Source organism: Caldanaerovirga acetigignens, from assembly GCF_900142995.1.
GTDB lineage: Bacteria > Bacillota > Thermosediminibacteria > Thermosediminibacterales > Thermosediminibacteraceae > Fervidicola > Fervidicola acetigignens.
This window is the reverse complement of record NZ_FRCR01000007.1, coordinates 57,672-115,342: the sequence shown is the minus strand read 5'-3', so window position 1 is coordinate 115,342 and position 57,671 is coordinate 57,672. Positions and strand designations below refer to the sequence as shown.

Below are 57,671 nucleotides of genomic sequence, written 5' to 3'. Positions count from 1 at the left end.
GCGGAGGGATGATATGGGAGAAAATCTTAGCAGAGAAGAAGTAATAAGACATTACGAGGAGATTATAAAAAAGATTAAAGATGTGGTTTCTGCAAAAATTATAACGACACCTGACGGAAAGATATCGGAGATTCATGTGCTTGCCAACTCCAACCGGAATCCAAAGCAGATAGTGAGAGATATCGAATCAGCGCTGGTTGCGACTTTTGGCTCTGAGATAGACCATAAAAAGATTAGCGTGGCTCAATTGAACAAAGAGGAGATTTTTACTGCGGAAACCCGTTTAAGGATAGATGGCCTTACCGTAAAAAAGAGCAAATACAATTACGAAGTATCAGTGGTCCTGAGAGACGCAGAAGATAAATTATATGAAGGAAGAGCGTTGGGCTCAGGTACTTTTAAATACTATTTAAAACTGGTTGCCCAAGCGACGATTGACGCCATACAGCAGTATGTGGGGAGGAATTTTTTAATTACACTGGAGGATATTAACGCCTTTAGAATAGGCGAAAGAGAAGCTATAGCAGTACTAGTGTCCATATTGACCGATTGGGGGGAAGAGACCTTTTTAGGTACAACTCTTTTCAGAGAAGACAAAGGAGAGAGTGTAGTAGTTGCGGTGCTTAACGCCGTAAACCGGCGTATAAGCTTTCTTATAAAAGAAAAAACAGATTAGCAAAAAAAAGGGCCGACGAAGCGAAGCGGTTTTAAAATGGCCTGCTCTAGTAGCGGTGGGGCAGAGCACCGTAGACGGGGAGGAGGCTTTATCTTATGAAAATCAATGCTACTCTTTTAAAGATTTTGCTGGCATTGATGGCTCTTGTCCTTGCCGGCGGTGCTAATTTTAGATTTGGCGGTTGATAATCTTTTTAGTCGGCCCTTTAATTAATTAAGAAAATTATTTACAATTATTTTTTTAGGGTGATTCAAAAGGATGTTACATAATACTTGGGGAAAATTATATGTATTTTTTGTTTTATTAATAGCAAGTATTTTTTTAGTCAGTTCTTACAATTCTATTTTGAATTTTAATATAGAGACATTTATCGTATTTATTTTGTTGGCCCTGTTGGCAGAACTTTTACCAGTAAAACTCATGAATGATGCAGAGGTTACTGTTGGATTTGCAGTATATATGGGTTCAATTCTAGTATTAGGATATAGTCTAAGTGTGTTAGTAGCAGTTATTTCTGCAACTTTATCTCAGATAGAACATAAGCTATATAAGGATGCTATAGTTAAAAAAATTTTAAATGTTGGATTATATACAATAATGGTAGGCGGTTCAGGCTATATTTATGAAAAGTTAGGTGGGATACCAGGTATAATTAATTTAAAATCAAATTTTTTACCTTTAGTTGCATTAATTCTTTCTTACTTTTTATTAAATGTAGGTATAATGACAATCGGGTTATCAATTTTTTTTAAAAAACCCCTAAAATATATCTTTACCACTACATTTAAGTGGGCTCTGCCAAATTACATCGCCCTCGCGCCTCTAGGTATTTTGCTTGCGGTTATCTACATCAACATAGGAGCACTGGGGCTGATTTTGTTCTTAATCCCGCTGCTTATCGCCCGGCATTCTTTTAAGCTATACATGGACATGAAGAAAGTGTATTTGGAGACGATTCAGGCTCTGGCAAGCGCCATTGAGGCTAAAGACCTTTATACGAAGGGTCATTCCGAGCGGGTCGCTAAATTGGCGGTTGCTATAGCGGAAGAACTAAAGATGGACAACGATTTGATAAGCAACCTGCATTACGCGGCACTGCTTCACGATATAGGAAAGATAGGGATACCGGAGCCAATACTGAATAAACCCTGCAAATTATCGGAGGAGGAGTTTGCGAAAATAAAAGTTCATCCTGAGTTGGGGGCCAATATAGTCAAAAAGGTTGATTTTCTGTTACAGGCCTCTTTTTTTATAAGATACCATCACGAGAGGTTGAGCGGAAGCGGGTACCCGGAAGGGCTCAAGGGAGAAGAAATTCCGCTGGGAGCGCAGATAATAGCCGTGGCGGATGTCTTTGATGCGCTCACCACGGACAGGCCTTACCGGGGAGCAATGACGGTTGAGGAGGCGATTTGCGAGATAGAGCAAGCTGCCGGTGTAGATTTTAGGCCAGATGTGGTTAGTGCTTTAAAAAGAGTATTGGAAAAGGGGAAATTTGCAGAATATGTTGCTCGTTGATTTTGTTCTCTTGTCGATAATAGTGGGGCTTCTGAGGAAAGGGAGCTTGAAAAAAATAGGCGAAATACCAATAAGAAAACTCGAACTTATATTTTTATCTTTAATAATTCGTTATTTACCACTGTTTTTAAAAGGCTCTTTGAAAGAGTACGTTGTCCAATATATTTTGGTAGTATCTTTTATTTCTTACGGGCTTTTGCTGTACAGCCTTCTTTCCAACTGGCATTTAAAGCCGCTGAGAATTGTGACTTTAGGGGTTTTGCTGAATTTCCTCGCAATAATAGCAAACGGGGGCAAAATGCCTGTATCTCTATTGGCCGTTGATTTTGCGGGACTGGGTGATTTTAAGCAGGACCTCTTTAATCCCCTTTATCCATACCACGTAGCCATGATGCCAAAGACCAGGTTTAAGATTTTTGGTGACATCTTCCCGTTGCCAAAACCCTATCCAAATCCCAAGGTATTCAGTCTGGGGGATGTTTTGATGGGAATTGGCGTTTTCTCTTTGATCCAAGAGGCTATGTTGAAAAAGAAATCGGCGAGTGATAAAATAAGTAGGAGGAAATTGAAAAGGAACCTATAAAAAGGTTCCTTATAAATTTTTTTTAGAAATTTTTGAGGTGAGAATAATGTTCGGGATACTGAGAAAAATATTCGGCGAACCGAATGAGAGGGAAATAAAAAAACTCGTGCCTATAGTGGAGAAGGTCAACGACTGGGAGTCCAGGATAAAGGTGCTTTCGGATAGTCAACTTAGGGAGAAAACTAACGAATTTAAAAATAGATTGCACGCCGGAGAAACGCTGGACGACCTCCTGCCCGAGGCCTTTGCGGTAGTAAGGGAAGCGGCCAAAAGGACTTTGGGTATGAGGCCTTTTGACGTTCAGGTTATGGGGGCAATAGTGCTCCATCAGGGCAGGATTGCAGAAATGAAAACGGGAGAAGGCAAGACTTTGGTAGCTACCATGCCGGCCTATCTCAATGCCCTGACAGGAAAGGGAGTACACGTGGTTACGGTCAACGACTACCTTGCCAGGCGCGACAGTGAGTGGATGGGGGCAATTTACAAATTTCTGGGGCTTGAGGTAGGTCTAATTGTGCACGGCCTTGATTTTCAAGAAAGGAAAAAGGCTTACAGCGCGGATATAACTTATGGAACCAATAATGAGTTTGGTTTTGATTACCTTAGGGACAACATGGTGATTTACAAGGAACACATCGTTCAGAGGGAGCTCAACTATGCCATAATAGATGAAGTGGACAGCATACTCATAGACGAAGCCCGTACACCGCTTATAATTTCGGGGCAGGCCGAAGAGTCTACTGATATTTATTATAGGTTTGCACGGTTTGTGCCAAGACTTAAGGCCGGGGAAGACTATATTGTCGACGAAAAAGCCCACAGCGTGATACCTACGGAGAAGGGAATAAAAAAGGCCGAGGAATTTCTTGGCGTAAAGAATCTATATGATGAGGAGAATATGGAACTTTTGCATCATTTTCATCAGGCGTTGAAAGCCCATGCGCTCATGAAAAGGGACAGGGATTACGTGGTGAAAGACGGCCAGGTCATAATAGTAGATGAATTTACTGGCAGGTTGATGTACGGCCGTAGGTACAGTGAAGGACTTCATCAGGCGATAGAGGCAAAAGAAGGGGTAAAAGTTGAGCGGGAGAGCAAGACCCTTGCAACGATAACATTTCAAAATTATTTTAGGATGTACAAAAAACTTGCCGGTATGACAGGCACCGCGGCTACTGAAGAAGAAGAATTCAGGAAGATTTACGGCATGGACGTGGTGGTTATACCTACAAACAAGCCTATGATAAGGGTGGACCACCCGGACGTGGTGTATAAAACCGAGAAGGCCAAGTTCGAAGCCGTGGTCCGCGAAATCGAGGATTGCTATAAAAGAGGTCAGCCGGTTCTGGTAGGCACCGTATCTATTGAAAAATCTGAAATGTTGAGCGAGATGCTGAAAAAGAAGGGAATCCCTCACCAGGTGTTGAATGCCAAATACCACGAGAAAGAAGCTGAAATAATAGCAAAAGCGGGCAGGAAGGGGGCAGTCACGATAGCCACAAATATGGCAGGACGCGGCACTGATATCGTCCTCGGAGAAGGGGTGGCCGAACTGGGTGGGCTGCACGTTATAGGTACAGAGCGGCACGAAGCCAGGCGGATAGATAACCAGTTGCGAGGCCGGTCTGGGCGTCAGGGTGATCCGGGCTCCTCGAGGTTTTACGTTTCTCTGGAAGACGACCTGATGAGGCTCTTTGGCTCCGATAGCATTAAGGGGCTCATGGACCGCCTAGGGCTTGAGGATGACCAGCCCATAGAACACCCGCTTATAACAAAGGCCATAGAAAATGCCCAGAAAAAGGTGGAAGCCAGAAACTTCGATATAAGAAAACATGTTCTCGAATTCGACGATGTAATGAACACCCAGAGGGAAGTTATATATTCCCAGCGCAGGAAAGTCCTGGAGCAGGATGACCTTAAAGACAGCGTAAAGCAAATGATCGAAGATGTGGTCGACCGTTTGCTAGACGTATACGCTAGCAGAGAAATGCACCCCGAGTATTGGGATTTGAAAGGGCTTTCCGAGTATTACGCCGATATATTTATGATTAAGGATGTGCTTGGTGCGGCAGTTAAGGAAGACGTAACCAGGGAGGAAATCCGGAAAGTTCTGGTCGAACGGGCTTTCGATGCTTATGAACAAAAAGAATTAGAAATCGGCGAAGAAACGATGCGAGAATTGGAAAAGGTTATTATGCTGAGAGTCGTGGACCAGAAGTGGATGGACCACATTGATGCCATGGATCAGCTTCGCGAGGGCATAGGGCTACGGGCATACGGCCAAAGGGACCCGCTCGTGGAATACAAGATAGAAGGCTACGAGATGTTCCAAGAAATGATAAAGAACATCCAGGAAGATACGTTGAGGTACCTTTTCAGAGTTCAGGTAAAAGCCGCACCGCAAAGAAAAGAAATGGCCCGAAACCTTTCTTATTCCCACGGAACTAGCGAAAAACCCCAGCCGGTTAAAAAGGGAGAAAAAATAGGGAGAAATGACCCTTGCCCCTGTGGAAGCGGCAAAAAATACAAGAAATGCTGCGGCAGGGCGGTATGAGGCTGAGAATTAAATATTTTAAGACGGAGGGGATTTAGGTGCTCGAAGAGTTAAAAAGTGAGATTGAGGCTTTAGAGCCTCAAATTAAAGAGATGAGGGATTTACTTTGAAATAGATAAAATCAAGGTCGATATACAAAAACTTGAGGAAAAAACTCTTGACCCAAATTTTTGGGACGACCAACAGGAAGCTCAAAAAATCCTTCAAAATCTCAACCAGTTGAAGGAGACTGTAGAGGAATTTGAAGCTTTGCAGAAAAATTGGGAAGACTTGGTTGAACTTATAGAACTGGGGTTAGAATCCAACGACCAGGAAATTTTAGATGAAATTGCTCGTGAAGCGGAAAAATTCAAGAATGATTTTGAGAAAAAGAGAATCAGGACATTGCTCAGGGACAAATACGACAAAAATAACGCGATATTATCGCTCCACGCTGGGGCTGGAGGGACTGAAGCGCAGGACTGGGTCCAAATGCTTTTCAGGATGTACACCAGGTGGGCCGAGGACAAAGGATACAAGGTCAAGGTCATGGATATGCTCCCGGGCGAAGAGGCGGGGATAAAGAGCGTCACCGCTCTGGTAGAGGGCCCCTATGCGTACGGTTATCTCAAGGCAGAGCAGGGCGTGCACAGGCTCGTCAGGATTTCACCTTTTGATGCGGCAGGAAGGCGGCATACTTCTTTCGCATCGGTTGATGTAATACCTGAAATTGACGACGATATTGAGATAGAAATAAGGCAGGAGGATTTGAAGATAGAGACATTCAGGGCAGGAGGAGCCGGCGGACAGTACGTTAATAAGACCGAGTCGGCAGTGAGAATTACCCATGTCCCTACTGGCATAGTGGTAAGCTGCCAGAACGAGCGTTCCCAGCAGAGCAACAAAAATGCTGCTTTAAAAATTCTGAAAGCAAAGCTTTTTAGCTTATATATGGAAGAACAACAAAAGAAGATAAACGAGCTTAGGGGAGAACAAAAGGAGATTGCCTGGGGAAACCAGATAAGGTCTTATGTGTTCCAGCCTTACAGATTGGTCAAAGACCACAGGACCGGCGTTGAGGTGGGTAATGTAGAGGCAGTTATGGATGGAGAGATTGACGTCTTCATAAACGCTTATCTCAAAATGAGGTCCAAAGATACTCCTGGAGGTGAAACATTTGGCAAAAGTTAGGAGCGTCTTTATAGCGGGATTGATATTGATATTTTTGGTGGGGTACGGAATTGGAATGGCTAACGTGGGGGAACCTGGGTCACAAGATGACCCCTTGGTAACTAAAAGTTATGTAGACAAAGTGGTATCGGAATTAAAGAGCTATTTGGATGAGAGTTCATCAGGCAACCAATCGATAGGGACTTTTGAAGTGGTCTACCTTGAAAAAGGCGACCGCCTTGTAGCGGGAAAAGGTGCGGAAATAATTTTAAGAAGCGGTATAGCAAAAGTTGTAGACAGCGAAAACGGTGGTATCGCCGATGTAACCGACGGCAAAGACCTGAGGCGAAATGAACGAGCACCCCAAAATCACCTGCTCATCGTGCCGCGCGATGACGGAAGGGGGCTTATAGCAGAGACTAACGTGGTCCTTACGGTTCGGGGAAGTTTCAAGGTCACAAAGTAGGGAACTTTACTGTCGAAAAAGTAAGTGATATACTTTTTTTGGTTAATTATCTTCGAGAGAGAGGCCGTTTTGATGAAAAACCTTACGGTATTGTTGACTCTAATGTCTCTTAACACTGGTGGAGCTGAGACCCACGTAGTTTCTCTGGCGAGACAATTGAAAAAAGAGGGAATCAATGTTTTGGTTGCTTCCCGGGGAGGAGAACTGGTAAAAGAACTTAATGCCAGCGGCATAGAACATTTCACCCTGCCTCTCCACAGTAAAACGCCGGTTAGCCTCTGTTCGGCGATAATAGGGCTGACTAAAATCGTAAAAAAACACAAAGTAGACTTGATCCACGCCCATGCGCGCATACCGGCTTGGGTTTCTCAATGGGTTTTTTATCTGACGGGATGCCCTTACATCACTACATCCCACGGTATTTACTCCACTCACTGGGGTTTGGGATTGTTGACGGCATGGGGGGAAAAAATCATAGCCGTAAGTGAAGATGTCCGGGAGCACCTCGTAAAAAATTTCAAGGTAAGGCCCGAGAAGATATACGTCATCCCAAATGGCATAGATTTGGAGCAGTTTGACCCAGAAGTGGATACCTCATCGGTGCAAAAGGAGTTAGGTTTGTATTCCGATGAAATGAAAATCGTGTACATAAGCAGACTCATGGGGGCAAGAGGTGAAATAGCCCTCAAATTGATAGACGCCATGCCCGATATCTGCTCATCTTTCCCAAATGCGAAACTTTTAGTGGTAGGCGAAGGTGACAAGCTGGAAGCCATAAGAGGGCAGGCCGAAAAGTGCAATACTGTTTTGAAAGGTCAGCGGGTTATCGTGACAGGTGCGAGACTTGATACGTACGCTTTGATGGGCCTTGCAGATGTAGCGGTGGGCGTTGGAAGGGTAGCTCTTGAGGCTATGGCTATGAAAAAACCCGTGATTATTGCAGGTGAAGCCGGATTTATGGGAGCACTTACCCCGCAGAACTTTGAGGATGCCAAAAGGCACAATTTCAGTGGTCGGGGAACGGGGCAAATTACAAATTCGAAGAACCTTGCTAAAGCCATTAAAGATATTTTAGCATCTCAAGAATTGAGAAAGGAATTAGGCGAGTTCGGAAGAAAGAAAGTACAAGAGCATTTCTCTATTGGTACGATGACAAATAAGGTCTTGGAAGTTTACACAAAAGTTCTTGAGGAGGTAAATCGATGAGTTTTATTGACAAAAAAGGTAGATTATTTGGATTGATAAATGTAATAGATTTGCTCGTGATAATTCTGGTTGTTGCGGTTGCGGCAAGATTTGTATTAAACCCGCAGAAAAATTCTTCAGTTGCTGAGGAAAAGACGATCCAGGTTGTGATGTTGGTGAAAGACGTCAGGGATGCCACTGCTAAAGTAATAAAGGAAGGGGATATAGTCCGCGAAACAAAGACTAATAACCTTCTTGGGAAAGTTACAAAAGTTGAGGTAAAACCTGCTGAAACTCTTGTAAATACCGCCGATGGCAGAGTTTTAAGCGTGCTAAATCCGGTATTAAAAGACGTTTACGTGACCGTTGAAGGTTCGGCGACGGTGGGGGAAAATGCCATTGTATTGGGAGGAACAGAAATAAGAATAGGGACTGCTGTCCAGATGAAGACTAACCTTTACGCAGTAGTAGCTACGGTTATGGAAATTAATGAGTTTAAATAAAGGGGCATAAAGTATATGGAAGCTGTAATTCGGTGGATAGCTGAAAGTTTGGTTATAAAATCGATAGGCTTTCTTTTCTCTCGAGAAGTATGGGTGAACAGTGTTCTATATAGGATTTTAGAAAAAATTGCCGGCACTTCGAAAGCCCTATTGCGCGGAAGGTTTATTGGGCTTTTATTGCAAAGTGAGCCGTGGGAGAAAGAAGCCTTGTCATCCAGCCGTTTTTGCAAAGTGTTTTTTAATAAGGCAAACCGTTTCTCCGTTTTCAAAGGCATTATAAGGGATACTGTAGAAAATAGCTCTTGTTACAGGTATTCAGCAGAAATATGGCTTAATTTTAAAATGCGACCTTTTAAAATTCTGTCTTTAGTCTTCTTGCCTGCAACATTTACCTACGCTGCTTTAAAAGGCATTTTTTCCGGTTTGTCGGTTGGAGAATTCACGGCTGTTGTAATTGCTGCAGGAATCTTGATTCCTTCCTATTTTATAAATTTGAATTTATACGATGTATTTAAAGGAAGCATTTTGCTGCAGGCGGCTGGTCTCCTTGACGGGGGTCGGAAGGCGGCTTTGCCTGCTGTTGATAATGAAAATGCCGGTTTTGTATATGTGTTTTTGGGTGCTGTTTTGGGAGTGCTTTGCTTTTTTTTGCCGACTATAACCGTTATCAAGTTTATTGTTTTGCTAATGCTTTCATTTTTACTATACCTGAAGCCCTATTTCGGAATTTATATCATGGCTTTCATACTGCCCCTTGTGGACACGATTTACAGCGTTTTGCTCATAGGGTTCACATTTGTTGCCATGGTACTTAAAGCTAAGAAGGGAGAGTTTGGGGTTCCGAACGGGATAGTACCAGCAGCTTTATTTTTCACTTCAGCCATCTTAGCAGCGGTTTTTTCAGTAGCACGGTCTGAGAGTTTGAAGCTGCTGCCTATTTATGCGGCTTATTTTATAACTTTTCTGGTTTTCTATCATTATTGCAGAAGAGAAAAGGTGATGAAAACGGCCCTTCTTTTTCAAACGATTTCCACGGTTGGAATATCTCTATACGGCATATATCAGTATTTTTTCGTAAGAAAACCTACTGCGATTGCATGGGTGGACACAAAATTATTTCCGGAAATAACTATAAGGGTCTATGCGACCTTGGAAAATCCAAATGTGCTGGCTGAGTATCTGGTTTTCGCCATTCCGGTGGTTTTGGCATTTATCTGGACGTCTGATAAAGTGGGGCGCAAACTGAAATTTTGTGGAATGCTGGGGATCATATTGACCTGCCTTGTGATGACCCTTTCGCGAGGAGGTTGGCTGGGGCTTGCCGTAGCCGTATTGGTTTTCGCCCTGGCGGTTGACCGCAGGTTGTTTGCAGTTTTGATGTTAATTGCGGCATTATCGCCGGTGTTTTTACCTACCGTTATTATCAACCGTATAGCGAGTATAGGAAGCCTGGAAGATAGCTCAAATGCTTACCGCGTAACTATATGGGTTGCTACCTTGAGGATGCTGAAGGATTACTGGTTAACGGGATTGGGACTCGGGCTTCGAGCATTTTCCAGGGTTTACAGGGATTACATGATTGCAGGAACTCCTGCACTTCACGCCCACAACTTTTACCTGCAGCTTGGCCTGGAAATGGGCATTTTGGGGCTTGTTTCCTTTATATGGTTCGTATGGGCTGAACTTAAAGAAGTAACAAGAATTATGCGAGTAGGAAATATAAAGAAAGCTGTGTTTGCTGTGGCAATTGCAGGGGCAATTTCCGGTCACCTGTTCCATGGGCTGTTCGACCACGTATGGTTCAGCCCAAGGATTGGCATGACTTTTTGGGAGATGGCAGGGATTCTGGCTGCTATAATTACATCGGAAAAAACTGCAGAGCCTAAGGGAGAAGTCGAAAGGTCATGAAGAAAGTATTGCACGTCATAACCGATACTAATATAGGAGGGGCAGGCAGGTACCTTTTAAACCTCCTTTCTGCCTGGGATGAAAGTCGGTATTCGGTGGCTGTGGCGTGTCCTGCCGGAGGAGAATTGGAAAAGCGTTTAAAAGATTTAGGCGTAAAGGTTTATCTCCTAAAGGGCGGCGAAAAGTCATTTAAAATCTTACATCTGGTGCAGATTTTAGGAATCATTGCCCGGGAAAAGGTGGATTTAATCCATACCCATGCCAGCCTTTCGGGGCGAATAGCCGGAAGGCTTTTGGGCCGGAGGGTTGTATTGACCCGCCACTGGATGGGGAAAAAAAGCGAGATGGGTATTTTCAGGCCTCTAATAAACCGAATTTTTTACCAGCTCCTCACCGACCGGGTCATTGCGGTGTCAAGAGCCGTGAAGGTGAGTCTCATGGAAATTGGGGTTCCGGCCTGGCTGATAAAAACTGTGTACAATGGAATAGATGTTCCAAATATTTCAGGAAATTGCGGAAAACTGAGAAAGGAACTCAACATGCCAGAAAGAATTCCTCTAATAGGAATGATAGGCCGTCTTGTACCGGAAAAAGGCCATGAATACGCCATAAGGGCCATGCCGGAAGTATTAAAAAAATTTCATGATACTCGCTTGGTTTTGGTAGGGGATGGCCCATTTAGACCTTACCTTGAAGACTTGTGCGGGAAAGTGGGTGTCAAAGATAAAGTAGTTTTTTTGGGTTTTAGAAAAGATGTCGAAGAGATTGCCATTGATTTCGACGTAATCCTTATGCCATCTTTGAGCGAAGGTTTGCCCCTTGCACTTTTAGAATCCATGGCATTGGGGAAGCCCGTTGTGGCATCAGAAGCGGGTGGCATACCGGAGATTATAAAAGACGGGGAAAACGGTGTTCTAGTGCCTCCTAAGGATGAAGGAGCTCTGGCAGAAAAAATAATAAGGCTTTTGACGTCTAATGAAATGCGGGAAAAGTTAGGGGAAAATGCAAGGCAAACGGTATTATCAAAGTTCACAGCAAAGATAATGGCAGAAAACACCATGCGGATTTATGATGAACTGCTGAAGTAAGGGGCGGTTTGAGTGAAGCTTTGGATTAAGGGATTAACGGTGGTTTTTATAGTTTCCATAGCATTTTCTCTGTTTGGCCTTGCATCGAAAATTATAGCAGAACAAAAAAGCAAGGTTGTGGAAATTTCAGTTCCTATAAGTGAGGTCAAGCAGCTTGCAAAGATTACCGGTCGTGACTTCGGAGAGATTTTAAGCGAATTTAAAAAAGCAGGGGTCACTTCCTTGGCGGTAGAAGAAACCACGGTAAGAGATTTCATTGAAAAAGGCCGGATTTTGGTGTTGAAGGGTTGGCAGATAATGGACCACCAGCGTTTTTTAGGAGTGGAAAACGAACTGACAAAGCGAATTATCTCCAGGGAGGATTTCAACCCGGAAAGCTATTATATATTTTCACGGGACAAAGCAATCTTTGACAAATTAAAAGCAGCACTGTCTTGTAGAGGATATGAAATAATGACCGAAGAGGGTGAAGACATATACGTAATTCAAGAAATTGATGGGAGAAGCGGCTTTAGTGGGATTGGTCTGGGGTTTGACCAGCAGTCGATAAACTTTGCCATATCTTCGGGTTTTAATGTAGTATTGATGATGAAAGATGTAAAAGGAAAGACTGCGCAAGAAATAAAACAAGTAAGCAAAGTTTTTGATGAAAATATCTCGGTTCTTATACTTCAAAACAATGAAATACCGCAGGAGTCTGAAGCTGCAAAAATGCTTTTTAACGCGATAAAAGAAAAAGGCATCCGCCTGGGACTTGATGAATTTAAAGAAACGGAGAGTTTACGAAAGGGTATTAGGGAAAAAGGATATGACATCGTAAGGGTGTACAATCGTCCTGCGCACAAATGGATGCAGGAGTATCTCCTCGCTGTAAGAGATAGAAATGACAGGTTGCTTTGTCTGCACCTTTTTCTATCTGGCGATGAGGACCTTATAAGGTACAATAAAGAACACATAAAAAATATATACGATGACGTAATATCTGCGGGCTTTAAACCGGGACTTTATCCCCAGAAAGCTTCTTCATTTTCAAAAGATCAAATATCAGGCCCTGCATTGATACTGATCCCGTCAGTTGCTTCTTTAGGGCTGATACCGGGGCTTTATTATCTCCTTCGCATATTTGAAATAAAGGAAAGTCATGCTCTGCTTTCTTCTATAAGCTTGTGGGGTATTATATCGATACTGGCTTTGATAGATTTTTCGCTCTTTAGAAGTGCTTCGAGCCTTATGGTCTCAATAATCTATCCTTGTCTTGCCGTAAGCCGGGAGATGCCGGTAGACGGGTCTATTGTTAAGAATTTAGGGCAGAGCATTGAAAGTGGAATTTTAACACTTGGGAGGGCAACCGCATTGACTTTTGCAGGGGCCCTATTGATAACCGGAATATGCAGCGATATGGATTTTATCGTTGGCTTAGAAAAGTTTCGCGGAATTAAAGCAATGTACATCGCTTCATTTTTGTTAATCGGACTTATCTACGTAAGATTTCAATACGGGAAAGTTCCGTTGAATAAGCCGCTCTTTAGCGTTGGAAATCTTTTTACACTTAGCCTGGCGGTCGGAATTTTGTACGTCCTGATAAACCGCACGGGGAACTTTTCGGCCATTCCTATACCTAAGTTCGAACTTTATTTTAGAATTTGGCTGGAAGAAATGCTGCCCGTAAGGCCGAGGACAAAGGAATTTCTGATAGGATGTCCCGCTCTTGTCCTTGCAGGAGGAATAAAAAATCCCAAAAGACCCGGGCAATTTCGATTGCTCTTGGCGACAGGGCTTTTAGGAGAGCTTTCTTTGATAAACACCTTCAGCCATTTTCACGCAAATGCCGTTATCTCAATTGTCCGTTCCTTTGAGGGGATACTGCTGGGAAGTTTTATCGGTAGCCTGGTATTGATTGGGTTTTTAACACTATGCCGGAAAGGGAATGAAAGAGAATGAAGAAAATACTGGTCTCGGGGTATTATGGCTTTGGCAATGCCGGAGATGAAGCAATATTGATGGCCATGGTCGATTCTTTTAAAAAATTGGATGATAACATCCGCATAAAGGCTTTGTCAGCCAATCCAAAAGAGACGGAAATGATGCACGGCATAGAAGCTGTGCATCGAACTAATCCTTTTCTTGTAGTTAAAGCGATAGCCGAGGCGGACTTAGTTTTGAGCGGTGGTGGTGGCCTGCTCCAGGACGTAACGAGCAGCAGGTCCATCCCTTATTACCTTCTCATAGTGTTTCTCGCGAAAAAGATGGGGAAAAAAGTGATGTTTTATGCCAACGGAGTCGGCCCGGTAAACCGCAATTTAAACAAGCGGCTGATTGCCTCGGTGGGCAATATGGTAGATTTGATTACGGTTAGAGACGAAAACTCCCGGGACCAGCTTAAAAATCTCGGAGTAAAAAAGCCCCAAATCTACGTTACGGCAGATCCTGCTTTTGCGTTAAAACCTGTAGATGACGAAACTGGACTTAGTATACTCAACAGGCACCGTATTGATTTGAGTAAGGCAGGTCTTAATATAGGGATTTCGGTAAGGCCGTGGAAGGTTGGCGAAACAAGAAAAGTCATCGCTGAAGCTTGCGATTTTTTGATAAATAGCTATTCGGTAAATATAGTATTTATACCGATGCAGTTTCCGCAGGATTACAATGAATCGCTGGAAATAATGCGACTAATGAAGGAAAAAAAGGTCAAAGTTATTAGTGAATCGCTAGGGCCAAGAGAATTGCTCTGGGTTTGCGGGAAAATGGACCTTCTTTGTGGAATGAGGCTCCACGCACTTATATTCGGTGCCATAATGGGAGTTCCCCTCGTGGGACTTGCCTATGACCCTAAAGTTGAAAACTTCTTAATACGTGTCGGGCAGCCGTCTGCCGGAACATTAAAGGACTTAAAAGTCCAAAGTTTATGTAGTCTTATCCAGGATGCTATAAAAAAACGTGAAGAAAGCAGCCGTGCGCTCCTTGCAAAAAGAAAAGAGATGGAATATTTAGCTAACGAAAATGCTATGCTTGCTTTAAAGCTGCTGGAGGGTGGTCATGAGCAGTATAAGAAGGATTGAAATACTGGGCGTGCCATTGGATAAAGTGACATTGGAACAGGCGGCGCAGGAAGTTGAAAAAATGCTGGATGAGGGAAATACAAAGGTCATCGTAACGCCTAATGCGGAAATAATCATGGCAGCCCAGAAAAATCCCGCATTGAAAAAAGCAATAGCCGCTTCCGATCTAATCTTGCCAGACGGCATTGGAGTGGTAATAGCCTCGAAAATTATCGGAAATCCACTGCCGGGAAGAATTGCGGGTTTTGACCTGATGGTAAAGATGCTGAAGATAGCTGCCATCCGTGGGCTTTCCATATTCTTGTTGGGCGGAAAACCAGGTGTGGCCGAGGAAGCGGCAAAAAATATATTGGCTGGATTTTCGGGGTTAAAAGTAGCGGGTACGCACCACGGATACTTCAATGAAAAGCAGCATGATGAAGTGGTGCAAAAAATAAATGAGGCAAAGCCGCATTTCATTTTCATAGGTATGGGTGCCCCCAGGCAGGAACTCTTTATGGTGAATAACAAAAGCAAGATAAATGGAAGTATAATGATGGGTGTCGGCGGCAGTCTTGATGTATTTGCGGGAAGAGTGAAGAGAGCACCGGTGTGGATGCAGAGGACGGGTTTTGAATGGCTTTACAGGCTGCTGCAGGAACCCTGGCGGTTAAAGAGGATGTCAGTGCTCCCCCTTTTTATGATAAAAGTATTGATGAAAGCAATGGCAGAGAGAGGAGAAAAATGACTTGAAGCTCAGGTCGAATATTCTGGATTACCTCCTGATTGTCATAGGTTGCTTTATAGCGTCCTTGGGCCTCACCATGTTTCTTGTTCCAAACAAAGTGGCAGCCGGTGGGGTAAGCGGTCTTGCCACGGTGCTCCACTATCTTTTCGGGTTGCCTGTGGGATGGACGATGCTGGCTTTCAACATCCCCCTCTTTATAACAGGGATTATCTTTTTGGGCCCCATTTTCGGCGCAAAAACTGTGGTAGGTACCATACTCCTTTCGGTCTTCACGGAACTCACAAAAAATTTTCCCGTTTTGACGCGGGACTTGCTGCTTTCAAGCGTATACGGCGGCATCGTGCTGGGCCTGGGGCTTGGGCTGGTCTTCAGGACCAGGGCAACTACAGGTGGCTCCGACATAGCTGCAATGCTCATTCATCACTTCATACCAATCGTGAGCATTGGCCAAGGGATACTGATAATAGACTTTTTCGTAATAGCGTTGAACGGTATTTCCTTCAACTGGGAGATCGCCATGTATTCATGGATAGCCCTCTACGTCAGCAGCAAGGTGATAGATATCGTCCAGGAGGGTATCAATTACGCGAAAGCAGTTTACATAATTTCAGATAGAAATGATGAGATACAAAAAAGGATTTTAGAAGACTTGGGGAGGGGGATAACGCTTTTTGAGGCGAAAGGCGGCTACACCGGAGAAAACAGGAAGGTTGTAATGTGCGCAGTAACGAGGCTCGAGCTTCCAAAGTTAAAGCGGATTATCTGGGATATAGACCCCAAGGCTTTTATAATTATTCACGACGTGCATGAAGTTCTGGGAGAAGGGTTTACATTTGTAAGTCAGGAAGATAGTCACAAATAAAAATAAAAAAATGACGAGGTGATTAAAATGCAAGTATCTAAAGAAAAGCTGGAAGAATTGACGAAAGCGGCCCGGAAAGTAAGGCGTAGCATCATTGAAATGACGGCCGAGGCGGGCTCAGGCCATCCGGGAGGGTCGCTATCCTGTGCAGATATTTTGGTTGCCCTTTATTTTCACGAAATGAAGGTAGACCCTCAAAACCCCGATTGGCCTGACAGGGACAGGTTTGTGCTTTCAAAAGGTCATGCGGCCCCGGCGCTTTATGCAGTGCTGGCCGAAAGGGGCTATTTCCCGAAAGAAGAACTGAAGACTTTGCGCAAAATAAACTCCATTCTGCAAGGGCACCCCGATATGAAAAAGACGCCCGGAGTGGACATGACTACAGGTTCCCTGGGTCAGGGGCTTTCGGCGGCGAATGGAATGGCCTTGGCCGGAAAACTTGACGGCAAAAGCTACAGGGTCTATGTGCTCCTGGGAGATGGTGAGCTTGAAGAAGGGCAGGTCTGGGAAGCTGCAATGGCTGCAGCTCATTATAAGCTCGACAACCTAACGGCCTTTGTGGACCACAATGGTCTTCAAATAGATGGTCCTATAGTCCAGGTGATGTCGCCTGAAATAATACAAGAAAAATTCAGGGCCTTCGGCTGGCACGTAATAGATGTAGACGGCCACGATTTTGAAGACATATTGCGAGCTATAGAAGAGGCGAAAAGTATTAAAGAAAAGCCGACCGTAATAGTAGCGAAAACCGTAAAAGGAAAAGGAGTGCCTTTTATGGAAAACCAAGTGGATTGGCACGGCAAAGCCCCATCAAAGGAGCAAGCCGAAGAAGCGCTAAAAGTACTTTAAAGGTAAGAATGAAAAATAAAATGAAGAAATGAAATAGAAGAATGGAGGTAAAGACAATGCCGAAGATAGCGACAAGAGACGCTTATGGTGAAGCCCTCGCCGAACTGGGAGAAGAGATAAAAGAAATAGTTGTTCTGGATGCCGACCTATCCAAATCCACAAAAACCAGCGTTTTTGCCAAAAAATTTCCCGAGCGTTTCTTTAACATGGGTATAGCCGAACAAAACCTGATGGGAACAGCGGCGGGCCTTGCAACCTGCGGCAAGATACCTTTTGCCAGCACTTTTGCCATATTTGCCACAGGCAGGGCCTTCGAACAGGTGAGGAACTCCATCTGTTACCCGAACTTGAACGTAAAAATAGCCGCGACCCACGCAGGCATCACCGTAGGGGAAGACGGAGCTACTCACCAATCCATAGAAGACATAGCACTAATGAGGGTAATGCCAAACATGACGGTGATAAGTCCGGCAGATGCAACGGAGACCAAAATGGCGGTAAGGGCTGCAGCTCAAATCAAAGGACCGGTGTATTTAAGACTGGGCCGGCACCCGGTAGAGACCATATTCGGGGAAGGATATGAATTTAAACCGGGCAAAGGGGTTATATTGAGGGAAGGAAAGGATGTGGCAATAATAGCTACCGGCGTCATGGTGGCCGAAGCCCTGAAGGCAGCGGAAATGTTGGAAAAGGATGACATAAAAGCCATGGTCGTCAACATCCACACAATAAAGCCGATTGACGAAGAAGTCATCTTAAAAGCTGCCGAATGCGGAGCCATTGTCACCGCCGAGGAGCACAGCATAATTGGGGGCTTGGGCAGCGCGGTAGCTGAAGTGCTTTCCGAGAAAAAGCCCGTACCCATAAAAAGGATAGGCATCCGCGACGTTTTCGGCATGTCCGGCAAACCCGAAGAGCTGATGAAAGCCTATGGCCTTGCTGCAGAAGATATAGCGGAGGCTGCAAGGACATTGCGGCGGTAGTTGTGTAGTGTTTAAAGCTAAGTGAGTGATATATCTCAAAAATATTTTATTACCGTTGAGCAAAGGCAGAATAAAAAATTTTTGTCCTGAATCTATCTCTCTGTCAATATCTTTTAAAAAGGATACCTATCCAAATGATGTCAAGGCCTTTCGCGGCATAAACGGGGACCCTCCCGCAAAGGGGCCCCTCCCATTTAGTCCACGGTGCCTTAACAGCATTCAGACAAAAAAAATAAAACATACTTTAATAAAGGCAGGCAAATTTTTTATATTTACCAAGGAAGATTTCTTGAAGTATTTCATGAATTTCGCGATCACTTTCCTCGAAAGTAACAGGTTTAAAAAGACTCTGGCTATATTTGTAATAGTGAGAATCAGGCGGCCTGTAAGGCGACTTCGGTTCTTTAGAAATATCACCGGCAGCAGACTTTTTCGGCTTAACAAACGGCACAGTTTCATAAACTCTACCCTTGTATTCCACCCATACACCTGTTATACTACTAATGAACACATTAACAGTTGTATGGGCTGGAATGGAAGGCTGGTTTTCTTTTTTGAATGATTTGAACTGCTTGCCGAAGAAAGAGAACACGCCGCCATTGCCATAACCGAACCAATTAAATGGGGTAGTGTCCATCTGAACTAAAAGGCCTGGTTGAAGCTTTCTCTTGCGGCGTCGATGAGATTTAAAGCGTCTCTTCTTTTTAGGGCTTTTAATGCCGGCACCGGTGAGGATACCATAAAGGGCAGAATAACTTAACTTGATGTTTTTAACTCTATCGAGAAGCTTCTGAAAATGTTTAAAATTAGCGTTTTTGTAGGGCGCCAGACATTTTAAGATGAATAATTTTTTGTTTAAATTTTTCTGAGATGGCTTGAGTGGGTTTCCGACCTTGATTTTTATGGATAAGTGTCGCGGCCCCATTTTCCTTCACTCCTTATATCAGGCGTATTACCTTGCGTGCACTTAGGTTCAAAAAAAACCGCTGCTTCTTTGATAGTCATAGCACCCTCAAGAGTCTTTTGAATAACAGTGTATCTTTTTAATTGTTCTTTAGACATTAGATAACGCACCTAATTCTTCATAGTGACATTTTATCACGATAGTCTACAAGGTGACATTATCATAAAATAACCACAGATATTGAAATATGTGACTTGACATAATCCGGTTGTGTGATAAAATACATTGTAAAAGTTAATCGATGAATAATTGATACACGTTTGATGTCGAACATTAAAGGTGATGGAGTCCACCGTTAACTGCCCGTATAAAGGGTTGATGACTCCTCTCAGTGAAATAACTGGGAGGAGTTTTTGTTTTTAGCAAAAACTTTTTAAAAGAAAATTGTCAGGAGGGTTCTAAGTAGATAAGGAGAAAAGGCAGCAAATTAGAAATACTACAGGGAGTGATGCATTTAAATTAGTTATACTATTTGGTTTGGATATTTATACGATAGAAAAGGTCTTTCGGTTTTGATTTTCTCATTCTCAAATTTGCTTTCTGTCTTTTTCACATCTTTAGTTTTCCTCGGGGGATTTTACTTTGTGTTAGTAGGAATGATTACTTTGGGGAATTGGTATGGGAACGCAGGAGTTCATGTCATAATCTAGTGTATTTTCTGTGAAGACTCAGCTTGTATCAATTCCCTTTTTATACCATATAACAAAGGAAAAGAAGTTTTTTCAAATATCGGAGGTGCCTAAGGATGTCTTTTTTAAGCATACTTTTTAAAAATGTAGAAGACTACGAAAGCATAACAAACGAAATGCCTGAATTCTTCAGAGATTTAAACCTCGATAAGATAATAGATGGCATTACTGCTGGAAGAGAGCGATATAATTTAAAACCTTACTTTTATACTCCCCTTCGCGATGTTGATGCCATAAGGTACCGTCAGGAAATTATGAAGGATCTAGAAGACAAAGTTTTGTTTGACAATATAAAATCGTTTTCGCAGAAAATGATCGTTGTTCAGGAACACCTTGGACAGGCACAGAGGCTATATAATAAATATCAAAAAGAGAGTTGGTTTTTAGATGCCGTTGAAATATACTGTGATGCGGTCAACACCCTTCTTTGTGATTTAACTTCTGCAAATTTAAATTCACAGGGTTTTATATCCTTTCGCGAATATCTTAAGAACTATGTTGAATCTAATAGCTTTAGGTCACTTTTTAGAGAAACTAAAAAATTAAAAGACGATTTGTCAGTGGTTAAGTACTGTATTTTGATAAAAGGAAATTGTGTAAAGGTTCGTAAATATATGTCTGAAATTGATTATAGTAAAGAAGTAATAAAAACTTTCGAGAGATTTAAACAGAATTCTGTAAAAGATTACACAGTTCAATTTTCCGATTATCCTGAAATGAACCATATTGAAGCTCAAATACTCGATTTTGTGGCGAAACTTTATCTAGAAATATTTTCTCACCTTGATAATTACTCTTTGAGAAACGCTAATTTTATTGATGAGACTATAGCAATTTTTGACAAAGAGATACAATTTTATATATCTTACCTTGAATTTATAGAAAAATTGAAGAAAGCGGGACTTAAATTTTGCTACCCTCAAATTTCCGACAAAATAAAGGAAGTCTACAATTTCGAAGGTTTTGATATGGCTTTAGCTTATAAACTTGTGAATGAAAATCAAAATATTGTCTGCAATGACTTTTACTTAAAAGGCGAGGAACGAATAATTGTAGTAACCGGCCCCAATCAGGGTGGGAAAACAACTTTTGCCCGTGCCTTTGGGCAAATTCATTTCTTAGCAGGCTTGGGTTGTCCCGTTCCCGGAAAACGAGCGCAACTTTTCCTATATGATAGAATTTTTACGCATTTTGAAAAAGAGGAAAACATAAAGGACCTAAGAGGTAAACTGGAAGATGAACTCCTAAGAATACGTTATATTCTGGAGAAGGCCACACCAAACAGCGTCATCATTATTAATGAAATTTTTACATCTACTACCTTAAAAGATGCAATTTTTCTAAGCAAAAAGATAATGGAAAAAATATTACAAAAAAAATTGCTGTGCGTGTGGGTAACTTTCGTATACGAATTAGCCGTAGAAAGCGAAAAAATAGTAAGTATGGTAAGTAGCGTTAATTTGAAAAATCCAGCCATAAGAACATACAAGATACTTAGGAAGGTTCCGGATGGCTTTTCCTATGCGATGTCCATCGCAGAAAAATACAGGCTCACTTATAATTTATTAAAGGAGCGTATAAGATCATGAAAGTCTATCTTATGTTTAAAGATCGTAACTTTGACCTTCAGCAAAAACTTCCCAAAAATGAACAAGTATTATTGCAAGATTTAGAGCTGGAAACACTTTTTGATGCGATGGCACTTGGTGACAACTTTATATTTGAAGTAGCAAGGAAGGTCATCCTTTCAGGTTTTAACAATGACACGGACACCGTGTTATACCGACAAGATATTTTAAAGGACTGCTTGAAAAATCCTTCCGTCATAAGGAGTATATATGAAATTGCGAAGGAAACCATTGAAAATGAGAAAAAAAACTATTGGGGTCTTTTCAGCAAATATCCCGACTTTATCCTGCAAAGGTCAAAGGATGTTTTGAAAATGTTTTTGGAAATGCTGAGGAAGCTGAGAATTATAGCAGAAGAAAACGAAAGTAAGTTCGAATCAGAGGGATTTAAAGCGTTATTTGCAATGCTTAAAAAAGAAATTGACGACGATTTTTTTACCGAGGCCCAAAACCATCTGAGAGAGCTAAACTTTGACGAGGGAATGCTGATAAGCGCCGAGCTGGGAAAGGGCAACAAAGGCATCAATTACATTCTTCGTAAATCGCAAGAGAAAAATCAGAGCTTAATAAAACGATTTTTTGCCAAAAAGGTACCTGTTTATACCTTTTATATCAGCGGCCGCGATGAAAGTGGCGCAAGGGCGATTTCCGAATTAAAAGAAAGAGGAATCAATCTGGTAGCCAATGCCCTAGCACAATCGGTTGATCACATCCTAAACTTTTTTAAGGTATTGAAAACGGAATTAACCTTCTACATAGGCTGCTTGAATTTATACGAACAGCTTTCTCAAATTGGGGAGCCCACGTCATTCCCTGTTCCCGTGGATACTGATGAACGCAAATTATCATTTAAGGAATTATATGATGTGTGTCTTGCGCTAACTGTGAAACATAGAATCGTTGGGAATAGTCTGAATTTAGACGATAAAGACCTAGTGATAATTACTGGTGCCAATCAGGGCGGAAAATCTACATTTATACGAAGCATAGGTTTAGCACAATTGATGATGCAAAGCGGTATGTTCGTTCCTGCGGAATTTTTTTCAAGTAATATCTTCGATGGGCTTTTTACTCACTTTAAGCGAAAAGAGGATGAAACAATGAAAAGCGGAAAGCTCGATGAAGAACTTGCTCGGATGAGCGAAATAGTAGACGATATAACTTTAAATTCAATGCTACTTTTAAATGAATCTTTTTCTGCTACAAACGAAAGAGAGGGTTCACAGATTGCAGAAGAAATAATTAGTGCATTATTGGAAAAAAGAATAAAGGTTTTCTTCGTTACTCATCTATACGAATTTGCAAACAGTTTTTACAACAAAAAGTTGAAAAACGCAATTTTTCTAAGGGCACAAAGAAAAAGTGACGGAACGAGAACCTACAAAATAATAGAGGGTAAACCCTTAGAAACAAGTTTCAGCAGAGATCTTTATAAAAAAATATTCGGTGAAAATGAAGGTGAAAACGAATTAATTTGAAAAATTGCAAATTGTATTTGGCAAATTAGAAAAAATACTGCCAATATATAAAAAAAAGTAGATAGAAAAAACCGGGAGATGGAGAAATGGGTATAACTGTGCGGGAGGCTCTTCAAATAGGAGGATTGAAAAATGCAAAGGTCGTGGCGGGTGAAAAAGGTCTCGATAGGAGAGTAGATTTTGTTTTAACCATGGATGATGCGGCCAAATGGATTAGAGGCAATGAACTTTTGCTTATGGCTGCATACGTTTTTTTAAGCAATCCGGGAATGGAAAAAACTTTCATCTACGATTTGGTCGAGAAGAATTGTGCGTAAGGGGACAAAAAACGCAACAGGAAAAAATAACCCCTGAGGTGCAATATGAAATTTGAAATTGTAAGGATAAACGAAATTCTTACTCCCGTAAGCGGACTCGCCTGTGTCGGAATCCTTCTCAATAAAATAGGCCTCAAAAGATGGTTAAACAATGCGAAAATCTCCAAAATGCCAGAACCGGACATAAAAAACAGTGACGTTGCAATATCATAATCGGCCTCCTCTGTCAAGGAAAAAATGACTTTGATAGCATTGAACCTTTACGCCGGGACATATTTTTTAAATCCGCCTTGAGCATCAGAAAAGTCCCTTCAAGTCCAACTCTGCGTCAGAGGTTTGATATGGCAGGCAGCACATGGAACAACATCATACTTGAAGAATCGGCGCTCTTGCTTAAGAAAGCGGGAGTAAAGATTATACCCTGCTATAAAGATTACGTAGCTTTGGATATCGACGTATCCCCATTATGACAACTCAAAGACTAAAAAAGAAGGCGTATCCAATGACATACAAAGGTTTTGAAGGATACTCTCCTATTATCGCATATCTGAGTCAAGAAGGTTATGGAGTAAACATCGAGCTGCGTGAAGGAAAACAACACTGTCAGAAAAACACGCCTGAATTTATAGATGAGAGCATTCGCTATGCTAGAGCTGTTACGGATAAGCCTCTGATAGTGAGGATGGATGCAGGGAACGACATATAACTATCTTCCGAAAAATATCCTGTATAGAGTGATGGTGGGGCATAAAAACCTAAAAATACTTGACGCGATCCAATGAATCTATCTCTCTTGACACTGAAGTATCTATGATTTATAATTTCAAATAGACAAAAAAATTAGAACGAAATGTTAGGGGTGGAGAAAAGGAGAACCCCCGGGCAAATGGCTCTTATAAGAGCAGCCTGGGGGATTATTTTATTTTAGCAAATGATTAGGAGGAGATGAGGGGTGAAATATTTTTTTAATTTTTTAAGGAAAGAACAGGAAAAAGATGTAAAATTGTTGACTAATCAGGGTGAAAGGCCAAATATTGGGGAGTCCCAGCTTTTACTAGATATAGCAGAAAAATTATCTTTTTCAGCGAGACAACTATTGTGGAAAATGGACGAAAACTCGTCGAAACTTAAGTTGCTCGTTAATTTGTCGAGAGAAGTAACAAATAATAGCATTGAAAGTGCTACAGGCCTAGAAGAGTGTAGCTCGTCGGTAGAAGAATTACTGCAGCACGCTGAGGAGGTTGATCTAAAAACCAGAATAACATGCAAGGAATCCGAACAATTAGTTAAAATTTCCAGCGAAAATCGTGAGATAATTTTGAAAGCAGGGAGTGTGCTTACAGAAATTTCACGTGAAGTCCTTAATGCCGCAGAAGTCATCGGAAAACTTCATAGTGTAACTGAAAAAATTGAGTCTTTTGCGAATAGAATAAAAAAAATTGCAGAACATACTAATCTGGTGGCGCTAAATGCTGCAATAGAAGCAGCGCGAGCTAGTGGAGCTGGGCGGGGTTTCGCAGTTGTAGCTGATGAAGTTAATAAACTTTCCAAGGAAAGTAAGGCTGCTGCACAACAAGTTAGGGATACTATTATAGAAGTGAAGCAGGGATTTAATACAGTAAGTAATGTTATTTCTTCAGGGGTTCACCGAATAAGCGGGGTTGAAGAGATAACTTATAATTCAACTGTAGCATTAGAAAAGATCATTAAACAATTACAGGAAATAAATGTTATAACAAATGATTTATCAGAGCTCATTTCCAATCACACATTAACGATTCGAGAGGTAGCTAGGGTGATTGAACAGCTCGCAACGAGGACAGAAGAAAATGCTCAATCAATGAATAAAGCTATGGAAACAATTGAAGGGTTAGAAAGAAGTAATCAAGAGGTTTTATCGTTAGCTAATTTGGTAAGCAATAAAGCCTCGGAATTACAAAAATATTCTATTAAATATAAGAACAAAGATGAGCTAATTTTTGGCGTAAATCCTTTTGTAGAGCCCCAAAAAGTTAAGGAATTATATGTGCCTATCATCGAAAGCGTGGTTAAGCAGATAGGATATAATGCTAGAACAATTATTGCTTCTGATTATTCCGATCTGGCTAGATGTCTTTTGGATGGCATAGCGGATATTGGCTGGTTTTCTCCTTTAGCTTTTGTAAATGCGAGGGAACAAGGAAAGATCGTTCCACTTGTCACTCCCGTCGTAAACGGTACTCCTTATTATGAGGGGTATATTATTGTTCATAAAAAAAGCGGGATTATTTCTCTTGAAGAATTGCGAGGGAAAAAAGTTGCTTTCGTAGATCCTAAATCTGCTTCGGGATATGTTTTTCCACGATATTTGTTAAAAAAAGCAGGCATAGATTTAGAGTGTGATCTAGAGGCACTTTTTCTTGGTACTCATGATAAAGTGATAAATTCTGTGCTCTCACAGACGGTGGATGCAGGAGCTACTTACTCTGATGCGTGGAAACTGATGCGCCAAAAAGGATTTCCTGTTGATACTGAATTAAGAATTATTGCCAAAACCGAACCGATTCCAAAAGATGTTATAGCTGCAAGAGCTGACCTGCCTCCTGAAATTATAGAACAGTTAAAAAAATCGTTCATAAACTTAAAAAACACTCAATTTGGGAAAGAAATTTTGAACGCATCACCTATTGAAGATTTTATTTTTACTGATGAGGCCAAGTACGATATATTTAAACAAATTATGATCTGATACTTTCCAAAATATCTAATTTACTAATTTATAGCTGATATCGAAATATATGACTTGACATGATCCGTTGTGCGATAAAATACATTGTAAAAGTTAGATCGATGAATAATTGATACACGTTTGATGTCGAACATTAAAGGTAATGGAGTCCACCATTAACTGCCCGTATAAAGGGTTGATGACTCCTCTCAGTGAAATAACTGTGGGGAGTTTTTATTTTCAGCAAAAACTTTTTAAAAGAAAATTGCCAGGAGGGTTTAAAATGGATAAGGAGAAAAAGACGCGAATTAGAAATAACAGCTTTCTCAAATTGGGGAGCCCACGTCATTTTCTGTTCTCAAAAAATATATGCAGGAGCATAACATTCTATAAAAATTAAATTGACATACATATTCCATTGCCGTATAATATGACCAAGAGGTCATTATGACTTTTTAGTCATATTTTTTTAAACATATTATGACCATCTGGTCATAAAAATGATTAAAGGAGGTATTAAATGCCAAAGTCAACTTTTTTTAATCTGCCTGAGGATAAAAAAAACAAAATTATAGAAGCGGCTATTGATGAATTTTCAAAGCATCCTTATAAACAGGCGAGCGTTAACAGGATAGTAGAGAAAGCGGGCATAGCTAAAGGGAGCTTTTATCAGTATTTTGAGGATAAGAAAGACCTGTATAAATTCATTATTGAAATATGTGCTCAAAAAAAGATGGTGTATATGCAGCATATTATGAAGGATTTTGAAAAGCTTAATATTTTTCAGCTCATACGCGAGCTTTATATTGCTGGAATAAAGTATGCAAAAGATAATCCCAGGATTTTTTCTATCGGGGCCAGATTTTTAAAAGAAAAGGATAGGGAGTTATTTGACGAAATAATGGAAGATTCGAGAAAAAAAAGCGGGGATTTTTTCAGATACCTTTTGATGAAGGGAATTGAAAGAGGAGAGGTAGATCCTGCCATTGATGTGGATCTGGTGTCCATGCTTATTACTTCTTTAAGCATTGATATTTCGGAGTATTATCTAAAGACGAGAGAAGGTGAAGACCTCATGGGTATATACAACCTGGTGGATAAGATGCTTTATATTATTGAAAATGGCATTAAAGCAAAAGGAAAGGGGAATTAAAATGCTTTCCGTAAAAAATCTTTATTTTTCATATACTAATGACGAACATTATGCGATTTTTGATTTAAATTTTGAAATTGAAAAGGGGGAGATTTTCGGATTTTTAGGGCCCAGCGGGGCAGGGAAATCTACAACGCAAAAAATTTTAACCGGGCTTCTTCCTTTACAAAAGGGTGAAGCAAGCATTGCAGGTATAAACATTAAAAAACCTACCGAGAAATTTTTCAATATTATAGGGGTATGCTTCGAACAGCACAATGTTTATAAAAAGTTGACGGGTTTAGAAAACCTGGAATTTTACAGAAGGATGTTCACCGTGCCGACCGAAGAACCCATTAAACTTTTAAGAATGGTAGGATTAGAAAAAGACGCAAAAAAGAGAACCGGAGAATATTCAAAAGGCATGATGCAGAGGCTGGTTTTCGCGAGGTCTATGATAAATAACCCCAAAATGTGGTTTTTGGATGAGCCAACCTCAGGTTTAGACCCAAATACGGCGAGTATTATAAAAGAAATAATATGGCAAAAGAAAAAGGAAGGGGTAACCGTTTTTTTAACAACCCACAATATGTATATTGCGGATGAACTGTGCGATAGAGTTGCTTTTATTAATAACGGGAAAATAGTCCTTATAGATGCTCCTCGAAACTTAAAATTGAAATACGGAAAAAACATGGTAAGGGTAGAATATAAGGAAGAGGGAGTTTTAAAAAGGGAATTGCTGTCAATGGAAAGCGATGAAGACAAGGAGAGATTGAATTATTTAATTAAGGAAAAAGATATCGAGACGGTTCATTCTCAGGAAGCAACCCTTGAAGAGATCTTTATTAAGGTGACGGGTAGGGGGTTGAGTTGAGGTGTTTAAAAGATTATTTTCCCTGCTTAAAAAGGATTTGATAATTGCCTACAGGAATTTCTTTTTTTTGATCGTTGGGGCTACGGCATTGCTTTTTGCGCTATTAACCAACTACGTATTTCCGGAGGAAATAAATATAGAACCCAAGGTTTTTTACTATATAGAAGATAAAAGCAGTTCTAATGAAGCCGTCAGTCGTGTAATAGAAAAGGCTAAGCTTGAAAACAACAAAATATTTGAGGTAAATTCAATAAAAGAATTGGAAGAAAAAATGAACAGGGATTTTAACAGCATAGGTATGATAATAAAAAATTCTTCGAAGAAGCCTGAAATAGAGTTTATCTTTCAGGGGTACGAAAATCAGAAAATAAGAAACGTATTACTATTGTCTTTTAAACAAGAAATATTGAAAAATATGAATATAACTATGCCTGAATTATTGACACTACCTTTGAATAAATACAGTATCGTAGAAGAAATACCCTTTAATAAAATGATGATTCCGGCTTTTATAGTAATGGAATCTATTCTGCTAGGATATTTCCTTATAGCCGCCTTGATTTTTATGGAAAAAGAGGAGGGGACCATTAAGGCTCTTTTTGTCGCACCGGCAAAAATTACCGAATACCTTTTTTCTAAAGTAATTTTAATGGTTATCCTTGGGATTATTTCTTGTTTAATCCTAACATTTCTCACGATGGGCTATAAAGTAAATTATTTGTGGTTAATAATTTATTTAATCCTGGGGAGTATTGCGGCAGCTTTGCTGGGACTGATTTTGGCGAGCTCTTTTGATAACATTTCTCAAGCAAGTGTATGGATAATCGCGATAAGCGTGCTATTTTCCCTGCCTTTCCTTTCATATTTTTATCCAAATTTTGCTCCTAATTTGGTAAAGGTTATTCCTACCTATTATTTGCTCTTTACCGCAAGAGAAATTATTTTCCCAACGGGGAATTCTGGTATTTTGTGGACGGGGATTATGGGTTTGGTTATTTTCAATATTATAGGTTTTATTCTTACCGCGAAACTTTATAGAAAATACTTGCTATAGGAATTAGGAGGTGGAAAAATGCGAAGGATTTTAAATATATTTAAAAGGGATTTATCAGGCAGTTTGAGGGATTCGCTGCTTTTGTACATGACAGTAGCACCCGTTATTTTAGCTTTGGTATTAAGGTTTTTTATAACCGGAGCTGATGCTGCAGCGCTGCAGTTTGCGGTATATAAGAATGTCGAAGGAAAAGTGATTGAAGAATTGAGAAAATACGGCACTGTGGAAGTTTTTGAAGATAAAGAAGGCGTTGAAAAAAGGATCTGGGGTCCAGATGATGTTGCGGGAATAATTAAGGTCGGGAATGATTACAGAATAATTTTGGAAGGGAATGAATCTGGGGACACAAAAGAGCTTTCTCAAATGATAATGAAGGATATCCTTTATCCTAAAGATATTGGGGTAAATTTCGTTGTAAAGGATTTGGGAAGAAAGAATTCTCTTGTTGCGGTAGTTGAAGCAGCCTCGCTCTTTATAATGCTTTTCACATTATGCGGAGCGGTAATAGGTTTTAATATAATTGAAGAAAAAGAATCCCAGACTTTAAGTGCTTTGTCCGTTACTCCGATGAGAGGATATGAGTACATTATCGGTAAGAGTTTGACAGGTATATTACTCCCGCTTATTTTGGGGTATATTCTTATCTGGCTCCTTGGGATAAAAAATATAGATTTAGGGAAGCTTTTTGTAATGACTTTATGTGGAACTATAATAGCCGTTTTAGTGGGCTTTTTAGTGGGTTCTTTAAGCGGAAATCAGATTGCGGGGATTGCAAATTTAAAGGTGCTCGGCATAATTTTATCAGGCTCAGTAGTAGGTGCTTTAATGCTTCCCGAAAGTAAACAAATTTTCCTTTACTGGATTCCCACCTACTGGTCTTTCAAAGGGTTTTATGGTATTTTTATAGGAAATATTTCTTGGAGGCAAATAATCATTTACAATGCATGGGTTGTTGGGTTAAGTATTTTCATATTATCTATAATTAGACGAATACCTAAATTATCGTATAAAGGCGAATGAAGCATTCAAGGGACCCAAAATCCTCCAAGCCCTTGACAAACTGCAGAATATTGTATATTTTTTATTATAAGAACCGCATCGTGTTTCATGTCAGAAAAGCTCTGATAGACTCTTTATCAGAGTTTTAATTTTCTTTCCGGTGTTTTTCTCATATATGAAATCTCATCTAAGATGCCTTCTGTCTTGAAATTTTCCGGCAATGGTGCTATAGGCCGCAAGTGGGATAATATAGCTTGTTTAAATATATAATAAAAATGTATGCATTTTAGGAAACGAAGATTGAAAGTACATTTAAAATTTTATATAAAAGTGGGGGATGTCTATGAATCTGGCTATATTATCCACCTATCCGCCAAGAGAATGCGGTATAGCATCATTTGCTAAAGACTTGAGGGATAACCTCGCATTATGGGGTCAAAACGTAAAAATACTGGCCATCACCGACAACGGCTCTTCTTATTCTTATCCTCCCGAAGTAGTGGTTGAGCTTCATGAGGAAAGCAAAGAGGATTTTGCAGCCTCAGCAGAATATATCAATTCTAGTTATACGGATCTTGTACTTTTGGAGCATGAATACGGGATATTTGGAGGTTGCGATGGCAATTACGTTCTAGATTTTGTAGCCCACCTGAAAAAACCTTTCATCTTAAATACTCATACTGTTCTTTCCCAGCCTACGATTAGTCAAAAGGGCATACTTATAAAATTGGGACAAAGCGCATCGGCAGTAATTTGCATGACTAGGCGTTCTGCTGAACTCTTGCACGAAGTTTATAAAATACCCCTCAATAAAATATACGTGGTACCGCATGGAGTGCCTGTTTTCAGGGAAAAGCCGAGGGAAAGGCTGAAAGAAGCCTACGGCGTTTCAGGCAGGCCTGTGGTTACTACTTTTGGATTTATAGGGCCAGGAAAAGGCATCGAAATAGGGATTAAAGCCATAGCTATGTTAAAAGAGAAATATCCGGATATATTGTATTTTATCGTGGGTGAAACCCATCCCAAACTAAGAAAGCGAGAAGGCGAGATTTACCGTGAATCTCTAGAAAAGCTGGTGGAGGATTTGAAACTCCACGATAATGTCCGTTTTGTCAATAAATTCCTTACCATCGAAGAGATAGGAGATTACCTTTACATGACCGATGTTTACCTTACCCCGTATCCTGGCAGGCATCAGGCAGTGAGTGGCACGCTGTCGTATGCGATAGGTTGTGGGAGGGCAATCGTTTCCACCTCTTATGACTATTCACTCGAGATGTTAGCAAACGGAAGAGGGCTTGTCGCGTCACAGGCCGATCCAGAAGAGCTGGCTGCCCTAATAGATCAGATCCTAAAAGACCCTGTTTTGAAGAGTCAGCTGGAAAGGAAAGCTGGCAAACTGGGAAAGACCATGACATGGCCCCAAGTTGCGAAAAGCTACGTGGAGATCATAGAAGAGATATTACAGAATCGCCAGGGGAAAGTCATACCCTTGAAAGGGTAAGGATGAATCGGCTGCCGGTTGTGATAAATTGGGCTCCTCGCCCAACTTCATTAGGAGGGCGATAAAAAATGTATAAGCACCTTGCGAGGATGACTGACTCCACGGGAATAATCCAGTTTGCCAAGGAATCTACGCCGCAGAAATCCAGCGGTTATACGGTGGACGACAACGCGAGAGCACTACTTGTGACTGTGGACATGAAAGATGATATGCGAGAGAAGCTTGCGCGGATATATATTAGCTTCCTGGAACAGGCCCAAGAGGAAAACGGCTTGTGGAACAACCTGAAACTGGAAGACCGATTTGTGCCAGTACTTAATTCAGAAGATTGTATAGGACGCGCTTTTATGGCTGCAAGCTTTTCCGCATCGAGCGACATGAGTTGCGTAAAAGAGATAAGCTTAAAAATGGTCAAAAAAAGTTTAGAAAAAGCTCTGCATTTGGAAGCCCCTAGAGCCATAGCTTACGTTCTCCTGGGTATAGTCAATCTTATAAACAACTTCAATGCATATAAGAAATTATATCCCGCTGCAAAAAAGATGGCCTACAAGCTAGTAAAGTTATATGAAGAAAATACGACTGGAAAATGGCGTTGGTTTGAAGATAAACTGACGTATTGCAATGCTCTGCTGCCTCATTCTTTATTTTCTTACTATGCCATAAGCGGCGATAAGAAAGTATTGGAAGTGGCTAGAAACACCCTTGGATTTCTGACAGATGCCCTATTTAGAAGAGGTTATCTGAACATAGTAGGCAATAGGGGATGGTGGAAGAAAGAAAGCAATATGCCGCTTTATGACCAGCAGCCGGTAGATGCTGCCTCCGTAATATTGGCGTGCCTCCAGGCATTCATTGCGACGGGAGAAAGGGAATATTTTCTGAAGGCAAAGACGGCTTATAACTGGTACTGGGGTGAAAATATTAATGAAATTCCCCTCATAAATAAAGATACCGAAGGCTGTCATGATGCCCTGACACCCGATGGCGTCAACCAAAACCAGGGGGCGGAGGCGATAGTTACTTTCCTCCTAGCTCACCAGATATTGGAACAAATAGAGAATAATGGTGAAAGGGTATCTGTGCCGGCGGTATAGGAGGTAAAAATGTGGGATCAATGCTTCTTAAAGATACAACAAGAGAGGTAAAGAAACTTATAGAAAATATGAAGAATGAAAAAATAGATGTAGTAATCGGTATACCCTTCTTTAACGAGGAGGAGACCCTGAAGAAGCTTTTAGAAACGGCAAGAAATAGTCTGGTTGCCGGGGGGTATAAGAAGCTCATTGTATGTGCAGGAGACCCCGCGGGAAAGGAAATTGCGAAAAGTATCGCAACGTGCGAAGGACGTGAGGTCCTTTGCTTTACAATGCCGGACGAAGCGAAAGGCAAAGGTTTTAGCACGAGAGTCATATTTGAAGCGGCCCGAATGCTGGAGTCAGACGTAATCCTGCTTGAGGCCGACCTGAAAAGTGGACAAAAAGAGGGAATTACTCCACAATGCATAGAGGGATTATACAATCCCATTTCTGGTGAGTACGAGATGGCTGTTGCAAGCTTCGTGAGAAGTCCCTTTGAGGAAACTACGGGAAGGCTTTTTATGTCCCCGCTCCTTATAGCTTTTTACGGCGTAAGCGTTTCTGACCCTTTGAGCGGAGTATATGCATTTTCCCATGACCTGGTAGAAGACCTATGCAAAGAATTCGACCAGTGTTCTGAGCACTTAGGCGGTTATGGAATAACTCCATGGTTTGTTATGACAGCTATAAAGTGGGGGAGAAAAATATGTGAAGTAAAATTGGGCCGAAAAATATCTCCCCCCTCACTTTACCAAAAGCGCAACATAGTTTTCAAAGCGGTGTCGAGAACCGTTTTCGAATGTATATTGCGCGACGAAGAAATTTGGCAGGATGAATTTGTAGTGAAAAAACCGGATGTTTTTTATGCAGTGGATGAAGTAAAAAAGGATGCGCTTTCTGAGGAGCTAAACGTAGATATTTATATAGAGTCTTTCAAGAATAATTTTAAGCGCAACGAGCGCCTCTTTGAAGCCCTGCTGGAGAAGGACACGTGTGAAGTTTTAAAGAAAATCGCATCCTCAGAAAAGAGCAGCTTTAGGTTTCCGGCTCAGATTTGGGCGAAAGTCGTCCTTGAATTTTTAACTGCTTTTTCAACGAATGGGGAAGTGTTAAAAGAGGACATCATAGATGCACTTGCCGGCGTTTACGACGGCATGGTAGCGGGATACGCGAATGAAGTTCTAAAACTAGATTCGGCTTTGAAAAAAATAGGAGCTGATGAAAGGGATATAATCGACTCAAAAGTAAAGAGCCTGGCAGAATACCAGGAAAAAGCTTTTTTAAGTGAAAGACGCAACTTTAGACTCCTCTTTGAAAAAAGGCGCGCTGGAGTAAAACCGTTGATTACACCTCTTGACTATCTGGAATTCGTGCCGGGAGTCCCTATTGTGCTCCCAAAAAAATTAAGAGGTTATCTTGGCAAGGAAATATATCCCAACGAAATATTCAAAAGGCTGCAGCGAAAATATAGCAGAGCTTTTGAAGATTACATAAGGAATATCCTTGAAATAACCGAGAAAACCCCAAAAGCAATAATCGGATGCTTTGAAAATTTCCTGGGCGAACTTGAAAGGGTAGTTAACCGCATTTTTCCGGGAGACCTCTCCACTGAAGAAGGTATATTACAAGTATGTCAGAAAATTTTCGAGGTCTTTCCCCACAAAAAGGTGCTTGGCGTCAAGTGGGATGTGCTGAGGAAACTCCTTTATGAATTTCCTCCGAGGAATTTATTGGTAAGGCTTAACTTTCGCAACATGCGCGAGCTGATGGACAACGTGGACGTAAGAGATATATTAACTTTGGCCCAGTTTACCGAACGGCCCGAATACTTTGCTCATATTTACGAGTGGCTTCAGGACAATCTGAGACCTGACAGCTTCGAAGAAGTAGAATTGCTCCCCCTGGTGCTCAGCAGGGAAAAGATACCAGTTTTGAATGACTGGGCCGACATTTCGCGCTACAGCAGGTTGACGGCAAGGATAGCCGTAGTTAATCTGGGCAAGGGGATGGGAGGCAAATACCCGAAACTCCGGTATTTTACGAGAATAGCCAAGAGCATAATCGAAGCCGAACATTATTCCAAGATATGGGAAATTTACACTAAAGAGCGCAGAGAAGTTGGTCAAAAGTTCGTAAATTCAATAACAAAACATTACGGGAGGGAAATTTTTTCTGCTCACCGTGTCTTTGAAAACTGGCATCAGAGGGAATTTGTAGCAAGGCTTAAAGAATTTGCAAGAAAAATTGAAGGAGAAGGAAAGAAAAGGGAAGCAGTGTTCCTTTTAAAGATGGCCGAAGGTTACGGTTTGGGGCTCACTCTGGAGGACGGGACTTTTCTGCCGTGTTCTGCCTGGACATGGGCCAGCTTCAGCTTCAAAGGCGGAGAGGGGGTGCCGACTCCGCTTTCGCTGCACGTTGAAAGAGATTGGTTTAACCATGACTTGTTGGAAGAAATATACAGAGAGTTGGGATATGACCCCGAAGAGATAATGAATCAGGTTTTCCAACTGATAAGCCTTGGAAGGGAATACCAGGACCTGCTGGACATGCTTTTAGGGATTAAGCCGCCTAAAGAAGAAGTAGTAGTACAGGAATTGGAAGATTGGCCGCCGGCAGGTAAGCTTGAAAGGTATGAAAAAAATCCGATTTTAAATCCCATAAAGGAACACTGGTGGGAAAATAGATACGTGCTTAATGCTGCAAGCCTGAGGATAAATAATAAGGTTTACCTGCTTTACAGAGCTTTTGGTCAGGACGAAGTGTCAAGGATAGGCCTTGCCATAACTGACGGGTATAACGTCCTGGAAAGATTAAAACACCCTATTTTCGTTCCGGAAACCAGGGAGGAATTAAGGGGATGCGAAGACCCTCGTGTGGTCGTTATAGACGGCGAGATAGTAATGCTTTATACGGCTTACGACGGGGTTGTGGCGCAGATAGCCGCTGCGTCGATTTCAGTGGAAGATTTTTTGAAACGCAATTTCGATCGGTGGAAAAGGAGAGGGTTGGCATTTCCCGGCGTGTGGGATAAAGATGCCATACTGTTCCCGGAAAAAATCAAAGGGAATTACGTAATATACCACAGGATAGAACCTAGCATCTGGGTCGCCTATTCCGACAAATTGACGTTTCCCTGGCCTCACGAAGGCCATAAGATAATCATGGGACCGCGCGCTGGAATGATGTGGGACTCCCTGAAAATAGGAGCAGGGGCGCAGCCTTTAAAAACAAAGTACGGATGGCTTTTGATATACCACGGAGTCGACCATGAAATGGTATACAGGCTAGGAGTCGTACTGGTTGACCTGAACGATCCCGGAAGAGTGCTGTATCGTTCGCCAAACCCGATTCTTTCGCCGGAAACCGAATACGAGGTCGGAGAAAAAGGCCAGTCTTGGGTGCCTAATGTGGTGTTCACGTGCGGGGCGGTGCCTGCCGAAGATAAGGAAGTTTTGAGCGAAGACGATGAAATCCTCGTATACTACGGGGCCGCCGACACCAGCGTATGTGTAGCAAAAGGTAAAGTTGGCGACCTCATACCGGAAAAGGTAAGACAGCGCCTGAAAAGCAAATATATTTTAGAATAAGAAAGCCGCGAGGACGCCTGGAAATTGAGGCGGACCTCGCGCTTTTTTAGTATATGCGTTTTAATCCTGCGGCCCTGGCGATTTTTAACGCCTGGCTGTACTCTCGAGAAGTTATGCGTCTTGAAAGAACGGGGTCATTATGGGCCTTATGGGCGGGGTAATACTGGTCCATTAGATTAGTGAAAGTATTTGGAGAAATTTCTTCAGCGAGAAATTTCATAACTTCTTCTGTCCGGGCAAGATTTTCGGGCAGTACGAGGTGTCTTACTATCAAACCTCTAACTGCAAGTCCCTTTTCATCTACTACGAGGTCCCCTACCTGCCTGTGCATTTCCATTACCGCCCGCTTTGCCACGGTAAAATAACCCGGAGCGGAAGCATAAATCCTTCCCGTTTCGTCGTCGCCGAATTTTATATCAGGCATGTATATGTCTATGATTCCGTCAAGCAATTTCAAGGTTTGGACCGAATCGTAACCGCCTGTGTTGTAGACGAGGGGAATTTTTAAACCGTCTTTTACGGCTAGCTGCAGAGCCTCAATGATTTGAGGCACGCAATGGCTGGGGGACACTAAGTTTACGTTATGGCACCCGATTCGCTGTAATTCCAGCATTACATCGGCAAGTTCCCGAGCTGACATTTCCCTGCCTTCGCCGTAATGGCTTATCTCGCAGTTTTGACAGAATCTGCAGGCCATGTTGCAGTAGGCGAAAAATATGGTGCCGGAGCCGTGGGTGCCTACAAGCACTTCCTCTTCCCCAAAGTGCGGTCCCCAACTGCTCACTACCGCATAGCGGCCAGTGTGGCAAAATCCCCTCTCGCCTTTTAGGCGGTTTACATGGCATTCCTGGGCGCAGACCGCGCAATCGGATAAAAGTTCAACGGCTTTTTTAACCCGGCGGGATAATTCTTCAAAAGAAAGATTGCGATAGCCCATGCCAAAACACCTGCCTGCTTTGAAAACCTTCTTTAAATAATATTCTACCTCATCTGCCTTGGAATATTAAGTTTTTTCAAAGCAATGTTAAAGGCAGTATTGTAATCCCGTGCTTTGTATGGTATTATTAAATAAACTGAATATCAAATTTTGAGAAAGTCTTCGGGGCAAGGTGAGAAGGCATTTTGCCTTCAATTCCTGACCGGCGGTGATAGGCGAAAAGCCTTAAGCCCGCGAGCCGCAAGGCAGATCCGGTGAGATTCCGGAGCCGACAGTAAAGTCTGGATGGGAGAAGACTTGTTTAATTATTTTATTCGAGAATACCCTGAAGACAGCAGGGTATTTTTTATTTCAAAAATCAATCGGAGGTATTTTATGGAAAGAGACATTTTCTTCATGAAGCGAACGTTGGACCTGGCAAAGAAGGGCAGAGGCACCACCAGTCCGAATCCAATGGTTGGGGCGATAATAGTAAAGGACGGCGAGATAGTCGGCGAAGGCTACCACAGGAAAGCTGGAGAGCATCATGCCGAGGTGGTGGCCTTGGCCCAGGCAGGTGAGAGGGCTAGGGGGGCGGAGCTATTCGTAAACCTTGAACCCTGCTGCCACTTCGGCAGAACACCCCCTTGTGCCGATGCGATAATCAGGGCCGGGATAAAAAGGGTTGTGGTGGCCATGACTGACCCTAATCCCCTTGTAGCCGGTAAGGGCATTAAGCGCTTGAGAGAAGCTGGCGTTGAGGTAGAAGTCGGAGTACTGGAAGAAGAAGCGAGAAAATTGAACGAGGTGTTTATAAAGTATATCACGACTGGCAGGCCTTTTGTCGTCGCAAAAGTAGCCCAGTCCCTTGATGGCAAGATTGCTATGGCCTCGGGCGAATCCAGGTGGATTACAGGAGAACCTGCCAGGATAAAAGCCCACGAGTTTAGGAGCTGGTATGATGCGGTAATGGTAGGTATAGGCACGGTACTTGCTGATGACCCGCTTCTCACCTGTCGGCTGCCGGGAGAAAGAAAAAGCCTGCTCAGGATAGTGGTGGATTCGTGGGCTAGGATACCCCTTGACGCGCGGATGCTGGAATGCAAAGACGGGCAGATAATCATTGCTACCACGGAAGGGGCCGATAGCGAAAAGGTCAATGCTCTGAAGGAAAAAGGCGCTGAAGTGATAAAGGTTCCCGCTGTCGATGGCCGGGTAGACCTTAAGCGGCTGATGGAAATCCTGGGCAGTATGGGGATAACTAGCGTGTTGCTCGAAGGAGGGGCCACCCTTATAGCTTCTTTCATAAAAGAGAATCTGGTGGATAAACTGCTGGTGTTCCAGGCTCCTTTGATAATAGGCGGCAATGGAATTAATTCTATTGGAATTCTTCCCATCGATCAGCTGAAGCAAGCTCCACGGTTCAAATTTCATTCAGCCGAGGTGATAGGCGGGGATCTACTGCTGGAAGCCTATCCTGACCCTGGAAAAGGGGGATCCTCATGTTTACCGGGATAATCGAAGAGGTAGGAATTGTTACTAAATTGGTCGGGTCTTCTTCAGGAGCCCTGATTACCATTTCATGTAAAAAAGTACTGGAAGACCTTGAGGTAGGAGATAGTGTTGCAGTCAACGGGGTATGCCTGACAGCCAGGGACGTCAGAAACGATTCCTTCGTGGCCGACATTATGCCTGAAACTTTAAGGAGCACGACTTTGAGCGAGCTTTCGGCGGGTAAACGAGTAAATCTTGAAAGAGCTATAAAAGCGGGAGGTAGGTTTGGCGGGCATATAGTATTAGGCCATGTGGACGGGGTTGGTAGAATACTTAGAACTTATCCCGAAGGAAACTCGGTGGTGTTTGAAATAGGTGTGCCGCCGGAGCTGATGAAATATATTGTACCCAAAGGTTCCGTAGCCGTAGACGGCATCAGCCTGACCGTCCAGGCAGTGAGTATCCGTGGATTTTCAGTTTCTATAATACCCCACACCTTCAATGCTACGGTCCTCCAGTACAAAAACCAGGGAGACACGGTAAACATTGAAACTGACATTGTGGGAAAGTACGTAAGGGAGTATCTGCTAAAACTCAAGGAGAGCACTTCGGGAAAAGGCCTGAGTGCTGAAATGCTCAAGTCTTACGGCTTTTAGCCGCGGTTCAGGGCTGTTTTTTCAACCTTAGAGTCCAAAGAGGAAGGAGAAAATCGATGTCTGGGGAATATAAATTCAATACTATTGAAGAAGCCATAGAGGACATTAAGCAGGGCAAAATGATAATCGTCGTCGACGACGAGGACAGGGAAAACGAAGGGGATCTTGTCATGGCTGCGGAAAAGGTAACGCCGGAAGCCATAAGTTTTATGGCAATTCATGGTCGCGGCCTAATTTGCGTCCCCATTACGAAAAAAAGGGCTGAAGAGCTTGACCTGCCCTTGATGGTTGGCAATAACACCGACAATATGGGCACTGCATTTACAGTATCGGTGGATTACGTCGGAAATTCCACCGGAATATCGGCTTATGACAGGGCCGATACGGTAAAGGCGTTGATCGATCCGGCCACAAAACCACAGGACCTGCGCCGTCCGGGCCATATATTTCCCCTGATAGCAAGAGACGGCGGAGTGTTAAGGAGGGCCGGGCACACCGAAGCGGCCGTAGACCTTGCTCGATTGGCAGGGCTTTATCAGGCCGGCGTTATCTGCGAAATAATGAAGGACGACGGCACCATGGCAAGGCTCCCCGACCTTATGAGTTTTGCGAAAGAATGGGGATTAAAGATAATTACAATAGAAGACCTCATAAGGTACCGCAAAGCAAGAGAAAAGCTGGTACGTAAGGTGGCAGAGACGCTTTTGCCTACCGATTACGGGGAATTCAAACTGATATGCTATGAAGACATAGTTACTTCCGAGACTCACTTAGTGCTCATGAAAGGAGAGATAAACGAGGGCGACGTACCCTTGGTGCGCGTGCACTCGGAATGCCTTACCGGAGATGTTTTTTCTTCACAGCGCTGCGACTGTGGTCCTCAATTGAGGGCCGCCATAAAGTTAATTCAGGAAGAAGGAAAGGGCCTGATTCTGTATATGCGCCAGGAGGGTCGAGGTATAGGGCTTGCTAACAAAATAAGGGCGTACGCTTTGCAAGATGCGGGATTCGATACTGTGGAAGCCAATCTGAAGTTGGGGTTTCCTCCCGACCTTCGGGATTACGGCATAGGTGCGCAGATACTAAAGGACCTGGGGATTGAAAAGATGCGCCTTCTTACCAACAATCCTAGGAAGGTAGTTGGTCTTGCAGGTTACGGCCTTGAGATAGTGGAGCGTATACCGCTCAAAATCCCGCCTACTAAAAGCAACGCAAGGTATCTGGAAGCCAAAAAAGAAAAGCTGGGTCACTGGCTGTAAAAGAAGGAGGAGGATGATAAAATGCCCAAAATTATCCAGGCCAAACTGACCGCAGAAAACCTGAGATTCGGCATTGTTGTCAGCCGTTTCAATGAATTCATCACCGGCAAGCTGCTCGAAGGGGCGCTGGACTGCTTACTGCGCCACGGTGCCCAGGATGAGGCTATCGAGGTTTACTGGGTGCCGGGAAGTTTCGAGATACCATTTACGGCGAAAATAATGGCAGAGAGCGGGCGTTTCGATGCGGTAATCTGTCTGGGCGCCGTCATTAGAGGCGCGACGCCGCATTTCGATTACGTTGCGGCCGAAGTTTCTAAAGGGATTGCTTTAGTGTCTCTTGAAACAAAAGTGCCCACCATCTTCGGCGTCCTGACTACCGATACCATAGAACAGGCGGTAGAGAGAGCGGGCACAAAGGCGGGAAATAAGGGATGGGATGCGGCACTGACAGCTATAGAGATGGCCAATCTTAAGAAATTACTACCTACAAAAAGCGGCGAATAGCCGCTTTTTAATTTTCGCGGGAATATATTACCATAAAATATGAATCCCGAGAGGGAAGGAATTTTGGGATTTATGTCGAACTAAAAAAATAGTTGATGAGGAGTGGATTGAAAGTGCAACACATTATAGAAATGGTGGGAGTATCAAAAATTTACCCGGGCGGATGTGTAGCTCTCAGGGACATAAATGTAAAGATAGAAAAGGGCGAGTTTGTCTTTCTTGTAGGGCCGACTGGGGCAGGAAAATCGACATTTCTAAAGCTTCTTTTTCGCGAAGAATTGCCCACGCGAGGTCAGATTTTTATAAATGGGAAAAACATTACCCGTTTGAAGCCGAAGGAAGTACCTTATTTGAGGAGAAGGTTAGGAGTCGTTTTTCAGGACTTCAGGCTGCTTCCTCAAAAGACCGTTTATGAAAACGTAGCCTTCGCCATGGAAGTTATAGAGGCGTCTCCAAGGGAAATCAGGAAAAGGGTGCCAAAGGTTATCGAAATGGTTGGGCTTTCGCATAAAATGAACTCAAGGCCTAACGAACTTTCGGGAGGAGAGCAGCAAAGAGCGGCCTTAGCGAGGGCTCTTGTCAACAATCCAGATGTAATCATTGCCGATGAACCGACGGGCAACTTGGACCCGGATACTTCCTGGGAGATAATGAAATTGCTGGATGAAATAAATAAAAAAGGCACGACATTAATTGTTGCCACCCATGCCAAAGAACTCGTAGATGCCATGAAAAAAAGAGTTCTGCAGTTAGAAGATGGACAACTGGTAAGGGACGAAGAAAGAGGGGTCTACCGCTGTGAAACTTAGAACCATTCGTTACTTTTTCAAAGAAGCTTTCGCAAACCTTTTTCGGAACGGGTGGATGAGCTTAGCTTCCATAGGAGCCGTGGCTTCGGCACTGATAATATTCGGCTCTTTTTTGATGATATCGATAAATTTTGATTACATAGCAAAAAATGTGGAATCTCAGGTGGAGATTACAGCTTATCTCGAGGATTCAGTAGACAAGCTTAAGATAAACCAGATCGAATTGAGCATAAAAAGTCTGGATGGGGTTAAAGAGGTTGTATTTGTCTCGAAGGAACAGGCACTGGAGGAATTTAAAAAACAGGTGGGCGACGAGTTACTGGAAGGCATAGAAAATCCGCTGCCTAATTCCTTTCGCATCAAGGTTGAGACTCCTCAGGAAGTTTCAGGGGTAGCGGAAAGGATACAGAAAATAGAAGGGATAGAGGAAGTAAAATACGGCAAGGGCGTTGTTGAAAAGCTGTTTAAAATTACTTACTGGATGAGGCTGATGGGCCTAGCAGTAATGGCGATTTTTGCTACGATATCGGTCTTCATAATATCGAACACCATAAGGATCACAGTTTTTTCAAGGCGCAGGGAAATAAGCATAATGAAGTATATAGGTGCTACGGACTGGTTCGTGAGATGGCCTTTTCTGATTGAAGGCATGATGCTCGGGTTTACGGGCTCGCTGATTGCCATTGCTTTGCTGGCAGTTGGCTACAGTTATTTGTACAATATTGTGAAATTAAATGTTCCGATGATTTCTCTTCTTCCATTAAAGGAATTTAACGAGTACACTCTCGGTCTGCTTTTAATGGGGACATTTTTGGGGGCTTTTGGAAGCGGCTTTTCAATAAGAAGATTTTTGAGGGTTTAGTTGCCGAAAGGAGGATCGCGTTTTGAAAAAACAAAGAGCCCGCGAAGTTTTCGGTGTAATTTTAGCTCTGCTTTTTTTCATAACATCTATGATACCGGCAAAAGCGATTGACCTTGAAAATTTAAAAACCCAGCAAAGTCAAATATCGAAAAAGATACAGGAGATAAGGAATTCATTGAAAAAGGTGAACGCTCAAAAAAATAACGTTGCAGAAGAGCTAGAAGCCATAGAAAAAGACCTTCAGGAAACTCAAAATAAGCTCGCTGCTGCTGAAGCGCAATTAAAACTCACCCAGCAAAAGTTGACCATTACCCAGCAGGAACTGAAAAAAGCAGAAGAAGAAGTTAAAAAACAGGAAGATGACCTCAAGACAAGGCTGCGGGCGATGTACAAAGCAGGGCCCGTGGATTATCTGGAAGTAATGCTCGAGTCGGCTAGCTTTTCGGAATTTCTAACCCGTTTGGATATGGTAAAGCGCCTATTGGATTATGACAAAACACTTCTTATGGAATTTCAAGCGAAAAAAGAGTTAGTGGAAAAGAAAAAATCCGAATTGGAAGCCCAACGCCAGGTCATAGCCCGGCAGTATCAACTCATAAATACTCACAGGGCGAAGCTGGCTTCTCGCCAGCAGGATCGCCAGAGGCTTCTGGCAGCCCTCGAAGAGCAAAAAAGGGAATACGAACGACAGCAGGATCAGTTGGAAGAGGAATCCAGGAAAATAGCCGAGATGATAAAGCAAATTCAGGCGAGAAGCTCGAAGGGCTACGTTGGAACCGGAGCATTTCAGTGGCCTGTACCGAGTTCCAAGAATATTACATCCGACTATGGTTGGCGCATTCACCCGGTGTATAAGTCACGGCGCTTCCATACGGGGATAGACATCGGTGCCCCTATGGGAACTAATGTAGTGGCTGCTGACGATGGCGAAGTGATATACACTGGCTACTATGGGGGGTACGGCAATACCATAATCATAGACCACGGTGGAGGTATTTCAACGCTATATGCTCACCTTTCCAAAATATTAGTGTCTGAAGGGCAGAGCGTAAAAAGAGGAGAAAGAATAGGCCTTGTTGGAAGCACCGGCATTTCCACAGGACCTCACCTTCACTTTGAAGTAAGGAAGGAAGGCCAGCATGTAAGCCCGTGGAATTGGGTAAAATAATGTGGTATAATAAGCTTAATAAAATAAGTTTGTTTAATTTTAAGGAGTAAGATGGATGCTGACTGGAAAGAAAAAGATTATACGGGCGTCAATTACATATCTTATTGTATTCACCGCTGCGTTCTTTTTAGGGGCTGCTATCGGAGTTAGGCCCCTTTCTACTTTAAAAGAAAAACCCATCCTGGGAGAAGTTCAGACAAAGTCCGGGGAAACTTCCGAACTTATACCCGTTTCAGAAGTGATGAATTACATAAAGGAGAGGTACGTAAAGGAAGTTCCGCCGCAAATTCTCATTCGCGGAGCTATAAATGGGATGGTTCAGGCTCTGGAGGACCCCTATTCGGTATTCATGGAGCCGGAAGAATTCGAGGATTTCATGATTTCTTTGAACGGGAGCTTCGAAGGGGTAGGACTTTCGCTGGATGTGGACGAAGAGACCGGTGAGATTATAGTGGTTGCTCCTATAGAAGGCACTCCGGCTCATAAAGCAGGTATTCGCCCGAGGGACCGTATAGTTAAAGTAGATGGGGTGGAACTAAAAGGCAAGAGCATTGACGAAGCTGTAAAGCTGCTCAGGGGTAAGAAGGGGACAAAAGTCACCGTTTACGTGGAAAGGCCCGGTGTAAAAGAAATTCTTAAATACGAGCTGGTGAGGGACGATATAAGGCTAAAAACGGTAAAATGGGATATAATTGAAAATGACATCGGTTATGTGAGAATATCTTCCTTTGACTCTTATACTTCAGAGGAATTCGAAAACGCTTTGACAGCTTTGCAGCAAAAAGGGATAAAAGCCCTAGTGTTGGACCTAAGGGACAATCCCGGAGGAGACCTAGATGAGGCTGTGCGGGTGGCGGATATGCTCATGGGAAAGGGCCTCGTGGTCTTCACCAGGGATAGATACGGAAATAAATTGGAGGAGTACTATTCGGACGATGCAAGTCTTGAGCTTCCTCTGGCCGTGCTCATAAACGAAAACAGTGCCAGCGCTGCTGAAATCGTATCCGGTGCGCTGCAGGACAGCAAAAAAGCGGTGCTGGTGGGGAAAAGGACCTTCGGGAAAGGAACCGTACAGGAACTTATGCCTTTGAACGACGGGTCGGGCCTGAAGATGACAATTGCTAAATACTACCTTCCCAGCGGGAGGTCCATAGATGGAAAAGGAGTAGAGCCCGACGTTGAGGTATCTTTAAAGAAGGTCGAAAGTTCTTCTTATGAGATTCCGATAAATGAAGATGAGCAACTAAAGAAAGCCGTGGAAATACTAAAAACAAAGTTTTGAGGAGTAGGGTACATGTTTTTGCTGATAAAAATAGTCCGCTTCATTTTAGAAGGCATGCCGCTTTCAATGGTTAACCCCTTCTTTTGGACGGTAATATTTATAATTTGGCTGCAGTACAAAAAGACCGCCGACCTGGAAGCAAGAATGTTCGGATTTATTAGAGAAAGTCCGGGAAGGAAGGTTATTTATTCTATCCTGGCCGGTTTTATTGGTGGCATAATAGGTAGCCTTGTAATAGTCTTTTTGGGAATAAGCATAACCGAAGCAGGGCTGACTTACGTGTGGCCATTGGCAATTGCTCTTATGCTTATACATCCGCGCTTTATGTGTTTTTCCTATGCAGGGGGTATTGTTTCCCTCTTTTCTCTTGTTTTCGGTTTTCCGAAAGTTGATGTGGCAGGTCTCATGGCACTGGTAGGCGTTCTTCATCTGGTGGAAAGCATGTTGATTTACACTACTGGAGATTTGAACAGCACGCCTGTTTTTATCCAGGACAACAGGTATGGTGTAATAGGGGGGGTTTCCCTTCAGGAATTTTGGCCCGTGCCGATAATGATGTTAGCAGTAACTTCAGGACAGCTTCCAGTTCAGGACATGGTCAACATGCCTGAATGGTGGCCGGTTGTCAAACCTCCCTCCGAATTTCTTGGTAGGGAAGATATAGTATACCTTATGGTGCCGGTGGTAGCTGCCTTGGGGTATGGAGACATAGCATTATCAAGGACGCCAAGGGCAAGAAGCAGGTCGTCAGCAATAAATCTCATGTTTTTCAGCACCGTACTGCTTTTGCTTTCAGTAATAGCATCGAGAATACCGGCCTTTAAGTATCTGGCTGCCCTTTTTGCACCTGTCGCCCACGAGGCCTTGATAATTTACGGGAAGAAAAAGGAAAAGCAAAGTTCACCTCTTTTTGCACCGCCAGAAAAAGGAGTTAAGGTTTTGGACCTGGTAAAAGGGTCGCCGGCAGAAAAAATGGGGATTGAGCCTGGCGACGTGTTGATTGCCATAAACGGGAGGCAGATTGACAGCGAAGATGACATAAGGATGATAAAAGAAACCAGACCTACTTACGTGTGGTTGGATGTAATAAAGCCCAATGGGGAATCCAAAACGGTGGATATGATGGCTTATCCGGAAGGTATTGGAGTGTTAGGCTTGCTCGTTGTTCCAAAAGGTCAGGATGCTCCTTTTGTAGTAGTGGAAGAAAAAAGCTTACTTGAAAGGCTGAAAAAAATAGTAAAGAGGGGATAATATCAAGACTGATCCGAAGCTGCTTTGCAGCTTTTTTTATTTTTTGAATAAAAGTCAAAAAAATGTGGGATTATAAAATATGGAAAGGAGGGATGAAGTAAAGGACTTTTTAAAATTCAAGTTAAAATTAAGAAAATTTGTGGTAATTTACAACTTACATACTTGATAAATTTTTTACGATATGATATAATGATTGTGAAAGAAATAACAGTCTTAAGGAGATTTAAAAAAATACAATATACAGGGAGGGATTGCGGTGACGCGGCAGCAGTACTTAGAGCGGGAAAGAGATATGCTCCTCAGGGCATATATGACCGCTTCGGAAGAAGAGAAAAAGCAGATCATGCTCAAGATTATGAACATAGACTCCATGCAGGAAGGAAAGGATACTTACGGACAAAGGTCTGCAGGCTTTTTCACCCGTCGGCGAAACAAAATAATCTACGTTAATTGAGTGTAACGGAGAGGAAGGCCCTCTCCATAATTTATTTTTGGAGAAATGGGATATCTGGTATGGATATTGCATTTCTCAGTACGACAAACAGAGCGAAGGAGGGGGATACAATGGTAGCGACAAACTTCGAAGGTTTTACCATTCCCTTCGAGAGCATATTGGAGCACATAAATGAGGGTATATGCGTAATTGACAACCAACGGCGGGTAGTATACTGGAATAGTCAGGCTGAAAAACTTTACGGGATAAAAAGGGAAAAAATTTTGGGAAGCGACATCGCTCAATTTTTCCCGAACGCTCTGGCTCTGGAAGTTTTAAAAACGGGAAAAGCGGTAGAATATGTGGAACACAGGCCGAGAGAAGGCAATGTAGTGGTTATAAGCTCCATTCCCATAAAAGAAGGAGATACGATATTAGGCGTTGTATCCATTGACCAAGATATAACTGAAATAAGAAAGCTGAGTCAAGAGCTGGAAAAGGCAAGGGACAGGATTAAATACCTCGAATATATTGAAGAAGAGATGAAAAAGGAAAAGCAAAATTGCAGTTTTGAAACCATCGTATACAAAAGCAAGAAGATGTACGACCTCATATTTCTTGCGCGAAAAGTGGCCGAAAGCGATGCATCAGTATTGATACAGGGTGAAAGCGGGACAGGGAAAGACCTTATCGCAAAGGCCATTCACCGGGAAAGTCCCCGAAGGGATAAACCCTTTGTTGTGGTAGACTGCAGTTCCATACCAGAGAACCTGCTGGAAAGTGAGCTTTTCGGATATGAACCCGGAGCTTTTACTGGAGCAGAAAAAAAAGGGAAACCAGGGAAATTTGAACTTGCCGAAGGGGGAACGCTTTTTCTCGATGAAATAGGTGAGATGCCCTTAGAGATGCAAGCGAAGCTCCTCCGGGCCCTGGAAAACAGGGAATTTTACAGGGTCGGCGGAGTAAAGCCAGTAAAAGTAAATATAAGAGTAATAGCCGCGACTAACAGGGATTTGCACGAAATGGTGAGACAGGGTCATTTCAGGGAAGATCTCTTTTACAGGCTCGACGTGGTATCTCTGAAGATACCTCCATTAAGAGAGCGCCCCGAGGATATTCCTGTATTAATCGATTACTATTTAAAAGAGTACTCGGTTAAAAATAAAAAAGTAATAGATTTTATTGAACCGGCTGCGGTGGAAATGATGTTAAATTATCCGTGGCCCGGAAACGTGAGGGAACTTAAAAACGTCGTTGAACGGCTGGTAATTCTGGCAGAAGAAGGGATGATTTTAGCAGAACATCTGCCCCAATCGATAAGAAGATATTTTGAAGAAAAGGGCGTTGAACAAAATAAGACAAACCTGAAAAAGCTGGATGAGATTGTAGCCGAAGCTGAAAAACAGGCCATAACAAACGCCTTGAAGATGACGGGCAACAATAAGGCAAAAGCTGCCGAGCTTCTGGGAATACCGCGGAGCACCCTTTATTACAAAATGCAGTCGCTCAAAATAGGATGTCCAACTAGCTGACAGGCGTCAGATAGTTGGACATTTTTTTAACAAGCCTAATTTTAAGTGATTATTATAGTTTTCACAAATACTTTGTCGAATAATGTCGGTACACTGACGGTTCGAGTTTTATTTTTTGCCAACGGCTAAAACGAGAATAAAAGCAGACATGACGGCTGATATTAACTAGTGAGGCTTTAAAAAATTTTGTCTAACGGAGGCGAACGTTGGCACGCAAGTTGCTTAGATATTGTTCCGAAAGTCACAAAGGAGGTGAAACCTTGGACTACACCTTGAGGATACCGCTCCGGCAGCACGTCGGTTCCCCCTGTAAACCTGTCGTAAACGAAGGCGATACGGTAAAAAAAGGTCAGCTCATAGCGGCGCCGGAAAAATTGGGAGCCAACATTCACTCGAGCGCAAGCGGCAGGGTTAAAGCTATAACCGAAGAGTATATCGAAATAGAGCCCGACAAAGAACAGCCGGAAGGCTTCGTCCCCATTAAAGAAACGGACAGCATAATAGAGGCAATAAAAGAAGCTGGAATAGTGGGAATGGGCGGTGCTGGATTTCCAACCCACATTAAGATGGACGTGGATTTACAGGGCGGCGTCGTAATAGCCAATGGGGTGGAATGCGAACCGCTTCTTGAGCACAACGTCAGGCAAATGGAAAAAGAGCCCGAAAAAGTATATAGGGGAATTAAATATGCCATGGAGGCTACCAATGCTTCCAGGGCTTATATAGCCATAAAGGCTAAAAACAAAAAGGCTATCGAAGCGATGAAGTCGGTAATAGACGATCCCAGGATCGAAGTTAAAGAGATGCCTGACATCTATCCAATGGGCGAAGAAAGGGCCTTAATCAGGGACATATTGGGGCAACTTTTAAAACCCGATCAGCTCCCCAAAGAGGCGAGGGCCGTTGTATCGAATGTAGAAACCCTTGCCCGAATATGCGAGGCGGTAGAGGAGAAAAAGCCGGTAATCTCAAAAAACGTCACGGTTGTCGGTCGTTTAAAAAGCGGTAGGAAGGCACATGTTTTTTTCGACGTCCCAATTGGAACTCCGGTGTCAGAACTCATAAATATGGCGGGCGGTATCGAAGGAGAATACGGTGAAATTATAATGGGAGGGCCATTTACAGGTAAAGCTGTTGATCTAGATTGCGTAGTGACCAAGACCACGGGAGGAATAATTGTCACAGATCCATTACCTAAGGAGAAGAAAAAAGCAGGACTTTTGGTTTGCGGATGCGGCGCAAATGAAGCGAGACTGCGCGAGATAGCACAAAAGATGGGAGCCTGTGTGGCCGGAGTCGAGCGCTGCAAGCAGGTTGTAGACGCAAGGGGCACGATAAAGTGCGAAAATCCTGGAAACTGCCCGGGCCAGGCCGAAAAGATACTGAAGCTCAAGAAAAGTGGAGCTGAAGTGCTCATAGTGGGGACGTGCAGCGACTGTACAAACACTGTAATGGGTGTGGCGCCAAAGCTGAAAATGCCCGTATATCATCACACCGACCATGCCCTTCGCACAGTGGGCCATCATCTTGTGAGGAAATTAAAGAAATAGGCAAAGGAGGTTGGGTATATGTCTATTACGCAAGAAACCGCCAATCAGCATAAAAACGACCCGGCGGTGGTCTGCTGCCTTACCCAGGAGGGAACTATAATAAGCCCCGCGGACCTGGAAGACCCTGCCATATTTCCGGACCTGGAGGAATCAGGACTCCTTACCATACCGGAGAACGTTTTGACAATAGGTCAGGTCCTGGGGAAAAAATTAGTAAAAACCGTAGATGCACTGACACCCATTACCCCCGATATGATAGAAGGGGGAATAGAAGAGGAAACAAAACCGGAGGTAATAAAAGGGAACGGTGTGGTTAAGGAGGAAGCGGTTTCGAACGCAATTGGCAAAGGGAATATCATAAGAATTCACATCGAAGAAGGTAAGGGTATAAACTTGGAAATTCCCGCTATAGTCACGACCGCGACCGCAGTAGAACCGGCGGCAAGGCCGGAAGAAGAACTCCGCAAAGAAGAAAAAATAGAAGACCGCGTGAAAAGGACGCTTTTAATGCGCGAATTCGATGTTAAGGAAGTTAGACTGGGAGATGAAACTTCCTTTGAAAACGGCATTCTCACCATCAGGAAAACATTGGCTGAAGATGCCTTAAAAGCCGATCCGCTGGCGAAGAAAATGGAAATAGACATAATAACCCCCGACAATAAAAACGTCTTCACCAACACAATTATGGATGTAATCCCCATAGCCACGAAAGTGGAAGGTGCCATCGGAGAAGGTATAACTCACGTTCTCTCCGGGGCGGTTGTCATACTTACAGGTGTCGATGAAAGCGGGATTCAGGTGCATGAATTCGGCTCATGCGAGGGGATTATAGGTGAAAAGGTGCGGTTTGGCAGACCCGGCTGTCCCGATGAAAACGACATCATGATAAGGATACACGTCACGATCCAAGCGGGGACAGGAATGGAAAGAAAAGGGCCTTACGCAGCTCATAAAGTCTGCGATGCGGTGATACAGGAAATCAGAGAAGTGCTGAAGAAGAAGGACCCGTCAGAGGCCGCCAGGGTAACCGAATACAAAGACGTGGAAAGACTCGGAAGGCCGAGGGTGGTAATAGTAAAGGAAATCATGGGTCAGGGTGCCATGCACGACAACGTGATACTGCCGAAGGAGCCAGCCGGAGTTTTGGGAGGCAGGCCAAATGTGGATTTAGGGAACATCCCGGTGGTGCTATCGCCCAACGAAGTAAGGGATGGAGGAATTCACGCCCTCACCTGTATCGGTCCGGCATCGAAAGAAAATACGCGGCACTATTTCAGAGAACCGCTCGTAAACCTGGTGGCGGAAGATGAAGAGGTGAACCTGGTGGGTGTAATATTTGTTGGAAGCCCGCAGGTTAACGACGAAAAATTTTACGTCTCGGAAAGGCTTGGCGCGCTCATTGAGGCAATGGGCGTAGATGGCGCTATCGTAACCACTGAAGGATTTGGCAACAACCATATCGACTTTGCTTCCCACATAGAACAGATCGGCAAGCGTGGAATTCCGGTGGTCGGCGTAACTTATGCGGCGTATCAGGGGCAACTGATAGTGGGTAATAAGTACATGGATGCGATGGTCGAACTCAACAAAGACCCCAACGGCATGGAATCCGAAATCCTGGGCGACAACACCCTCACCAGAGAGGATGCAGAAAGGGCACTTGCCATGCTGAAGGCAAAGATGGCCGGAGTAGAGATTAAACCTGCGCCGAAGAAATGGGATCAGTCGGTGATTGAAAAGAACCAAGAGCTCATAATGAATGCGAAAAAGTAGCAAAGGAGAAGTATTATGGAAATAAATGCCGACGTCCGGCCGGTCAAAGGGAAAATAATTGAACTTACCGAGAGAGATGTGAAAATCGAATTTTACGGCCGGATGGGTATGTTGAGGGTTCCCCTCCGGATGCTTATTTGCGGTAAGCGGCCGGAAATTGGAGACGAGGTCGAATTAAAGATGAGTTATGTTATATTAAAAAGCGATGGGAGGTAAACAAATGAAGCTTACAGTGGTGGAAGGGCTCCAATCAGAGATTTACGTTCCTATTACTCCGCCGCCGGTATTTACGCCTTTTACTAAAGAACTCAAGGATTGTGCCGTAGCTCTGGTATCTGCGGCGGGGATTCACATGAAATCCCAAAAACCGTTCAACCTGGCCGGGGACTTCACCTTCAGGGAAATACCCGGCGATACTCCATCCTCGGAGCTGATGGTAACTCACGGAGGTTACGACAACACCGACGTAAACCGAGACATAAACTGCATGTTCCCCATCGACAGGCTCAGGGAGCTGGCAAAAGAAGGCTTTATAAAAGCTGTGGCTCCCGTTCACGTGGGATTCATGGGTGGGGGCGGAAATGTAAAGAAGTTTCAGGAAGAAACGGGTCCGCAGATTGCGGAGGTGTTAAAAAGGGAAGGAGTTGACGTGGTCGTCCTGACCGCCGGCTGAGGGACCTGCCACCGCTCTGCCGTGATTGTGCAGAGAGCAATTGAAAGTGTCGGAATCCCAACTGTGCTTATTGCTGCTTTGCCGCCGGTAGCGAAGCAGCAGGGTTCGCCCAGAATTGTGGCGCCTATGGTACCTATGGGGGCAAACGTAGGCGAACCCAACAACAAGGTTATGCAGACTGCGATTTTAAAAGATGCATTGAAAGCCCTTGAGACTATAGATACCTATGGTAAGGTAATTCCGCTACCTTACGAGTACAAAGCAAAAATATAAAATATCTCTGAGCCGGCAGGCTTTTTGCCTGCCGGCGGCAAGTGCAATATAAAGGGGGTGAAATGATGGTCAGAATGTCCATTGCCAGGGCGAAGAGTGTGACGATGGAAATGCCGGAAAAATATGCCCAGCTTGCTTTTAAAAAATCAGAGAAGAAGTCGGAAAATGAGGTGACACCGTTTGTAAAAGAAAAAATAATAAGAACACTGGCGTGGCGGGAATATTCCGTAAATGATGTAAAAATTTCGAAGTGTACTAAGATAGAAAACAATATCCTGTACATCGATAAAGAGCTTGCCAGTCGTGCTGTTAATATTAACCCGATTGTGAAAAAAGTAACTATGAGGGTTATTAAGTCCGGTGAAAGGAACGTCTTTGTGAATTCTATCATGGACATTATTCCAGTAGCGGCTAAGGTGGAGGGCAAAATTGGAGAAGGCGTCACCCATTTTCTCAGGGGAATGGTAGTCTTTCTGACTGGAACCGATGAAGAAGGCAGGCAAATTTCCGAATTCGGTTCATCTCACGGGATTTTGAGTGAAAAAGTCGCCTATGGAATGCCGGGAACGCCTGGAAACAGGGAAATTATACTGAATATCGATGTGGTGATAGAAAAAGGCACCGGCATGGAAAGAAAAGGTCCCTTGGCAGCCCATCAAGCATGCGATTGGATTCTTGACCATATAAGACAGGAACTTAAAAAATTACCTCCTCAGAAGGCTATATATGTCCAGGAGTATAAAGATGTAAGGAGGGAAGGCAGGCCAAAGGTGCTCATCGTAAAGGAACTGGGCGGCCAGGGTGCAATGCACGAAAAGATTATAATGCCATCAGAACCCGGTGGGGTGCGGGGAGGCAAATCCATCATAGACCTGGGCAATGTACCTGTAATCCTTTCGCCCAATGAAGTAAGGGACGGCGGCATTCATTCGGTCACCTAAGGAGGTATCAATATGGGAATAGGACCTTCCACTAAGGAGACCACCTTGCACCATATAAACGACCCGATGGTGGAAATCGTAAGAAATGATAAAAGTTTGGACCTGGTTGGCATTGCCGTGGTAGGAAGCCCTCAGGACAACCTGGAAAAGTTTTACGTTGCCAAAAGGCTGGGCATACTGGCAGAGGCGCTTGGGGTTGACGGAGTCTTGATATATGCCGAGGGTTTCGGCAACCAGCATATAGACTTTGCCGCACACATCGAAGAGCTGGGCAAAAGGGGGATTCCGGCGGTGGGCCTAACCTTTGCCGGCAACGGGCTGGTAGTAGAAAACGAATATATGGAAGACATCATAGATCTGGATAAAGCGGGCGAGGGCATGGAGACAGAGATTGTCGGACAAAATTGCGTTACGAAAGAAGACGTGATAAAATCAATAAAAATTTTAAAGAAAAAAATGAAGCAAAAAAGGAGATGAAAATATGAGATTCGGCAAGCTCATAATCGCGGTGGATTCCCACACGATGGGCGAGCCGACCCGGGTGGTGGTGGGAGGAATTCCGCACATACCGGGGAAGACCATGGCTGAGAAAAAAGTATATCTTGAAAAAAACATGGACCATATTAGGACGGCATTAATGCACGAACCGAGGGGCCACAGAGACATGTTCGGTTCTATAATTACGGCACCTGTAAATCAGGAAGCTGACTTCGGTATAATTTTCATGGACGGCGGCGGATACCTCAACATGTGCGGCCACGGGTCTATCGGCGCAGTTACAGTTGCGATAGAAACAGGCATGGTAAAGGCTGTATCACCAATAACCTATGTAAAATTAGATACACCTGCTGGATTAGTGGAAGCAAGAGCAGAAGTTGAGGACAATGTCGTAAAGTCGGTAACCGTCAGAAATGTACCGGCCTTCCTCTACGAAGCAGATGTGAAGATAGACGTGCCCGGACTCGGGAAAATTACCGCTGACATCGCCTTTGGCGGAAGCTTTTTTGCTGTAGTAGATGCAAAACAGCTCGGTATAAAAATTGAGCCTTCCAATGTGGATGACTTGATAAAAGCCGGTATGGCCATAAAGAGGGCGGCTAATGAGCAAATTAAAGTTCAACATCCAGAAAAGGAACACATAAAAACCATAGACCTCGTTGAAATTTACGATGAGACGGAAAACCCGAAGGCGCACCTTAAAAATGTGGTAATTTTCGGCGATGGTCAGGCGGACCGGTCACCTTGTGGCACTGGAACCTGCGCTAAAATGGCTACTTTATATGCTAAAGGTAAGCTCGACCTGGGGCAGGACTTCTTGTACGAAAGCATAATAGGTACCATATTTAAAGGGAGGTTAATAGGTGCCACTAAGGTCGGACCTTTTGATGCAGTAATTCCGGAGATAACCGGAAACGCTTATATAACGGGTTTTAACCAGTTCGTAATTGACCCGGAAGACCCGGTAAAATATGGATTTTTACTGGGAAGCTGAAAATTTACAAGGAGGGGAATTATGACACAGGCTGTATTGTCGGTTTTAGGAATTTTAACCCTAGGATTTTCTTACGTGTTTGTGAAGGACACCATAAAAAACAAGAATACGTTTTCTGATGCGAGCTGGGCAAAGCTTTCAGTAGTTGGTTTCATAGTGAACTTCTTTGATACTCTGGGGATAGGAAGCTTTGCACCTACAACGGCCTTTTTTAAGCTGATGAAACTTGTTCCGGACAGATTGATACCAGGAACGCTGAACGTGAGCATGACGATACCGGTAGTTTTGGAAGCGCTGATCTTCATAACGGTAATTAAAGTTGAGCCGATAACCCTTATTTCTATGCTCGCTTCGGCTACATTGGGTGCGGTCCTTGGAGCAGGAGTAGTGGCGAAGCTTCCGGAGAAAAAAATACAGATGGGGATGGGCGTCGCACTCCTGGTAGTGGCTTTGATTTTCCTCGCCGGAATATTCAACCTGATGCCGGTAGGTGGCGAGGCGATAGGACTTACCGGAACGAAACTTATAATAGGTGTTGTAGGCAACTTCATATTGGGTGCTTTGATGACAATTGGCATCGGCCTTTACGCACCGTGTATGGCATTGGTTTATGCTCTCGGCATGAGCCCCAGGGTGGCCTTTCCAATTATGATGGGTTCGTGCGCATTTTTAATGCCAGCAGCCTCGATAAAGTTCGTACAGGAAGGTGCTTACGACAGGAAAGCGTCGGTTGCGATTACCATCGCCGGTTCTCTGGGAGTACTTATAGCGGCATACCTGGTGAAATCCATGCCTTTGACCTTGCTGAAATGGCTAGTAGTTTTTGTGATAATTTATACGGCTATAACCATGTTGAGGTCAGCTTTGAGAAATTCTGAAGCCAAATAAAAGAAATGGCTCTTAAGTCCGAAAAGTGATGGCGATTGCGTCACCGGAAGGTGGCGCATTTTTTTATATATTTACGGCATTTCTTTTTAGTATTATAATTATTTCGATATGCATTGAAAAGCAAGGGGATGAATTTTCGTGGCGAAGCTTTTAAAGTGGCTAAAGCCTTATAAAAACTACGTGGCGGGTTCGCTTTTTTTAATATTTCTTCAGGCGGTGTCCGAACTTTACCTTCCCAATCTTATGGCAGACATCGTAGATACAGGAATTTTAAATAAAGATGTCGGATACATATTGAGAAAGGGAATTATGATGTTGCTGGTGGCTCTAGGGGGAACTATTGCGGCCATTCTGGCAAGCTATCTTTCTTCGAAGGCCGCCGTGGGGTTCGGCAGGGATTTACGGGAAACCATATTCGAGCATGTGGAAAAATTTTCGCTTGCGGAATTCGATAAATTCGGCACCGCATCGCTCATAACCCGGACGGTGAATGACGTAAACCAGATTCAAATGATGACGGTGATGGGGCTCAGGATGGTGGCGCGGGCGCCTTTGATGGGGATAGGCAGCATGATAATGGCGGTATATAAGGATGCACAGCTTTCGCTGGTTTTACTGGTTACGGTGCCGTTCCTCATTGGAATAGTCTATTTCCTGTACAGAAGGTCGGTGCCGCTTTTCGAAGCCATCCAGAAAAAAATAGACAGGTTGAATCACATACTCCGAGAAAACCTCATAGGGATAAGAGTGATTCGCGCCTTCAACCGGTCGGAATACGAAAAAAAGAGGTTTGAAGAGGCAAATCTGGACCTTACTGAAACGTCAATTAAAGTGAACAGGTTGATGTCGTGGTTCATGCCGGCCACCTCCCTTGTCGTAAACTTTACGATCATCGCCATTTTATGGTTCGGCGGGATAAGGATTGAGCGAGGAACCCTTCAGGTTGGGGACCTGATGGCCTTCATCCAATACGTAATGCACTTGATGTTCTCCCTCATGATGATGTCCATGGTATTTGTCATGTTCCCGAGGGCGTACGCTTCTGCGTCGAGGGTAATTGAGGTCCTCGAGACGGTGCCGGAGATAAAGGAATCGGAAAACCCTGTTGAACCTGGAGAAATAAAAGGGACTATAGAGTTTAAGGATGTTACCTTTAAATATCCAGGTTCTCAAGAGCCTGTTTTAAAAGAAATATCTTTTAGAGCCGAACCGGGCAGCGTTACAGCCATAATTGGAGGCACCGGAGCCGGCAAGACGACGATTTTAAATCTCATAATGAGGTTTTACGATGTAACGTCCGGGAATATCTTAATCGACGGAATCGACATAAGGCTTTTACCCCAGGGGAAATTACGGGATGCTATAGGATATGTTCCACAGAAGGTTGTGCTTTTTTCGGGCACTGTTGAGGAAAACATAAAGTTTGGCAAGGATATAGACCTAGAAGAAATAGAAAGAGCGGCTTTTATAGCTCAGGCTTCTGAGTTCGTTTCAAAGATGGAAAGCGGATACGACTCAATAATTTCGCAGGGAGGGAAAAACCTTTCCGGGGGTCAAAAACAGCGCCTTTCAATCGCCCGGGCCGTGGCGAAAAGGCCGCGGATCTACCTTTTCGACGACTGTTTTTCCGCCCTCGATTTTAGGACCGAATCAAAAGTGCGATCCGCTATAAGGAAGGAGACGAAAGACTGTACCGTTTTGGTGGTTGCCCAGAGAGTAGCAACGGTGATGGATGCCGACCAGATAATTGTGCTAAAGGAAGGGAGGATAGCGGGGATAGGAAAACACGATGA

At 43.2% G+C, this 57,671-nt stretch carries 50 protein-coding genes, 1 pseudogene and 3 riboswitches (1 of these 54 only partly in view); of the genes and pseudogenes, 49 read left to right on the top strand and 2 right to left on the bottom strand.

What is annotated here, in order from left to right; genetic code table 11:
• The first annotated feature begins 13 nt into the window (after positions 1–13).
• The 16 genes from BUB66_RS06980 (at position 14) to BUB66_RS06905 (ending at position 18,110) form a co-directional block, all read left to right on the top strand.
• Positions 14–676, top strand: a complete 663-nt coding sequence (locus BUB66_RS06980; protein ID WP_073256791.1) for a hypothetical protein — start codon at positions 14–16, stop codon at positions 674–676.
• A 345-nt stretch (positions 677–1,021) separates the two neighbouring features.
• Entirely contained in the window at positions 1,022–2,194 is a 1,173-nt protein-coding gene (locus BUB66_RS06975) for an HD-GYP domain-containing protein (protein ID WP_159431513.1), read from the top strand.
• A complete protein-coding gene (locus BUB66_RS06970; protein WP_084098888.1) occupies positions 2,181–2,777 on the top strand; it encodes a DUF5317 domain-containing protein in 597 nt (198 codons plus the stop codon). The genes BUB66_RS06975 and BUB66_RS06970 overlap by 14 nt, the downstream gene beginning before the upstream one ends.
• Positions 2,778–2,823: 46 nt before the next feature.
• On the top strand, positions 2,824–5,331 hold the full coding sequence (gene secA, locus BUB66_RS06965) for a preprotein translocase subunit SecA (protein WP_073256728.1): 2,508 nt from the start codon (positions 2,824–2,826) through the stop codon (positions 5,329–5,331).
• A gap of 38 nt (positions 5,332–5,369) precedes the next feature.
• Positions 5,370–6,501, top strand: a protein-coding gene (gene prfB / locus BUB66_RS06960) for a peptide chain release factor 2 (RefSeq protein WP_143156243.1) whose coding sequence is annotated in 2 segments (ribosomal slippage) — positions 5,370–5,429 and positions 5,431–6,501 — 1,131 coding nt in all. Because the reading frame shifts where the segments join, the coding sequence is not laid out codon by codon here.
• Positions 6,479–6,946, top strand: a complete 468-nt coding sequence (locus tag BUB66_RS06955) for a hypothetical protein (RefSeq protein WP_084098886.1) — start codon at positions 6,479–6,481, stop codon at positions 6,944–6,946. Before prfB ends, BUB66_RS06955 begins: the two co-directional genes overlap by 23 nt.
• 72 nt (positions 6,947–7,018) lie before the next feature.
• Entirely contained in the window at positions 7,019–8,152 is a 1,134-nt protein-coding gene (locus tag BUB66_RS06950; protein WP_073256722.1) for a glycosyltransferase family 4 protein, read from the top strand.
• Positions 8,149–8,634 (top strand): DUF4330 domain-containing protein, encoded by a 486-nt coding sequence (locus tag BUB66_RS06945; RefSeq protein WP_073256719.1) that lies wholly within the window; start codon positions 8,149–8,151, stop codon positions 8,632–8,634. Before BUB66_RS06950 ends, BUB66_RS06945 begins: the two co-directional genes overlap by 4 nt.
• Positions 8,635–8,649: 15 nt before the next feature.
• Complete coding sequence (locus tag BUB66_RS06940; RefSeq protein WP_073256716.1) at positions 8,650–10,542, top strand: O-antigen ligase family protein; 1,893 nt, start codon at positions 8,650–8,652, stop codon at positions 10,540–10,542.
• Positions 10,539–11,630 carry a glycosyltransferase family 4 protein gene (locus BUB66_RS06935; RefSeq protein ID WP_073256712.1) on the top strand — a complete coding sequence of 364 codons (1,092 nt, stop codon included), beginning with the start codon at positions 10,539–10,541 and terminating at the stop codon, positions 11,628–11,630. The genes BUB66_RS06940 and BUB66_RS06935 overlap by 4 nt, the downstream gene beginning before the upstream one ends.
• 12 nt (positions 11,631–11,642) lie before the next feature.
• Complete coding sequence (locus BUB66_RS06930) at positions 11,643–13,571, top strand: DUF5693 family protein (protein ID WP_073256709.1); 1,929 nt, start codon at positions 11,643–11,645, stop codon at positions 13,569–13,571.
• Positions 13,568–14,689 (top strand): polysaccharide pyruvyl transferase CsaB, encoded by a 1,122-nt coding sequence (gene csaB / locus BUB66_RS06925; RefSeq protein ID WP_073256706.1) that lies wholly within the window; start codon positions 13,568–13,570, stop codon positions 14,687–14,689. Before BUB66_RS06930 ends, csaB begins: the two co-directional genes overlap by 4 nt.
• Complete coding sequence (locus BUB66_RS06920) at positions 14,667–15,416, top strand: WecB/TagA/CpsF family glycosyltransferase (RefSeq protein ID WP_084098884.1); 750 nt, start codon at positions 14,667–14,669, stop codon at positions 15,414–15,416. Before csaB ends, BUB66_RS06920 begins: the two co-directional genes overlap by 23 nt.
• Before the next feature lies 1 nt (position 15,417).
• Positions 15,418–16,278: a YitT family protein gene (locus BUB66_RS06915; protein WP_073256703.1), complete on the top strand. Its 861-nt coding sequence runs from the start codon at positions 15,418–15,420 to the stop codon at positions 16,276–16,278.
• 27 nt (positions 16,279–16,305) lie between these two features.
• Positions 16,306–17,127 carry a transketolase gene (locus tag BUB66_RS06910; protein ID WP_073256700.1) on the top strand — a complete coding sequence of 274 codons (822 nt, stop codon included), beginning with the start codon at positions 16,306–16,308 and terminating at the stop codon, positions 17,125–17,127.
• Positions 17,128–17,183: 56 nt separating this feature from the next.
• Positions 17,184–18,110 (top strand): transketolase family protein, encoded by a 927-nt coding sequence (locus BUB66_RS06905; protein WP_073256697.1) that lies wholly within the window; start codon positions 17,184–17,186, stop codon positions 18,108–18,110.
• 244 nt (positions 18,111–18,354) lie between these two features.
• Here the strand turns inward: BUB66_RS06905 and BUB66_RS06900 are convergent, their stop codons facing one another.
• On the bottom strand, positions 18,355–19,035 hold the full coding sequence (locus BUB66_RS06900; protein ID WP_073256694.1) for a hypothetical protein: 681 nt from the start codon (positions 19,033–19,035) through the stop codon (positions 18,355–18,357).
• 308 nt (positions 19,036–19,343) lie between these two features.
• Positions 19,344–19,409, top strand: a riboswitch (Fluoride riboswitch).
• Between the two features lie 410 nt (positions 19,410–19,819).
• Here BUB66_RS06900 and BUB66_RS06895 point away from each other — a divergent pair.
• From BUB66_RS06895 to BUB66_RS06840, 14 genes are all read left to right on the top strand, one after another.
• Positions 19,820–21,352 carry a MutS-related protein gene (locus tag BUB66_RS06895; RefSeq protein WP_073256691.1) on the top strand — a complete coding sequence of 511 codons (1,533 nt, stop codon included), beginning with the start codon at positions 19,820–19,822 and terminating at the stop codon, positions 21,350–21,352.
• Positions 21,349–22,869 (top strand): MutS-related protein, encoded by a 1,521-nt coding sequence (locus BUB66_RS06890; protein WP_073256688.1) that lies wholly within the window; start codon positions 21,349–21,351, stop codon positions 22,867–22,869. The genes BUB66_RS06895 and BUB66_RS06890 overlap by 4 nt, the downstream gene beginning before the upstream one ends.
• Positions 22,870–22,955: 86 nt before the next feature.
• Positions 22,956–23,186 (top strand): PucR family transcriptional regulator ligand-binding domain-containing protein, encoded by a 231-nt coding sequence (locus BUB66_RS06885; protein ID WP_073256685.1) that lies wholly within the window; start codon positions 22,956–22,958, stop codon positions 23,184–23,186.
• A gap of 45 nt (positions 23,187–23,231) precedes the next feature.
• The gene (locus tag BUB66_RS12140) at positions 23,232–23,399 is read left to right on the top strand and encodes a hypothetical protein (protein ID WP_159431512.1); all 168 of its coding nucleotides are present in this window, start codon (positions 23,232–23,234) and stop codon (positions 23,397–23,399) included.
• A 77-nt stretch (positions 23,400–23,476) separates the two neighbouring features.
• A complete protein-coding gene (locus BUB66_RS12510) occupies positions 23,477–23,656 on the top strand; it encodes a hypothetical protein (protein ID WP_244269783.1) in 180 nt (59 codons plus the stop codon).
• A 32-nt stretch (positions 23,657–23,688) separates the two neighbouring features.
• Positions 23,689–23,892, top strand: coding sequence for a hypothetical protein (locus BUB66_RS06880; protein WP_073256682.1), 204 nt, complete (start codon positions 23,689–23,691; stop codon positions 23,890–23,892).
• A gap of 246 nt (positions 23,893–24,138) precedes the next feature.
• Positions 24,139–25,914, top strand: coding sequence for a phosphate/phosphite/phosphonate ABC transporter substrate-binding protein (gene phnD, locus BUB66_RS06875; protein ID WP_073256679.1), 1,776 nt, complete (start codon positions 24,139–24,141; stop codon positions 25,912–25,914).
• Between the two features lie 129 nt (positions 25,915–26,043).
• Positions 26,044–26,109: riboswitch (Fluoride riboswitch) on the top strand.
• 304 nt (positions 26,110–26,413) lie between these two features.
• Complete coding sequence (locus tag BUB66_RS06870) at positions 26,414–27,046, top strand: TetR/AcrR family transcriptional regulator (protein WP_073256676.1); 633 nt, start codon at positions 26,414–26,416, stop codon at positions 27,044–27,046.
• Position 27,047: 1 nt separating this feature from the next.
• Positions 27,048–27,902: an ABC transporter ATP-binding protein gene (locus BUB66_RS06865; RefSeq protein ID WP_073256673.1), complete on the top strand. Its 855-nt coding sequence runs from the start codon at positions 27,048–27,050 to the stop codon at positions 27,900–27,902.
• A gap of 1 nt (position 27,903) precedes the next feature.
• A complete protein-coding gene (locus BUB66_RS06860; RefSeq protein WP_073256669.1) occupies positions 27,904–28,956 on the top strand; it encodes an ABC transporter permease in 1,053 nt (350 codons plus the stop codon).
• Positions 28,957–28,974: 18 nt separating this feature from the next.
• A complete protein-coding gene (locus BUB66_RS06855) occupies positions 28,975–29,976 on the top strand; it encodes an ABC transporter permease (protein WP_073256666.1) in 1,002 nt (333 codons plus the stop codon).
• 322 nt (positions 29,977–30,298) lie between these two features.
• Positions 30,299–31,459 carry a glycosyltransferase family 4 protein gene (locus BUB66_RS06850; RefSeq protein WP_073256662.1) on the top strand — a complete coding sequence of 387 codons (1,161 nt, stop codon included), beginning with the start codon at positions 30,299–30,301 and terminating at the stop codon, positions 31,457–31,459.
• A 68-nt stretch (positions 31,460–31,527) separates the two neighbouring features.
• Positions 31,528–32,553, top strand: coding sequence for a hypothetical protein (locus BUB66_RS06845; RefSeq protein ID WP_073256659.1), 1,026 nt, complete (start codon positions 31,528–31,530; stop codon positions 32,551–32,553).
• 20 nt (positions 32,554–32,573) lie between these two features.
• Positions 32,574–36,122 (top strand): glycoside hydrolase family 130 protein, encoded by a 3,549-nt coding sequence (locus BUB66_RS06840; RefSeq protein ID WP_073256783.1) that lies wholly within the window; start codon positions 32,574–32,576, stop codon positions 36,120–36,122.
• Positions 36,123–36,168: 46 nt separating this feature from the next.
• Here the strand turns inward: BUB66_RS06840 and BUB66_RS06835 are convergent, their stop codons facing one another.
• Positions 36,169–37,059: a radical SAM protein gene (locus BUB66_RS06835; protein WP_073256656.1), complete on the bottom strand. Its 891-nt coding sequence runs from the start codon at positions 37,057–37,059 to the stop codon at positions 36,169–36,171.
• 154 nt (positions 37,060–37,213) lie between these two features.
• Positions 37,214–37,360, top strand: a riboswitch (FMN riboswitch).
• Positions 37,361–37,434: 74 nt separating this feature from the next.
• On the opposite strand from BUB66_RS06835, the gene ribD reads away from it, so the two are divergent.
• The 19 genes and pseudogenes from ribD to BUB66_RS06730 form a co-directional block, all read left to right on the top strand.
• Positions 37,435–38,556: a bifunctional diaminohydroxyphosphoribosylaminopyrimidine deaminase/5-amino-6-(5-phosphoribosylamino)uracil reductase RibD gene (ribD, locus tag BUB66_RS06830; RefSeq protein ID WP_073256781.1), complete on the top strand. Its 1,122-nt coding sequence runs from the start codon at positions 37,435–37,437 to the stop codon at positions 38,554–38,556.
• Positions 38,541–39,188 carry a riboflavin synthase gene (locus BUB66_RS06825; RefSeq protein ID WP_073256653.1) on the top strand — a complete coding sequence of 216 codons (648 nt, stop codon included), beginning with the start codon at positions 38,541–38,543 and terminating at the stop codon, positions 39,186–39,188. Before ribD ends, BUB66_RS06825 begins: the two co-directional genes overlap by 16 nt.
• Before the next feature lie 56 nt (positions 39,189–39,244).
• Positions 39,245–40,447, top strand: a complete 1,203-nt coding sequence (locus BUB66_RS06820; protein ID WP_073256650.1) for a bifunctional 3,4-dihydroxy-2-butanone-4-phosphate synthase/GTP cyclohydrolase II — start codon at positions 39,245–39,247, stop codon at positions 40,445–40,447.
• Between the two features lie 21 nt (positions 40,448–40,468).
• Positions 40,469–40,951, top strand: coding sequence for a 6,7-dimethyl-8-ribityllumazine synthase (gene ribH, locus BUB66_RS06815; RefSeq protein WP_073256647.1), 483 nt, complete (start codon positions 40,469–40,471; stop codon positions 40,949–40,951).
• A gap of 122 nt (positions 40,952–41,073) precedes the next feature.
• Entirely contained in the window at positions 41,074–41,760 is a 687-nt protein-coding gene (gene ftsE / locus BUB66_RS06810; protein WP_073256778.1) for a cell division ATP-binding protein FtsE, read from the top strand.
• On the top strand, positions 41,750–42,622 hold the full coding sequence (gene ftsX, locus BUB66_RS06805) for a permease-like cell division protein FtsX (protein ID WP_073256644.1): 873 nt from the start codon (positions 41,750–41,752) through the stop codon (positions 42,620–42,622). The genes ftsE and ftsX overlap by 11 nt, the downstream gene beginning before the upstream one ends.
• A gap of 22 nt (positions 42,623–42,644) precedes the next feature.
• Positions 42,645–43,790, top strand: a complete 1,146-nt coding sequence (locus BUB66_RS06800) for a murein hydrolase activator EnvC family protein (RefSeq protein ID WP_073256641.1) — start codon at positions 42,645–42,647, stop codon at positions 43,788–43,790.
• Between the two features lie 55 nt (positions 43,791–43,845).
• The gene (locus tag BUB66_RS06795) at positions 43,846–45,072 is read left to right on the top strand and encodes a S41 family peptidase (protein ID WP_073256638.1); all 1,227 of its coding nucleotides are present in this window, start codon (positions 43,846–43,848) and stop codon (positions 45,070–45,072) included.
• A 12-nt stretch (positions 45,073–45,084) separates the two neighbouring features.
• Positions 45,085–46,323: a PDZ domain-containing protein gene (locus BUB66_RS06790; protein WP_073256635.1), complete on the top strand. Its 1,239-nt coding sequence runs from the start codon at positions 45,085–45,087 to the stop codon at positions 46,321–46,323.
• Between the two features lie 256 nt (positions 46,324–46,579).
• Positions 46,580–46,777 carry a hypothetical protein gene (locus BUB66_RS06785; RefSeq protein ID WP_066353135.1) on the top strand — a complete coding sequence of 66 codons (198 nt, stop codon included), beginning with the start codon at positions 46,580–46,582 and terminating at the stop codon, positions 46,775–46,777.
• A gap of 110 nt (positions 46,778–46,887) precedes the next feature.
• Positions 46,888–48,288 (top strand): sigma-54 interaction domain-containing protein, encoded by a 1,401-nt coding sequence (locus BUB66_RS06780; protein ID WP_073256632.1) that lies wholly within the window; start codon positions 46,888–46,890, stop codon positions 48,286–48,288.
• A gap of 260 nt (positions 48,289–48,548) precedes the next feature.
• Positions 48,549–49,838, top strand: coding sequence for a proline reductase-associated electron transfer protein PrdC (prdC, locus tag BUB66_RS06775; protein WP_073256629.1), 1,290 nt, complete (start codon positions 48,549–48,551; stop codon positions 49,836–49,838).
• Positions 49,839–49,856: 18 nt separating this feature from the next.
• Positions 49,857–51,611 (top strand): D-proline reductase (dithiol) proprotein PrdA, encoded by a 1,755-nt coding sequence (gene prdA / locus BUB66_RS06770; RefSeq protein WP_073256626.1) that lies wholly within the window; start codon positions 49,857–49,859, stop codon positions 51,609–51,611.
• A 15-nt stretch (positions 51,612–51,626) separates the two neighbouring features.
• A complete protein-coding gene (locus tag BUB66_RS06765; protein WP_073256623.1) occupies positions 51,627–51,827 on the top strand; it encodes a CBO2463/CBO2479 domain-containing protein in 201 nt (66 codons plus the stop codon).
• 4 nt (positions 51,828–51,831) lie between these two features.
• The gene (gene prdB / locus BUB66_RS12635; protein ID WP_084098882.1) at positions 51,832–52,557 is read left to right on the top strand and encodes a D-proline reductase (dithiol) protein PrdB; all 726 of its coding nucleotides are present in this window, start codon (positions 51,832–51,834) and stop codon (positions 52,555–52,557) included.
• Positions 52,558–52,619: 62 nt separating this feature from the next.
• Positions 52,620–53,975: pseudogene (locus BUB66_RS12835) on the top strand (glycine/sarcosine/betaine reductase component B subunit).
• 4 nt (positions 53,976–53,979) lie between these two features.
• Complete coding sequence (locus BUB66_RS06740; RefSeq protein WP_073256611.1) at positions 53,980–54,990, top strand: proline racemase; 1,011 nt, start codon at positions 53,980–53,982, stop codon at positions 54,988–54,990.
• Between the two features lie 21 nt (positions 54,991–55,011).
• Positions 55,012–55,878, top strand: coding sequence for a sulfite exporter TauE/SafE family protein (locus BUB66_RS06735; RefSeq protein ID WP_084098880.1), 867 nt, complete (start codon positions 55,012–55,014; stop codon positions 55,876–55,878).
• A 138-nt stretch (positions 55,879–56,016) separates the two neighbouring features.
• Positions 56,017–57,671, top strand: the 5' portion of a protein-coding gene (locus BUB66_RS06730) for an ABC transporter ATP-binding protein (protein ID WP_073256605.1). 70 nt of this gene lie beyond the right edge of the window; only the first 1,655 of its 1,725 coding nucleotides appear in the window; its start codon is at positions 56,017–56,019; its stop codon lies off the right edge, out of view.

Excerpts from the sequence above, each read along its gene's own strand:
- BUB66_RS06980 (WP_073256791.1), top strand. The coding sequence starts at position 14 with ATGGGAGAAAATCTTAGCAGAGAAGAAGTAATAAGACATTACGAGGAG.
- BUB66_RS06865 (WP_073256673.1), top strand. The coding sequence starts at position 27,048 with ATGCTTTCCGTAAAAAATCTTTATTTTTCATATACTAATGACGAACAT.
- BUB66_RS06910 (WP_073256700.1), top strand. The coding sequence starts at position 16,306 with ATGCAAGTATCTAAAGAAAAGCTGGAAGAATTGACGAAAGCGGCCCGG.
- BUB66_RS06890 (WP_073256688.1), top strand. The coding sequence starts at position 21,349 with ATGAAAGTCTATCTTATGTTTAAAGATCGTAACTTTGACCTTCAGCAA.
- BUB66_RS06880 (WP_073256682.1), top strand. The coding sequence starts at position 23,689 with ATGACATACAAAGGTTTTGAAGGATACTCTCCTATTATCGCATATCTG.
- BUB66_RS06855 (WP_073256666.1), top strand. The coding sequence starts at position 28,975 with ATGCGAAGGATTTTAAATATATTTAAAAGGGATTTATCAGGCAGTTTG.
- BUB66_RS06885 (WP_073256685.1), top strand. The coding sequence starts at position 22,956 with ATGGGTATAACTGTGCGGGAGGCTCTTCAAATAGGAGGATTGAAAAAT.
- csaB (WP_073256706.1), top strand. The coding sequence starts at position 13,568 with ATGAAGAAAATACTGGTCTCGGGGTATTATGGCTTTGGCAATGCCGGA.
- BUB66_RS06835 (WP_073256656.1), bottom strand. The coding sequence starts at position 37,059 with ATGGGCTATCGCAATCTTTCTTTTGAAGAATTATCCCGCCGGGTTAAA.
- secA (WP_073256728.1), top strand. The coding sequence starts at position 2,824 with ATGTTCGGGATACTGAGAAAAATATTCGGCGAACCGAATGAGAGGGAA.
- BUB66_RS06765 (WP_073256623.1), top strand. The coding sequence starts at position 51,627 with ATGGAAATAAATGCCGACGTCCGGCCGGTCAAAGGGAAAATAATTGAA.
- prdA (WP_073256626.1), top strand. The coding sequence starts at position 49,857 with ATGTCTATTACGCAAGAAACCGCCAATCAGCATAAAAACGACCCGGCG.
- BUB66_RS06825 (WP_073256653.1), top strand. The coding sequence starts at position 38,541 with ATGTTTACCGGGATAATCGAAGAGGTAGGAATTGTTACTAAATTGGTC.
- BUB66_RS06740 (WP_073256611.1), top strand. The coding sequence starts at position 53,980 with ATGAGATTCGGCAAGCTCATAATCGCGGTGGATTCCCACACGATGGGC.
- BUB66_RS06905 (WP_073256697.1), top strand. The coding sequence starts at position 17,184 with ATGCCGAAGATAGCGACAAGAGACGCTTATGGTGAAGCCCTCGCCGAA.
- BUB66_RS06845 (WP_073256659.1), top strand. The coding sequence starts at position 31,528 with ATGTATAAGCACCTTGCGAGGATGACTGACTCCACGGGAATAATCCAG.
- BUB66_RS06850 (WP_073256662.1), top strand. The coding sequence starts at position 30,299 with ATGAATCTGGCTATATTATCCACCTATCCGCCAAGAGAATGCGGTATA.
- BUB66_RS06950 (WP_073256722.1), top strand. The coding sequence starts at position 7,019 with ATGAAAAACCTTACGGTATTGTTGACTCTAATGTCTCTTAACACTGGT.
- BUB66_RS12140 (WP_159431512.1), top strand. The coding sequence starts at position 23,232 with ATGAAATTTGAAATTGTAAGGATAAACGAAATTCTTACTCCCGTAAGC.
- BUB66_RS06940 (WP_073256716.1), top strand. The coding sequence starts at position 8,650 with ATGGAAGCTGTAATTCGGTGGATAGCTGAAAGTTTGGTTATAAAATCG.
- BUB66_RS06970 (WP_084098888.1), top strand. The coding sequence starts at position 2,181 with ATGTTGCTCGTTGATTTTGTTCTCTTGTCGATAATAGTGGGGCTTCTG.
- BUB66_RS06895 (WP_073256691.1), top strand. The coding sequence starts at position 19,820 with ATGTCTTTTTTAAGCATACTTTTTAAAAATGTAGAAGACTACGAAAGC.
- BUB66_RS06945 (WP_073256719.1), top strand. The coding sequence starts at position 8,149 with ATGAGTTTTATTGACAAAAAAGGTAGATTATTTGGATTGATAAATGTA.
- BUB66_RS06820 (WP_073256650.1), top strand. The coding sequence starts at position 39,245 with ATGTCTGGGGAATATAAATTCAATACTATTGAAGAAGCCATAGAGGAC.
- ribD (WP_073256781.1), top strand. The coding sequence starts at position 37,435 with ATGGAAAGAGACATTTTCTTCATGAAGCGAACGTTGGACCTGGCAAAG.
- BUB66_RS06920 (WP_084098884.1), top strand. The coding sequence starts at position 14,667 with ATGAGCAGTATAAGAAGGATTGAAATACTGGGCGTGCCATTGGATAAA.
- BUB66_RS06735 (WP_084098880.1), top strand. The coding sequence starts at position 55,012 with ATGACACAGGCTGTATTGTCGGTTTTAGGAATTTTAACCCTAGGATTT.
- BUB66_RS06790 (WP_073256635.1), top strand. The coding sequence starts at position 45,085 with ATGTTTTTGCTGATAAAAATAGTCCGCTTCATTTTAGAAGGCATGCCG.
- BUB66_RS06900 (WP_073256694.1), bottom strand. The coding sequence starts at position 19,035 with ATGGGGCCGCGACACTTATCCATAAAAATCAAGGTCGGAAACCCACTC.
- ribH (WP_073256647.1), top strand. The coding sequence starts at position 40,469 with ATGCCCAAAATTATCCAGGCCAAACTGACCGCAGAAAACCTGAGATTC.
- BUB66_RS06870 (WP_073256676.1), top strand. The coding sequence starts at position 26,414 with ATGCCAAAGTCAACTTTTTTTAATCTGCCTGAGGATAAAAAAAACAAA.
- BUB66_RS06780 (WP_073256632.1), top strand. The coding sequence starts at position 46,888 with ATGGTAGCGACAAACTTCGAAGGTTTTACCATTCCCTTCGAGAGCATA.
- BUB66_RS06840 (WP_073256783.1), top strand. The coding sequence starts at position 32,574 with ATGCTTCTTAAAGATACAACAAGAGAGGTAAAGAAACTTATAGAAAAT.
- BUB66_RS06935 (WP_073256712.1), top strand. The coding sequence starts at position 10,539 with ATGAAGAAAGTATTGCACGTCATAACCGATACTAATATAGGAGGGGCA.
- BUB66_RS06795 (WP_073256638.1), top strand. The coding sequence starts at position 43,846 with ATGCTGACTGGAAAGAAAAAGATTATACGGGCGTCAATTACATATCTT.